Here is a 57671-nt window from a genome sequence, read left to right as displayed (position 1 = left end):
AAGTGCTGTCATTTGTCGTGGTCTCTGTTGTATCTTCATATGTTGTACCACTTGTAGAGTTGGTGTCTGTACTAGAGCCGCCTGTATCATAGCTTGAAGTCCCGGTACTTCCACCTGTCGTTGAGTCACTAGTATCGGTAGAACCAGTTCCTCCAGTAGTTCCGGTACTGCTGTCAGTTGTACCAGTTTCTCCTGTTCCGCTGCTTGTAGTACCAGTGGAATCAGTTGTTTCAGTACTGTCAGTTGTACCTGTACTATCATCATAAACACCGCTGCCATCGGTTTCCACACTATCTGTATCTACTTCCTGAGACAGATCAAGATGCTCACGAAGCTGCTTTTGGATATCTGCCAGAGAAGTTGGATCAACTTGGTAATACCAAATACCGTCAGATAGCTTACCGCCGGTGCCATCAAGGTTCAATGTGTTAATCTTCAGGTCATTGCTTGTACCATAGGAGATGAAGCTCTTAATCTGATCGAATGTAAGACTTGTGCTTAGGTTGTCGCCTACATCCTGAATTAATGCATCATATTTAAATACTGATCCAGCGGATGATGCTTTTGTGATCATTGCCTTGATGATTTCCTGCTGGCGTTTACCGCGTTCGATATCGTTATCGTAATGTCGGGTACGTGCAAGGGCTAGTGCTTCTTCGCCATTAAGCTCCTGCATTCCTTCTTCTAAATGAATAGCATCTTTCTGATCCTTCGAGTTCTGTTCATACAGCTCGTATGGAACTTCTACATCAATACCACCTAGTGTATCGATGATATCCATGAAGGCATTAAAGTTGATTTCTGCATAATAGTCGACTGGTACGTTAAGGAAGTTTTCAACCGTCTCCACGCTAGCCTGGGCACCGCCATAAGCGTGTGCATGGGTGATTTTCGTTTGGCGATCGACTTCAGGTACGTACACGTATGAGTCACGCGGGATGCTTAAAAGATCGACGCTATGTTCTTTCTTATTGAAAGTAGCAAGTATCATCGCATCGGAGCGGGAATTTCCTTCATCGCGTGTGTCACTGTCGTCCACTCCCATGAATAGAATCGAAACATTGTCCTCAACGGGGTCAACTGCTTCTTCTCTCAACGCTGATTTGTCACGTGTATCTGCGACATGGGCTTTTTCAATGGCACTGGCTGCGGAGGTCCATAAATGAGCAGCATATGCTGCTCCGCCTGCTCCAAGGATTAAAACGGGGATAAGGAGCAGCATCAAAATTCGTTTTTTATTTACTTTTTTCTTCACTGTTCGCCTGGGAGGCTGTGGTTGGTAAGGTGACCTTCTTCTCATGATTAAACTCCTTTATTTACTGATGTATCTGTATGTTTATTCATTAATTTTGCTGGTAAAGTCTACCTGTTAGCAGAACATGCTAACCTTAATTGTACTATGAAACAGTAACAACGTAAAATTACTATTATATTACAACCCTTTCCCGCTAGTGACTGGGCTTAGGCAGTGCTCATGAATATTTTTCTAAACTTTTTCCACACTTTTTCGGGGCAGGTTCCGATTATAGCTGTGAAAGGAGGGGAGAAACATGGCAGTCATTGCAACCCATAACAAAACACGCCTTAGCATCGTATTGTACGATGGCGTGGATCCGGACACAGGCAAAGACAAATACAAAACAAAATCTTTTAACAACATCAGACTCGATGCGACACCGGATGAGCTGCAGGCATTCGCCGATGCATTGGTACCATTGCAGCAGCGTAATTTGTACGCAGTGGAGAAGAACGACCACTCTATCCTGCGTGAATCTTAATTCGACAAAAAAGGAGGAATAAAGCATGAAGAAGCTAGATTTGCAGTTCTTAAATGAAGCAGGCAAGACTGTGACCATCAGCTTGGAGCAGCCCGTTGAGCCATTCGACGAGACAGCAATCAATCAGGCGATGGATGTTATTCTCGCACAGAATGTCATCGCATCGAGCGGCGGACCGCTTGTCTCGAAAAAAGCTGCCCGTATCGTCGATCGTACCGTACAGGAAGTATTTTAATCCGATGGAGTGCAGCTGCTGCGAGCTGCACTCCTTTTTTAATAAGAAAGGAGGCGTAACAGATGGAACCATGGCTTGCGATCATAAAGGAATTTGGATTTCCGGCAGCTGTCACCTTCTATTTGATGCACCGGATCGAAAACAAGTTGAATACGCTGATTGCTTCCATCCATAGTTTGCCGGAGAAACTGAAATGAAGAAGAAGACCAGCTTCCCTAAGTTAAGGGGTGCTGGTCTTCTTCTTTCCTTCTGTTAGCTCTGTTAGCGGAACTGTAATCTGTATAGTTGTCCCAAGGCCGGCTTCGCTGCATAATAGCAGCCCGCAGCCATTTAATTTTTGCAGACGGGTATGAGTATTGATCATGCCGATGCTATCTGTGTGTCCTTCAGATGTATTCAAGAATCGCTGTTTATCGGGCGGAATGCCAACTCCGTCATCTTTAATGTGAATGATGGCATTGTCTTCTTTTTTAAATAATTGAATGAGGATAGAACCACCCTCTTCTTTTGGCTGCAGCCCATGAAGGACAGCATTCTCAACTAAGGGCTGCAGTGTCAGGGGAGGGATAAAGAATTGCAGTTCGCGGTCTATATCCCACTTCACTTGAAGCCTTTCGCCAAATCGTTCCTTCTGGATATATAAGTAGGAACGTACTAGATCCAGTTCCTCTTCTATAGGAATGGTGCTCGATAAATTTTTTCCATTGAAACTAGTTTGCAAGTAGTTGCCAAACTCCTGAAGCAGACGCATCATGCGGTCCGTATCGATCGTGCTCAGTGCTGCGATTGTATTCAACGTATTAAAGAGAAAATGTGGATGAATCTGCGCTTGCAGCCATGCTGCTTCCATACGAAGGCGATCCTCGATCGAACCTTTAAGCTCCAGCATAGATTTGATCCGTGTTTTCATTTCAATCATATCTACCGGTTTTGTGACATATTCATTGGCACCTGCTTGGAAACCCGCATAAACATCTTCAGGCTGCGAGCGGGCTGTAAGCAGTAAAACTGGTAATTCTGTAAGGTTGTATCGGCTGCGGATCGTTTTCGTCAATTGGAAACCTGATATTTCCGGCATCATCACATCGATGATTAGTAGATCCCATTTCTCAGCGTCTAGTTGTTGGATGAAATCGGCTGATGATGCAGTTGTGCTGATGTGGTAGCCATCCACTTCCAGAGCTTGTTTAAGAATCATTAAATTCACGGGGTCATCATCTATCGCAAGAATACGGTAACCAGACACAGCTGGAACAGCTTGTTCCGTGAGCTGTTCCGCTGCGGCAACCTCGGTGAATGGAATATTTCCAGTGATAGATTTATCCTTCTGTTCCGCAGCGAGTGGTAAGCTGAGTGTAAAGACAGAACCTTTTCCCAGTTCTGATTCTGCGGTTAAAGAACCACCGTGCATCTCGGCCAGCTGTCTGCTGATACCAAGACCAAGACCGATCCCCTCGCTTTCGGAAATAGAATTATTTCCTTTCTCGTAAGGAAGGAAAATGCGTGTTTGCGTATCCGAGTCCATTCCGATACCAGTATCCATTACCTTAACTTGGAGATACGATTCATCTGCTGAAACCTTGATTGTGATGCTCCCTTCCGGCGTAAACTTCAACGCGTTATGAAGCATATTTGTCACAATCTGTGTGACTCGATGTTCATCTGCATATATGTAAGGAAGGCTTTCCGACATTCGCATATGTATTGTTACATTCTTCTCATCCGTCATAAATCGGAGCATATCCACTGTTCCAACCAAGATTGGTTCAATGGAGATAGAAGCAGGTTCGAGACGGACCTTATTGGACTTCATCTGGGTAACGTCAATCAGATCGTTTATAAGATAAGACATCTTCCGGCTAATTGTTTGAATCAGTTCGAGCTGATATCTGCTGCGATTTTTAAGCTTATCTTCTTGCTCCAGTACACTTTGAACCATATTCATCATCCCATGCAAAGGTGTGCGTAGCTCATGGGATGTGTTCGCTAAAAATTGATCTTTTCGTTTTTGCTCTGTTTCCAATTCCTCGATGTATTGCTTGTTCTCTGCTTCCGTCTGGAAAAAGCGGAGGAACCAAAAGCTGCAGAAGCATACTAATGCAAGTGTAATATCGAAAGGATAGAAGCCAGCCTTGATGGCAGCCCGCAGGGTATCCTCCAAGATTGGGAGATTACCTACAAATATAGTCCAGGCTACATGAGAGACAACGGCAGCACCAGCGAGAAACAATGGCAAGGCTCTCTCTCCGCTAAGAAAAACAGTACGGAATAAAATCAAAAAGATGATGGAGAAAGCTATTGATAGGGAAATAGCAATTCCAATAACATATCGCACGATTTCTATCGGTGCTGCAAGAATATAGATCAAGTACGCTGTAAACAGGAAATAAAGAATTTTAAATGGCCATTTGGAAGCAGCTTTTGTGAAGGTAAAGACAACAAAAAGCAGAAAGAAAAAGCTTAAGCCAATATAACTGAAATAAACTGTTCTTACATACCATTCGTGACTCAGTGGCATCACATAACCCAAGGTATTGTAATCGGAAGTCACAACAGCTATGCTCGCCAATAGAGCTGCTATCGAAAAGAATAAGGTGCCAATTTTCTTTGGTTTCATTAAATAAAGTACAAACGCATACAATGCGTGGATAAATATGATGGCACCAACAAAAAACTGGAGTAAGCCTGCTTGATATGTCTCCTTTTGAATCTGCTGGGACGAGCCAAATTTCACGTTGATCAATGACCGTGCCCGCTCATTGCCGTGGAATTCATCAAACGTGAGCCTGATTTTGAGTTGACCGTTCTCATCTGCTCGTAAATCTGTAACAGAGACAGGAGTGGCCGGCCCTTTTTCGGAGTCTGTTGTTTGATAAACGAGCTGATCGTTGGCATATACCGAGAAATTGGAATAAAGAGATCGTACGGACAGAGCATAGCGGTCAACTTGCTCACCGACTTGTATAGTCATTTCATAAGTACCTGCAGCTTCTGCTTGCATATACTTTGGAAGCTCTGTATAGAGAGGATTATCAGATTTGCTTGTCTGCTTCCAATCTCCATTCAGTGCTATAGAATGACTGTTTGAAAAATCAACTTGGCGTGCATCCAACTGTCCTTCAGCTGCCTCAGGCTGAACATCAGGTGTCTGTGTTTGATACCAGACCATTCTTCCCAACGTCAAGACAACTGCAAAAGCTATAATGATCATCAGTTTCGTGCTGCGTTTCATATTGTCCTCCTGCTAGTCAAGCCTGCATATGCCGTTCTCTCCACGATTCGTACCAATCCACCAGTTCTGCTTCCGGAGCAATATCAAATTCTTCCTCCAGCATCTGCTTTAAGCGTTCATACTGATTCACAACTTGACCGGATACCCCAGAAATATCATACACATGTATGAGTCGTGTATAACTGTGCGCAATATACGGGTAATCCGATTGCATACGCAAGTAAAGCGAGATGGCATCTTCCACGATGTTCTGCTCCTCTAAATATAAACCAACCTGTGTAGCAGTTTTATACCAATTCTCTCTCAGCTGTCTCTGCTCCGATTCTGCCCAAGCGTAAGCTTCTGCAGAGAAATAATCTCCTTTGTATTCCCGGAGGAGTCTTTGATAACTGGTTAGAGAATGCTCAGTCAATGCCGGCAGTTGCGTTAATTGATTCCGCCATTCCATAACGTCAACTTCAGCATCTCCTAAGTGAAGCTGGTAGCACTGATTGGCGCTGCTCAATGACAAGCCGGGAACCGATGCAGACAATGTCTTCCGGATAACATAGATAGTGGAATACAGCTGTGTAAAAGCCTTCTCCGGTTCTTTCTCTACCCAGAACTCTTCAATCAGTACATCTTTGCGTACGGGCTTCTCTGCATGATGAAGCAAAAAGCAGAAAACCTCTTTGGCTTTGGAAGTTCTCCATTGAACAGGCAATGTCTCACCATTCTGAAGGAATTGTAATGTTGGCATACAGTTGATGCGTATAGGTGCATGAGATGCATTTTTCTGCACTTCCGTGTCCAAGCGGTGGATCGTCTTCCTTAATCTATCTTTCTGAATTGGCTTCACAATATAATCCAGGGCATTTAATTCAAACGCCTGAACGGCATATTCATGGTAGCCAGTAACGAATACAATTGGTAAATTCGGATGTTCTTCTTGTATGGATGCTGCAAGTTCGACGCCATTTACAGAGCCGATTTTTATGTCCAAAAACAGCAATTCAGGTTTCTTCTCCTTAATTCTTTCCATCAATCCTCGCGATGTCTGGTAAGCACCGACAATCTTAAAGTCTCCAATGCTATGTAATTGTGTTTCGAGAAATTGCAGCGCTAACGGCTCATCGTCTACGAGCATTATTTTCATACTATAGCCTCCTGCATAGAGTCTTCTAGCTAGTATTATAACAATCTGTTGTAGGAAATAAGCCTGTATTTGGAAGATTTTTTGCCTTTCGACAATATTTGCAGGTCTTTTATCACCTCTTTTTGGATAAAATGTACAGTTTTTGTTCAGAATCCTTTGCTAAAGTGAGGAAGTCTGGGCTGATACCCGATAAAAAATTGTAGAGGAGTACGAGAGAGTGATAAGAAAGATTCCTGTAATGATGCTTATTACCATCCTGCTTATGCAAACTGTATTATCCGGTTCACTTGGTACCGCACAAGTTTTTGCAGAAGGAACGGATTCGGAAGCTTTTGAGGCGGTAATCAAAGTAACTGATATGGAAGAGAACGCTATCAGTTCTGAGAATCGTTTAGACAGAGACGCACAGCTAACACTGAAAGTGAATTGGAACAAAAACCAGCACACATCAGATCATACATACAAGATCACACTACCAGAACAACTTGACTTTACGACGATTGAATCAACAACTCTGCTTAATGCAGAAGAAGCTGAAGTCGGAAAATATGAACTGAAAGACGGGGTACTATCTTTCCAATTTACGAATGAAGAACAAGAACCTGCAAGTGGAGAGCTGGAGGTTACAGCGCAGGTTGTCGAGACTCTTCAGGCGAGCGAGGAGCAAGAGACCAACTTAACTTTCCTCGTGGAAAAAAAAGAGCAGGTAGTTCCGCTATTTTTAAATCCAGCAGCTGATACAGAACCGGTGCCGGAGGAAGAGCCTGTGGAGGAACAACAAGAAGATAAGGCTCCAGCTGAACCAGTGAAAGAAGAAGAGCAGCCTGTGGAAGAAAAAGCAGCGGAGGAATCTGCAGCTGACAAGACTGAGGAAACAGTTGAACCTGTAAAAGAAGAGGCTGAGGAAGCAGAGCCAGAACAAGCGGAAGAAAATGATGAAGTAAAACAAGAAAAAAATGAAATAGCGGCAGAAGATCGCCTTACAGGTGAAATAGAAGAAAATATCATCTCAAACATCGTATTAAAAGACAAAGATGGGAACGTCATCGATGCCGGCGAGAATCCGGAAAACCATCCTTCATTAGGGGATGAAGTAACAATCGATATGGAGTGGGCACTGCAAAATGGCCATCCATATGGAGAAGGTTCAACTTTCACTTTCTCGCTACCGGATTATTTTGCAATCTACAATGATGTAGACGGACAGCTTGAGTTTGGTGATGAAAGTGTCGGAACGTACAAACTGAGCATGGATGGAACGGTTGTCATGACCTTCAATGACAATATCACCAAGCTATCCAATGTAAAAGGTACGCTGCAATTCTGGACAGAGCTGCATGAAAAAATTGAAGGAAGTATCGAACAGGAAATCATTTTTACTATCAAAGAAGAAGACGTGGCGGTCATTCCAGTTAAATTCCAGCCGAAACCTGGAAATACAATCGATAAATCTGGAAAGACAGATCGCGGTTATAACGCCAAAGAAATCACTTGGACAGTTGATTTCAACAAACAGCTGAAGACTATCGAAGATGCTGTACTGAAAGACCCGCTTCAAGCGAATCAACAGCTGCAGCCTGATTCGATTAAGGTATATAAGCTGGATGTCCAGCTTGATGGCAGTGTGAAGCAAGGGGAAGAAGTAAATCCTTCTGCCTATACAGTGCAAGAGGAGCCTTTCCAGATCAATTTCGGCCAGCTTAAAGATGCTTACCGTGTAGAATTCAAGACAGATATTACGGATGCTGAAGGTACGAGATATGAGAATACAGCATTCCTGACAGGTTCGAACACAGAAGAGTTGTCAGCAAAAGCTTCTGTCAGTGTCAGCCGGGGTAAACCGCTGGCGAAACGCAGTATCGCTTATGATGCTGCAAAGCAAACTATTACATGGGAAATTCAATATAACTACAACGAAAAGAACATCCAGCAGCAAGATGCTGTATTGGAAGACTTGTTCGATGCTAGTCACGTGCTGATTCGCGACTCATTGAAAGTCGAAAAAATCACGATTGGCGAAAATGGACAGCAAGCAGGTACTGAACCGTATACGAACTATAGAGTGGACGAACAGCCTGCTGCAGATGGAAAGCGCGGATTCCAGCTACAATTTAACGAAGATATCCAGAACGCTTATAAAATTACGTACCAGACCAAAGCAGATGGACGCGTTATGGATGATGGCCGCATCAACAATAGTGTGGTTGTAGGAGACAACAAGAGTGATACGGGCCAAGGAGTCAGTCAGCAAGTTCTCTCAAAAGGCTACTCCAATATCAACTATAAGGATAAAACGAATAACTGGACCATTGATTTCAATAAAGATTCCCATAAGATGACAGATGTCTACATCACGGACACGTACCCGAATAAGGGACTGACGATGAAAGAGGATACGTTTAAGATAGTAGACCGTGCTACTGGTGAAACAGTATCCAAGAATGATTATGAACTTGTTGTAACAGCAGACGGATTTACGGTCAAGTTCAAAAACGAGATCAAGACACCGTATCGCATCACCTATACTACTGGATTCAAATATGACCAGCTTGGAGAACAAAAACAGTTCCGAAACCATGTCCAGCTTGATTGGAAAGATGAGTCAGGCAAAGACCAGACCAAAGAGGCAGCAGCAGGATTCAATCCGGATAACTATACAGTGAACAACGGCTTTAAAAACGGATCCTATAATGCTGTTTCAAAGGAAATCACATGGAATGTCGGAGTCAACTATGACTTGAAAGACTTGGATAATATTGTTGTGACAGATTATATCCAAGGCAAGCAAAACATTGTCGACGGGTCACTGAAGGTATATGAAGTTGAACTGACCGGCGGCAATAATGGTGTCAGAAAAGGTGCAGAGCTGCAAGAAGGTACAGATTATCGTGTGGAAACTGTTAAGAACGATAAGAATGAGCCTGGATTTAAGTTGCATATCCTAAGAGATAACAGTAAGCCATATTGGATTGAGTACAAAACAAGCTTGGCTGGCGAACTGATTGTAAATCGTTACGATAACACAGCTACATTGACTAGTGATGGTCTAGATCCCATCAACTTGAATGCACAGGTTTCCGTTTCGAATGGGGGCAGCTACAACGTAAAAGATGGCTCTCAAAACGGAAATGTGATCAATTGGAAGATTGACATCAATAAAGGCCAATCACATGTATCGAAAGCGAAAGTAACAGATGAACAGCAAGCAAACCAGATTCTTTTAGAAGACAGCTTCAAGCTATACGAAACAAATGTAGCGCAAAATGGCGGTCTTTCAAAAGGCGAGGAAGTTCCGAAAGAAGCTTATAAGCTCGATATCATTACAGCTGACGATGGCAGTCAGACGTTTGAGTTATCTTTCCTGGATGATATCGATCGCGCTTATATCCTGGAATACCAATCGTATATCAATGCTGCAAACGGCGAGTCGGTTAGCAATAAAGCAACCTTCTCGGGTGAAAATATCACAACAGAAACAGTCGAATCAGGCAAGACAATCGTTGTCCGCAAAAGTGGGGGCAGTGGTACTGGTTCCGGTGAATATGGCAGCCTGGAAGTGTCCAAAGTGGATGCGGCTACAGGCGAGGCATTAGCTGGCGCAACTTTCACGCTGTATGACAGTGAAGGAAAGATTGCAATCCGGACTGTGACAACAGGCGAAGATGGCAAAGCGTTATTCAAGAATCTGCTGTACGACGACTATCTTCTAAAAGAAGATAAAGCGCCAGTTGGCTATGTGGTCGGCATCCAGGATACAAAGAAGGTAACTGTAGATGGCGAATCAAAAACGACTATTCAAAACAAGGAAATCACACGAGATGTGAAACTGACGAAATATGATAGCGAGACGAGAGATACACTTCAAGGAGCAGTTTTCGCATTAGAGCAGCAAGTGGATGGGGAATGGAAACAAATCCAGGAAAACCTGACGACAAGTGAAGATGGAACGATTTCTGTAACAGATTTAGATGCTGGCAACTACCGTTTTATTGAGACAGAGGCACCGGATCTATACGATTTGAATAAAGATCCTGTTTACTTTGAAATCAAAGCGGACCAGACAACTGTCACGACTGTAACAAAAGATAATGCAGTCAAAAAGGGCAGTGTGAAACTGCAGAAGACAGATGAAGCAGGTAATCCACTGCAAGGAGCAGTCTTCACCTTGAAAGATGCCGCAGGCAAAATAGTGAAAGACGGACTCACAAGTGATGAAAATGGTTTGGTAGAAGTAAAGGATTTACGACCAGGTAAATATGAAATCGTCGAAACGAAAGCACCGGAATTCTACCAGCTGGATGCAGCAGTGCATGAGTTTGAAATTAATCCTGCTAAACAAGCAGAAATAGATCTTGGTAAGATCAAGAACAAGTTAGTCACTGGTTCTATTCAACTGACAAAAGTTGATGCAGATCAGAAAGAGACATTGCTTGCAGGAGCTGTGTTTGAACTTCAAACGGCAGATGGCAAGACATTGAGAGAAGGTCTGACAACAAATGAAGCTGGTGTGCTCGTTGTGGAGCAGCTTGCACCAGGTGATTATCAGCTAATCGAAACAATAGCGCCAAAGGATTACCAACTTGATCAGAAACCAATACCTTTCACGATTGAGAAGAGCAACGAAGCAACGGTTCAAGTAGAGCGTGAAATGAGCAATAAGCTATTGCCCGGAGAAGTAATCCTGACAAAAGTGGATGACAGAGATGATTCTCTTCTAGCCGATGCAGAGTTTTCGCTTTATAAAGAAAATGGAGAGCTCATTCATGAAGGGTTAAAAACCGATGTAGAAGGAAAGCTGACTGTTTCTGATTTGCAGCCAGGCAGCTATTATTTCCAAGAAACAAAAGCACCGAATAATTATGAGTTGAATGGTGAAAAACTGCCATTCACTATCGAGCGGAGTCAAGCAGAAGCTGCTCTAGTCAGAGCGGAAAATACACTTACACCAGGAGCAGTTTCTTTGGTCAAGGTAGACGAAGATGATCAGAATCTCCGTTTGACAGGTGCAGCTTACAAACTACAGGATGCAAATGGCGAGGTTGTGAAAGAAAATCTTGTCACGAACGAGGAAGGCAGAATTGTCGTTGATGATCTTGCTCCGGGAACGTACTACTTTGTGGAGACAAAAGCACCTGAACATTATCAACTGGACGATACGCCACTTGAAGTGAAAGTGGAAAAAGGACAGCAAGAAGCAGCTGTTGTCACTGCTACGAATACCCTTATCCCAGGAAGCGTCGTGCTGGAGAAGATTGATAGTGTCGATCACAGCATCACGCTGGAAGGTGCTTCCTTCAAGCTGGTGAACAGTAAGGGTGATGTTGTGGAAGAAAGACTGGTAACGGACAAAGATGGACGTATAACAGTCAACAATCTGAAGCCAGGCGAGTACCAGTTCATTGAAATCGAAGCACCGAAAGATTATGAGCTTGATGCAGAGCCAGTTACATTCACTGTTGAAAAGAGCCAAAAAGAAGCGCTTGTGATTCAGCAGACGAATACGCTGAAGCCTGGTGAAGTCGAACTGACGAAGGTCAATAAACATGATACAGATAAAACATTAGCAGGTGCAGAATATGCTTTAAAAGACGCGTCAGGTAATGTTGTGAAAGAAAATCTAGTAACTGATGTAAACGGCAAAATTGCTGTAACTGGTCTAGCGCCAGGAAAATATCAATTTGTAGAAGTGAAAGCGCCAGAGCATTTTGTTTTGGATGCAACTCCAATCACATTCGAAATCGAGCGAAGCCAGGAGAAAGCAGTATCCGTAACAGCTGTCAATGAACTGAAAAGAGGCGCTGTTGAGATCACCAAACTCGGCGAAGATAATCTGGATAAAGGACTGGAAGGCGCAGAATACGAGCTGCGGACAAAATCTGGAGACATCGTTGCAACAGGAAAAACGGATGAGACAGGAAAAATTCAATTCAAAGATCTGCTTCCAGGTGATTATGAGATTGTCGAAATAAAAGCGCCATTCGGTTATGACTTGAATGCTGCTCCAATCCCTGTAACGGTAGAACGCAGCCAAGAACAGCTGCTTGCAGTGCAGCAAGTGGACGAATTGACAACAGGTTCTGTTTTATTGAAGAAAGTGGACAGCAAAGAAAATGCGATCGGTCTTGCCGGTGCGGTATTTGAATTGCAGGATGAAACAGGCAAGACGATCAGAGAAGGCTTAACAACCGATGAAAACGGGGAACTATCCATCACAGATTTAAAACCGGGCGATTACCAGCTTGTCGAAACACTAGCACCGGCAGATTATAAGTTGAACGACACACCAATCATTTTCACAATCGAAAAGGGGCAGCAAATCATCCCGACTGTGGAAGTAGAAAATACACTTACACCTGGTGCTGTATCTTTGATCAAAGTAGATAAAGATAATGAAAATGTGCCGCTTCAAGGAGCAGAATATAAGCTAGTTGATGAAACCGGTACAACTGTCCAGGAATACTTGGTCACTGATCAGGATGGACGTATTATTGTTACAGATCTTGCACCGGGCAAGTATCAATTCATTGAAACGAAAGCACCGGAAAATTACGTGCTGGATGCAACACCGATTGATGTGGAAGTTACACGCAGTCAGAAGGAAGCAGCTGTTGTTTATGCAGAAAACGAGCTGATTCCTGGAAGTGTTGTTTTAGAGAAGAAAGATAGCGTGGATGAATCTATAACTCTGGCAGATGCAGAATTCAAGCTAGTGGATAGCAAAGGCAACGTTGTCGAAGAGAAATTAAAAACAGATGAAAACGGCAGAATTGTAGTAGAAAATCTCAAACCTGGTGCATACCAGTTCATTGAAACGAAAGCACCAACAGATTATGTACTTGATGACAAACCGATAGACTTCGAGATTGCGAAGAGTCAGAAAGAGCCACTACTCATCACAGCAAAGAATACACTCATCCCAGGTGGTGTCGAATTGACGAAAGTCAACTCTCATGACAATAGCGAAAAACTTGCAGGAGCTGTATTTGAACTGCAAGACCAGGACGGCAATGTAATCGAAAAGAATTTGACGACAGATGAAGCTGGTAAGATCACAATCGACGGTCTGGCACCAGGAAGCTATCAATTCGTTGAGACAGAAGCACCGACTGACTTCCTGACAGATAGCACGCCGATTACGTTCACAGTCGAAAGAAGTCAGACAGAAAAAGTAACACTCACAGCAGAGAATGATCTGAAAAAAGGATCACTGGAAATCACTAAAGTTGACAGTGAAGATGAAACAATTGGGTTAGAGGGGGCTTCATTCGACCTGTTGACAGCTGCGGGAGAAAAAGTAGCTTCTGGTAAGACGGATAAAGAAGGAAAACTTCTATTTAAAGATCTAGTTCCTGGTGATTACATTATCAAGGAAACAGAAGCGCCATTCGGCTATGACTTGGATGTAACACCGAAACAAGTGACAATTGAACGCAGCCAGCAAGAAACTGCTGTGATTCAGCTGGACAATGAACTTTCAACAGGAGCAGTTCATCTGGATAAGGTGGACAGTATTGATAAAAATGTAGGGTTAGCAGGAGCCGTATTCCGTTTGCTTGACAGCAACGGAGAAACATTGCAGGAAGGTCTGACAACGAGTGCGGCTGGTCAGCTGACAATCACGGACTTGAAGCCGGGCGACTATCAGCTGGTGGAAACAAAAGCTCCGGAAAATTATGTGCTGGATGAAACACCAATTACATTCACAATCGAAAAAGGACAGGAAACACCACTAGCAGTGACAGCGGAAAATACACTTCAGCCAGGCATTGTGTCGCTTATCAAAGTGGATAAAGATAATCCGGATATTCACCTGGCAAATGCGGAATTCCGTTTGCTTGATAACAAAGGGAATATCGTCAAAGAAAAATTGCTCACTGACGGCGAAGGACGCATCATTGTCGAAGATCTGGCTCCAGGTTCTTACACATTCGTCGAAACGAAGGCACCTGTCGGCTATGAACTGGATGATACACCTATCGAGGTGACAGTAGAAAAAGGACAAAAAGAAGCAGCGATTGTAACGGCTGTAAACGCACTGACTCCAGGAACAGCAGTGCTGGAGAAAGTCGATGCTGACGATAGTACTGTGAAACTAGAAGGCGCTGTTTTCAAACTAGTAAATGACAAAGGCGAAACAATTCAAGAAAATCTTGTTACAGATGATAATGGTCAAATCACTATCGAAGATCTGAAGCCAGGAAACTATCAATTTATCGAAACAAAGGCTCCTGCTGGATATCAGTTAGACGACAAACCGATTGCATTTGCAGTTGATAAAGCTCAAGTGGAAGCAGTGGTCGTTACGGTGACAAACAAACTCGAACAGACACCTGAGAACCCTGAGGATTCAGACACACCAGAGCAGCCAGCAAGTGGTGAAACTCCAAATGACTTCGATAAAGATCCAGTACCAGGAAATACTACTGTTCCTGCAGCAGGAGACGGAACAGATACAAAACCAACGACTAACAACCAGCATGGACTACCAGCTAGTTTGCCGCAGACTGGCGAGCAGATCCTATCATTGATTCTGATGGCTGGTATCATTTCGTTCGGCGTTGGAGGATTGTTCATTTGGAACGCATTCCGAACACAGACAGAAAGAAAGAGGCAGTAGGATGAAAAAAGGAAAACTGATAGCAGGGGTAGTGTTTCTTTTGCTAGGAGTGGCGCTAGTTGCCACTCCCCTCTCTATAGAAAGAATGCATGCGAAAGAAGTGAACGAATTAGAAAAAGCCTTCGCTAGTATCGAGGCAGGAGACGTACCGCAAGTCGGGGAAGAGAAAAATCAAAAGTGGTCGGAGAATGAATTAGCCGATATGATGAAGCTTGAAATTCCATCAATCGAATTAGAGCAATATGTGCTTAACGAGACAACTGATGAGAATTTAGCTGCAGCATTGACGCAAATTAAGACGAACCAAAATCCTGCTAAGGATAATTTCTCGATAGCTGGTCATCGTGGATATCGCGGGGATCGCTTCTTCAGGCAGTTACCTGAAGTGAAGGCAGGAGCAGAAATTAAACTCCAGGATAAAGATGCAACCTATATATATGAAGTAGACAGTGTAAAGATTGTGGAGCCTAATGATATCGCAATTCTGGAAAATACAGATAAACCAGAGATTACATTAGTTACCTGTACACTCTCAGGAAAACAGCGAGTTGCTGTGACAGGCAAATTGATAGAAGTACAAAAGACCTGATTACATGTCATTCACTTCGGAAATATTCGTATGAAAATTGGGTAAACATCTAAAGAGGAGCCAGATCCAAACCGATAATGCTGATATAGAAGAGAATCTTACTGCTGCTGAGGAAAGGATGGACCAATGATCCTGAAAGAAAACAACTTTTTTGTTGGTTTGTGGAATGCAATTCTGGTATCTGGATTGTTCTATGCGTGTCTATTGTCCATGTATTTTCTGTTTTTAAGATAATAAATAGATACTATCAAACTATAGTATTCTTAAAGCGTTGGGGACGTTGAGGGATACGGTAAATGAAACCTTTAGGCTGCCATGTAATGGCAGCCTTCTTTTCTGTCCTGCAACATTACAAGAACTTCATACACTTTTAACAGGAACTTCAAGCCCATAAGCTATGATGACTATCATACATATTCTAATGATAGGGTTGGGGTGGCGAAGGTGAAGAGTTGGAAGAAATGGACAGCCATGTCGCTAGCGGCGGCTAGTTTAGCATTGCCCGCGGTGGGACATGCAGAAGAACTGAAGGTATATAACAGAGATCAAGCACAAGCGCTTCAAGTGGAACAGATTGGCCGCTATAACAGCGGCAGCGGAATCGGTGAAGGCGGAACAGAGATTGTAGCATATGATGCTAACACCAAACGTGCCTTCTCAGTGAATGGTGCAGCCAGAGCTTTGGATATTCTCGATTTGAATGGATTAAAGGATGGAAATGGAGAAATTCCGCTCCTGAAACGTGTATCTCTGGAATCATTCGGAGTAAGTGCTTCCGATGTAACTAGTGTCGCCATTCATCCGGAAGGTAAATATATTGCGGTGTCGGTACCAAGTGCGGTGAAGACTGATCCAGGCCATGTCGTCCTGCTCGATACGGATGGCAACAAGCTGGCTAGTGTTGAAGTAGGGGCATTGCCGGACATGGTTACTTTCACACATGATGGCTCGAAAGTGCTTGTTGCCAATGAAGGAGAACCTTCTGATGATTACTCAGTCAATCCTGAGGGCTCTGTCAGTATCATTAATATAGCAAATGGTTTGGATAACCTGACAGCTGAAACAGCAGCATTCACCGATGACATCGTGGATTCTGATGTCCGTAAAGTAAATCCGGATCCGGAAAATTCATCTTACGCGGAAAACCTGGAACCGGAATACATAACTGTAGATGAAGATAATCGTTATGCGTATGTAGCTATTCAGGAAAGCAATGCTATTGCGAAGCTGGATTTGAATACAAACAGCTTTACTACAGTAAAAAGCTTGGGTTATAAGGATTTCTCTCAGGAAGGTATAGAGCTGGATCCATCCAATAAAGATGATGGTATCCAGATCGGCAATTGGCCAGTACTCAGCATGTACATGCCGGACGGGATGACAGCATTCCAATCCGGAGGGAAGACATACCTTATTACAGCCAATGAAGGCGATGCCCAGGACTGGGAAGGCTTCTCTGAGGAAATGCGGGTGGCTGATTTAGCCGCAGAGGATGCATACGCATTGAATGCAGATTTGTATGAAGGATATACGCAGGAGCAGCTTAATCAGCTTGTGCAGGATGGCTTGTTTGAGGATGAAAAGCTAGGCCGTTTGAACACAAGTATTGTGGCCCCGAAAAATGCTGACGGCAAATATGAAGCTGTCTATGGATTCGGCGGGCGGAGCTTCTCGATTTGGGATGCGGATTCCTTACAGCAGGTATACGATAGCGGCGCCGATTTTGAGAAAATAACAGCCGAAGCAATTCCGGATTATTTCAATACAACAAACGATGAAGATAAGCTTGATAATCGCAGTGATGATAAAGGACCTGAGCCGGAAGCTGTTATAACTGGTGATGTAGACGGCAAAACGTATGCATTTATCGGTTTGGAGCGGACAGGCGGTATCATGGCTTATGATGTGACGAATCCAAACAGCCCAGCGTTCTCGACGTATTTCTCCAGCCGTAACTTCCAAGGAGATGAAGCAGCTGTGGATAGTGCAAGCGGTGATGTTGCACCAGAAGGACTGACGTACATTCCGGCAGAAGAAAGTCCGACAGGGCAGACACTGTTATTAGCGGCACATGAAGTGTCAGGTACGATTGCTGCCTACGCACTTGGGGAAAAAGCCGAAACACAGCCGGAACCAGTCCCGGAAGAGGAAGAAGAGACCGAGCAGCCGGTGACTGAACCGAATGAGCCGGAAACAGAAGTTCCAGCCGAAGTGACACCTGAACCGGTAGATGAGGAAGAAACAAACGCAGAAGAACCAAAGCAAGATACAGAGAAAGTGGAAGAACAAACAGAGACTGAGACAGAAAATACGACAACAGAGCCTGAATCGGATCAGCAGGACAATGTACAGACAACTGCTTCAGCTAAATCAGATACTGATGATGCAGAAGGACAGCCATTACCGAATACGAGCACGAATGTGTTTAATTGGCTGCTTGGAGGCGTTGCACTCGTTGCTGCCGGTGTCATTTTCTTTGGGATAAACAAGCTTCGCAAAAGAGTATAGTGGAAGCAGCCACGTAGAGTGGCTGCTTTTTTAATTGCTTCCTATAGAGTTTTGATAAAGGTAGGGGTATAATACCCATGTATTCGCTTACAAAAGGAGGGAGCACATGGCTGTATTATCATTGATTTTCTTGGAAGTTATTGCGCCTTTATTGATTCTTCTTGCTGTCGGCGTCATCCTGCAGCGAAAATTTTCATTACAGCTGGGAACCTTGTCCAAGCTGCTGACGTATTGCTTCCTGCCTGTGAACGGTTTTATTAATATGTATCAAAGCAGTATGCCGCTTTCTGTGTTTGGTCAGATCATTTTATTCCTTCTGCTGTTTACTGCGTTTTCCATCAGCTTTACGGAAATTACGAGCAGACTGTTCAAGCTGGATCGAGGAGTGGCCGCGACCTATAAGAACAGCGTGGTGCTTATGAACTCAGGGAATTACGGAATTCCTGTCAGTCAGCTCGTTTTCCAGTCAAATCCGCTCGGAGTATCCATTCAGCTGATTGTCATGGTCTATCAGAATCTACTCACCTTTACATACGGTCTTTACAATATGGTGAGTGTTAAAAGCCAAGGAAATGCTATCTTGAAGGAACTTCTCCGGCTGCCAATGATTTATGCAATTATCCTCGGTGTGTTATGCGCATCATTCCATGTGGACATTCCGACATTTCTCTGGAATCCTATCACCTCCATAGCCGATGCCTTCCTTGCTGTGGCATTGATCACACTTGGAGCCCAAGTAGCACAAATTCAGCTGAAGCGTCCGCATGTTGTGCTTTATTTGAGTACGATAGCCCGCCTTCTGATCGGTCCGGCTGCAGCCTTAGGTATCATTTTCCTGCTTGGTCTTGACGGGACTGTCGCACAGTCACTGTTTATTGCCAGCTCATTTCCGACTTCCAGGAACAGTTCAATATTCGCTTTGGAGTATAATAACAACCCGGATTTGGCAGCGCAAACTGTTCTTGTGACGACAGTTTTGAGCAGTATCACTGTTACCATCGTAGTGTATATGGCCGGTATTCTTTTTGGGTAAGGTATATTTTATGATAGAGAAAGGTAAAAGTTTTGGGTAACAGAATGCAATAGGATTATTAAAAATGAAAACTAGGGACGGTGAAATAGTATAACTTATAAAGGGTAATTGTGTTATACGGTAGAGGGTGTTTAACGTGTTTATAATGATCTAAACATAGGTGATTCTACCTGATTTTCAAGGGGAAAAGCTGTTATAGAGCTCATTCTGATTCTATGATTAGTTTTCTTACTTAAAAAAGTAACAAAACTGTTGAAATTATATTTGGAAGCGCATACAATAGTTGTAATATATTATGCAACGCTGCTTAGGATTTGGGGGAATTGTTTCAGGAGACGATGAGGGGGATTTAGGATGTTAGCAATAATGGGATTCTTGATGGTCTTTCTATTCATGTATTTGATTATGACGAAAAAGCTGTCTGCGCTCATTGCGCTGATGATCATCCCGGCTATTTTTGCAGTACTGACCGGGCATGCCGGTGACTTAGGGGAAATGTCACTGCAAGGTATCACAGACTTGGCACCAACTGGAATCATGCTATTATTTGCGATTCTATATTTCGGAATCATGATTGATGCAGGTTTATTCGATCCAGTCGTCGGCCGTATTTTGAAAGCGGTTAAAGGTGATCCGACGAAGATTGTTATGGGTACAGCTGCTCTTGCACTTGTTGTGTCCTTGGATGGGGATGGAACAACAAGTTATATGATCACTGTCTCTGCGTTCTTCCCGCTGTACCAGAGACTGAAAATGAATCCACTCATATTGCCGGCAATTGCCGTCATGTGTGTAAGTTTGACGAACATGGTACCGTGGGGCGGACCGACAGCACGTGCTGCTGCAGCCCTTAATGTTGATGTAGGTGATGTATTTGTTCCACTAATCCCAACTATGGTCGGCGGAGCAATCTGGATCTTCTTCACTGCTTTCATCATGGGACGCCGTGAAAAGAAACGTCTTGGTGTTGTAACTTTCGATGATGCAGAGCGGCGTATCCTTCAACAGCAGGCTGCTACAGTTGATGCATCACTGAAGCGTCCACACCTATTATGGGTCAACTTCGCATTAACGGCATTATTGATGTTTGGTCTGATTGAGGGTGTCATGCCGCTACCAGTATTGTTCATGCTTGCATTTGCAGTGGCAATCACAATCAACTACCCGAACTTGAAACAGCAGAAAGAGCGTATTGCTGATCACGCTGGAAACGTACTTGCTGTCGTATCGCTTGTATTTGCAGCTGGTATTTTCACAGGTATCCTATCTGGTACTGAAATGGTGGATGCGATGGCAACAAGCCTTATTTCCATTATTCCAGATTCATGGGGTCCTGCTTTCAGTATCATTGTTGCAGTTACGAGTATTCCATTTACATTCTTTATGTCTAACGATGCCTATTACTTCGGCGTTGTTCCTATTTTGGCAGAAGCAGCTGCCAACTATGGCTTCTCAGCAGCGGAAATAGCTCGTGCCTCCTTGCTCGGACAGCCTGTCCATTTACTTAGCCCGCTCGTTCCGGCTACATACTTGCTTGTCGGAATGTCTAAAGTAGACTTCGGGGAATTCCAGCGATTCACGATTCTCTGGGCAACTGGAACAGCGTTTGCTGTTATTGCGGTTGCGATCGTTACAGGGATTATCTTCTAGGAACGCAAAAATACCGTCCGTGTGGACGGTATTTTTATGTAAAACTCTTACCGGATAATATATCTAAGAGGATGTCGGTATTGAGTCTCTGTCTTCGCTTAAAGATGTGCTAATAAGCAAGCATTTACTTTGCCTTAAAATGCGCAACAGCACTAAAAAAGCGTCGGCCGTTCTCATCTACATGCATGTTATGCGCTACGTGGTGCAGCTCAAGCAGAATTGCTTTGTTGTGTTGGATTTGTTCGTTGATTTTCTTTTCTAATGTGGACAAGTCATGCGCTTCGAAAAATTCGACCTTGTCTTTCAGCATTTCTAAATCTAGCATTGCTTTTCGTTCCTTTCTATCACAGCTTTATCCCATTATATTATGCATGAGACAATTCGGGAAACAGGAAATCCGCGGGCAACAGCTCTGGTTTGTTTACGAAGAGCGTATCTCTTTCAGTGTGCGTATGAGAGAGAGGTTCCAAATCTGCAAATGTCGGCGTGAAATGGAAGATGACTTCGGTTACACCTGGTTGAGCGACGTAATCTGCGATTTGCCTCCAGACAAGCCGTGTTGGGCTGATCACTTCATATAAATGCATAGTCTGGCCAATCTTTTTATAAAGCAATAGAGCTGCTGGCTCTAATAGCTCAATAATCTCTATTTCTTGATCATACAGTGTATGGAAGCCTAGAATATGCTGACCGTCTGACACATCGAGAATACTAGACTGCGGATGGCGTTTGCCATAACGGTCAAGCAGCACAACCATGTCCTGCGGATTAACAGCAGGCTTGAGCTTACGGTAATCCGGAACCGGGCGCGGTTCAGAAGATACCGGAATGGAAAATATTTTTTCCTGTACAGCAGTGAAGCCGAGTTTTTCGTAGATGCTTTCCACACCTGGCCGGGAAAACAGATAGATGAGATCGGTGTCCGTTTCGTATTGTTGAATGACACGCTGCAGCAGCTGTGTAGCCAGTCCTTGGTTCTGGTAGCTCGGGTCAGTCATGACGGTTCCGATTTGAATCGCCTTTGTCTTCTGCTGATTGATATGTACTGTGAGTGCGCTTACAGAAACGTTCGCGACAATTTGAGTATTATCAGCGAAAGCATGCGTGTGATAACGTTCATTCCACAAGCCGCTTTTATATAATAATTCAAAATCAAAGCCAAAAATTTTTCTGGCTAGTTTATTAAAACTTTTACGTAAATCGTGTTCATGCGCAAATGCAGTTACTGCTTGCAGAGCAGTCATCATGCATCCCCCCATTTCTGACAGACTAATCAAGTTTTTAAGATTATTAGATACAATTCAATATTACTATTTTATAACAATTTCCGCATTTGTACAGTCTAGGGTAACTATTGACGCAGAAGGAGAAAAATTCCATAGTAGAATAAGAGAGACAAATGAGGTGATAGTGATGCGATATGGAGCAATTGAAGCAGGCGGTACAAAATTTGTTTGTGCTGTCGGTGACGAACATGGAAATATAGAAGAAAGAGCATCTTTCCCGACAACGAAACCGGAAGAAACGCTGCAGCTGGTGTTTGACTTCTTCCATGGTAAACAGATCGAAGCACTAGGAGTAGGTGCCTTTGGACCTGTTGATGTAAAAGAAGACAGCCCAAATTACGGCACAATCGGCAACACACCAAAGCTGCAGTGGAAGGACTACCCGCTGCTGTCGGAACTTAAGAGTAGGCTCGGTGTGCCGGTCAGGCTGGATACCGATGTGAACGCAGCTGCTTTAGGGGAGTATATGCACGGAGCAGCAAAACATGCAGACAGCTGTCTGTATATTACGGTTGGAACAGGTATTGGTGCTGGAGCCATTGTGAATGGAGAAACACTGCAAGGCTTTTCCCACCCCGAAATGGGTCATCTGCTTGTCCGTCGAAACACAAATGATGCGTATCCAGGGAAATGCCCGTATCATAAGGACTGCTTGGAGGGGCTGGCCGCTGGTCCTGCTATTGAAGCCCGCTGGGGAGAGAAAGCACAGAAGCTGTACCATCAGGAAGCGGTATGGCAGATGGAAGCCTATTATTTAGCTCAGGCAATAATGAGCTATACATTGGTGCTCAGCCCAGAGAAAATCGTCATGGGTGGAGGAGTTATGAAGAAGCAAGGCCTTCATGAGATGATTCAGCAGGAGCTGGAAACACTCCTGCAGCGTTATGTCCCACTGCCGGAAAATTATTTAGTTCCGCCAGGTCTTGAAGACAATGCAGGTATTGTCGGAGCACTTATGCTTGCCAAAACAGCAAAATAAGATAGTAGGGGAGATTCTAATGAAATATTTTGCAGCATTTCTTAAAATGGAGAAACCTGAATTAAACCAGCAATACCGCCAAGCACATTTGGATTTTCTAGCTGACTTGGACGAAAAGGGATTCATTTTCGCCAGAGGAGCATTCGCTGATGGAACAGGCGGTCTAGTCATCTATCAGACAGAAGACGAGGCGAAAGCGAGAGCACTTGCTGAGCAGGATCCTTATTTGGTTAATGGTGTGCGCAGTTTGGATTTGCATGAATGGAATAAGATGTAAACTTAACCATTTATGTAAGCGAAAGCGTGATATAATTTGATTGATAATATAAGAGAATCGAGGGACAATCTATGAAAGTACTAGTTACTGGCGGTGCCGGCTATATTGGATCTCATGCGGTATCCATGCTTTTGCAAAAAGGGCACGAGGCAGTCATCATTGATAATGTGATTACCGGCCATTTAGCAGCAGTAAACAAGGATGCGGTCTTCTATGAAGGAGATCTTCGTGATGCAGCATTTCTGGATGATGTATTCACAAAGGAAAAAGTAGATGCAGTCGTCCACTTTGCGGCAAGCTCTCTTGTTGGAGAATCAGTTGAAGATCCATTGAAGTACTTTGGCAACAATGTGTATGGTATGCAAGTACTACTAGAAACAATGCGTAAGCATGAAGTGAAGAAGATTGTCTTCTCTTCTACAGCAGCAACATATGGCGACACAAATGTCGTGCCGCTTACAGAGGATCTGGATACGAATCCGGAAAGTCCATATGGTGAGTCCAAGCTGATGATGGAAAAAATGATGAAATGGTGTGATGGAGCGTATGGTATTAAATTCGTCTCATTACGTTACTTTAATGTTGGTGGAGCCCATCCGGAAGGGCAGATTGGCGAAGATCACCGCCCGGAAAGTCATCTGATTCCAATCATCCTGCAGACAGCACTCGGACAGCGTGAGCATATCAGCATCTTCGGTGACGACTATCCGACAGAAGATGGAACATGTATCCGTGACTATATCCATGTTATTGACTTGATTGATGCTCATTTGCTAGCTTTGGAGTACTTGGATAAAGGCGGTAAGAGTGATGTCTTCAACCTCGGTTCCAGTCAAGGCTTCTCTGTTAAAGAGATGATCGACGTGGCTCGCTCCGTAACTGGCAAAGAAATCCCGGCTAAAGTCGGTCCTCGCCGTGCTGGTGACCCAGCTGTACTTATCGCAAGCTCCTCAAAAGCAAAAGAAGTACTCGGTTGGAACCCAACGCGCACAGATATGAAAGACATCATTGGTGATGCATGGAGATGGCATCAGAACCGTCCGAATGGTTATGATGCATAATTCCTTCCCCTCCTAATTAGGAGGGGTTTTTTCTTTAACGTAAACAAGTACAGGCTTGTTATGGCGCTCAATTCTTTTCCAAACGTGCATCCCTAGCTTCTCGGCTACTCTACATGATGCACTATTATCTGGATAGATCAAGGCGATGATTCTATCTTCGTTCAATTGTTCAAGTGCAACGTCTCGGAATGCAGCAGCAGCCTCCGTAGCAAAGCCCTTTCCCCAAAAGGCAGGCGCAATCCAGTATCCCACCTCAAGTTCCATCACTCCGTCAACTTCTTGTGGAACCAACCCGGCATGCCCGATAGATTCACCACTTACTTTCTCAACTAAAACCTGCAGTCCAAATTGCAGATTTTCCTTCATATGAGACAAATTCCAATTGAAAAACAAGCGAGCTCCTTCCTTGGTTCTCGGTTTTCCGTTTCCGATAAAGCGAACCACTCGCGGATCGCTGACTAAGCTCTCCAAAAAATGCATATCCTCAGTTGTATAAGGCCGTATTAGCAGCCGATCAGTTTCAATCAATCGTATTCCCTCCTTTTCATGCTTAGATGATAGGGATTCAGGTAATAAGTAATCCATATAGTGGTATTATTACTATAGCAGGTAATTCATACATAAAGGGAGTGGAGAAAATGGCAGAAGCGAAATTATTCTTAGATGCAAAGCAGAGCTTAGCCGAAGGTCCTTTTTGGCGAGAAGAAACGGAAGAGCTGTATTGGGTAGATATAAATGGTCAGGCAATTCATGTCTATGATACGAAAACGGAAGAACATCGAGAGATTCCCGTCGATCAGAAAGTTGGCGCGGTCGTATTGAAAAAGGATGGCGGCCTTATTATGGCAATGGAGGAAGGCATTTATGAAACGGATAGCGATTTGAAAGCGAAGGTGCTGCTCCACAGCCCGGAAACTGACAGACCTTCCAACCGCTTTAATGACGGCAAAGCAGATCCTTACGGCAGGCTGTGGGCGGGAACAATGCCTAAAAAAGGCAGCGGCTATAAAGGAGCCTTTTATCGGATGGAAGTAGATCAGACACTGACCCGTATCATCGATGGTATCGGAAATTCCAATGGACTAGCGTGGAGCCCGGATCATAAATATTTCTACTACATCGATACGCCGACTGGTGAGGTGCAGTGTTTTGATTATGATGGAGAGAAAGGCGAAATCAGCAATCCGCGCACCGTTGTTTCGTTCAAGGACGGTAAACCGGATGGTATGACGATTGATGAAGAAGGCAAGCTTTGGATTGCACATTACGGCGGATCCAAGGTGTCCCGCTGGAACCCTGAAACAGGTGAGCGGCTCGAGGACGTTCATTTGCCGGTCAGCCAAGTAACCAGCTGTACGTTCGGTGGTCCGGAGCGGAAGACATTGTACATCACGACAGCGAGACAAGGGCTGACAGAAGAGGATCTGAAAAAAGAACCACTTGCTGGCGGGATCTTTGTATACGAGACTGACGTAGTCGGAGCACCAAGCTATAGATACGGAAAATAAGAAAAGCCCGGCTTAGGCCGGGCTTTTCGCTTTTTAAGTATTAGAAGTCCGTGTAACGAATGGAGTCAGGGATATGCCCTTTTTCAATCGCAGAGTCAGTGAAAGAGTAACCAGCAACGCTGCTTAGGATTGTAACTAGCGCTAGGATTCCTAGAATCTTTTTCTTGGCCATTTTGTCACCTCCTTGAATGGAACATGATTAAGTTGTTATGATGACCTAAAGCTAGTCTATAAAAGTGGTTAGCACGCTCAAAATCGCGTTCATTGGAATAGAATGTTGCTAATTCATCTGCACAAGTTTGTAACTCATAGAAACGGTTTTTCTCTTCAAAATATTCCACTGCATTATTTAGTACATTTATATAATTTTCTTTCTCGACGTACTTAACATAAAGAATTTTAAATTTCCAATAGTAGTCTTCATCTGGTTTTTCTTTATGATAATCCATGGCTTTCTCATGATACTGTTTGCCTAAGTCAAAGTCTCCTTCTTCAAAGGCAATGCTTGTAAGCATATAGATTGTGGATAAATAGTTATCAAATTCTGTATGCTTCAATACTTTAACCAGATATCTTTTAGCAGCTTCAAAGAGCCCTTTTCTTTCATAGAGAAAACCTAAATTGTGATAGATGCTAACTTGTAGCATATAGTCATATTTAATCGAAGTATCTTGTAAAGCGGAATGTAAGTATTCTTCTGCTAAATCAAACTCGTTCATGTCGATGTAGTTTAAGGCGATCATGATCTTTGTACGCGTAAGCTTCCGTTCATACGCCGGATACAACTGATAAATATAAATAGCCTTCTCCGCATAGATAGCAGAACGATTCGTATAATCCAAGTAGTATAACGCGGATGCAAACAGATCAAAGAATTCTGCTTTTTCGATTTCGTCCTGGATATAGCCGAGGTAGGATTCGACTTCACCGTATTCTTCAATGGCATTGTAATAGTCCTTTGTTGAGTACAGGTACATGCCTTTGAAAAGGTGCAGATAGTAGAGATGCTCTTCCTTAAGATAAGGAGAAAACCCTTCTACTTGGCTGATCAGCTTTTCAGCTTCCGAATAATTCTTGCAAAGAATATGGTGGCGGCTATGGATCAGAAGTGCTAGCTTGACGACGTCGTCATTCGCTTCACCTTTAGCGAGCTGTTCGGATACTTCCGTTTTAAGCTTTTCCGCTGCTTGGACTTTCTTCAATTTGATATTCATATACCACAAATTGAGCAGTTCCCTTAGCTCTTCTGAGTTGAATGTGACGTCAGAACGCATCAGTTACACTCCCTAGTCTGTAAGATTTTGCCTGTATCAAGCATAGCATGTTTCATAACAGATTTTTATTGGGAAAGTAGGTCGAATTTTTAGACATTAAGCAGGGTATAGAAGCGCTGTTCGTGGAAACTAGGAAAGTTGTACAAAAAAAGCACCTCCAGGGATGGAGGTGCTTATACAGCGGCTTTCTCTTGTTTGCGCTGGATGAACCGCAGTCGCAGGAAGAAACCAATAGCGGCACAGGTCAGACCGAGCGTAATTCCAACCCAGAATCCAAAGGCCTCTAATGTGGTGAAGCGAGAAAGTAAGTAACCACTTGGCAGACCGACAATCCAATAGGAGATAAAGGCGATGATAAACGGGATAGTAACATCCTTGTAACCTCGCAGTACACCTTGCAGAGATGCTTGAGCTGCATCGGAAAACTGGTACATAATCGCAAACAGCATGAACTGCATCGCCAGCAGTACCACAGCACGATCAGATGTGTAGAAGTAGCTAATCTGCTCTCGGAAAATAAACAACAGCAGGCTTAATATACCAATAATCACTAGTGCAGAGCTGACACCGAGGATGGCGTATTGCTTCGCGTGTTTCATCCGACGGGCGCCAACCTCATAAGATACAACAATTGTCATCCCAATGGATATGCTGAGCGGCACCATGAACATAAGTGTCGTAAAGTTCAATGCTGTTTGATGAGCTGCGATGACTGTCGTGTCGAACAGTGAACCCATCAACAGCGTAACCACACTAAAGATACTAGCTTCGAAAAATGTGCTGAGTCCCATTGGCACGCCGATTTTCAATTGTTCCTTCCAAGCCTGGAAGGATACCTTATACCAGCGGACGAACAAATAGTGCGTGCGCATTTCCTTCAGCTGGAATGTAAGGAACACGCTAGCGCCGAAGATGAACCAGTATGTAAAGGCGGTCGCATAGCCGGCACCAGCTCCGCCAAGCTCCGGAAAACCAAAGTTACCGAAGATGAGCAGATAATTAAGCACTGCATTGATTGGCAGAGCCATCAGCAAAATGACCATAGATACTCTTGTATAGCCTTGTGCATCAAAGAAATTACGCAGGACGGCGCTTGCAAACAGTGGGATGATACCGATTGAAAGTCCGTGCAGATAATCGGTTGCCACTGCATGTACATCAGGACTCAAATTCATAATGCCAAGGACAGGCTGCAGTGCAGCTGCTCCGATAGCAAGCACAAATAAGGAGATTAAGATAGCTAAATAAAATCCTTGCATAACCGTCCGTCCAACATCGCTCCGGCGGTTGTTACCGATCAGCTGCCCGACCATCGGCGTGATGGCAAGCATGATTCCAGTCAATCCGGTATAGACAGGCATCCATAGACTGGATCCCACAGCAACACCAGCCAAATCATCTGTACCAGCTCGACCAGACATCATTGTGTCCAGAACAGTCATGGCATTGTAGCTGATCTGTGTTATGAGGATAGGCCATAATATGTGAAAGAATAAAGACGCTTTTTCGTGTATCGTGTTCGTAGGATACATAAGTCTGCCCCCAGTTGTCGAATAAAGTAAAATCACAGCATTTAGTGTATCATACCCCCTGTTATAAAGCATATTTGTCATGGTGCGAAAGTTTCATAAAGCCTGTGGATAAGTCGTTTACTTTAATTGCTGGAAGGGTACATAACAAGTAGCAAGCCACCTAAGAAAAAGCTTTGCATCTGCTTAGACAGGAAAGGAGTGGTAAGAGATGACTTGCCCTTCATTGACGTTAAGTATGCAGGATTTTGTCGAGCGAACAAAACAAGGTTCGTCCATCAACGATAAATACTTTTTCGTTTTCAACCATAAGCCGATCGTGGCGAAAATATATATAGCTAATCATATGATCGAAATACCTGATCTTCATGACATCGTACTCGAGAAAGGAACGGATGGTAAAAACAGTCTGTTCTTTATGCCACAATCATTCATTTATGAAAACCCAAAAGCGAAGCGGACATTGGACGATATGCCCCGCATAATCCTGGAAGGAGAAGAATTATCCATGTCAATGGAACAGAACAACGAAGCCTACACAATGACAATCAAAATTCGTTAGTGCAGGCTTTTTTTTTATACCCAAAAATGCTTCTATACAGTAAAATATAATAGAAATTAATAACCAGGAAAAAGGTACACGAGAATGGAAATCAAAGACAAACAAAATGCAGTGGCAGGCTTCACTGCAAGGCTTTTACGAAAGCATTTCGGAAAAGGACCAGAAGCGGTATTCGTTTCCTTTACAGATGATGTCATCTGTATCTATGTACGGGACTTGCTCACGCCTGTTGAGAAAGTGCTGTTGGAGAATAATCAATTTGGCATGGTTTATGCAACGCGGGATAGCTTAATGGAAAAGTGCCTTCCTGAACTGAAAGAACAGATTAAGGAAGAGACAGGTCACTATTTCAAGCATTTCTATTATGATTGGAATATGGAAACGAACGGCGGCGTTATTGTTGCTGTCAAAGAGGAGTTAAGGGATCAAGCTGATGATTCTTCCTTGCAGGAAGTGAACAAGCTGGTTGCTGCTGTTACGAAGAAAACAGAGAGGTTGCCGGACAAGGTGAAATCTGTTAAGCTTAATAATAGAACACTAGTCATTTATCGCGAAGGCATACTCGTCAATATCGAAAAAGAGATCGTCCGCAGCGGTGAAGAAGAAGTACTGCGAAAAGCCAAAGGGAATCTTGAAAAGCAGGAGCTGCGAGAGGCATTTGATAAAGAAAGTCAATTGCTGCAAGGCACTGCACAGGAGATTTTCGTCGATTGGTCATTTGAAAAGGATCAGAGCATGATCGTTGTCATTATTGATCCGAACGATAACTAAATGAACTGGCTAGCATCAGCTGGGCATGGAACTAGCGATAAAGCCAAAGTAAGGACAAATCGTCTTTGCTTTGGCTTATTTTAATGGACCCAGCCAAAAAGGGGACCTGTCTATCAGTATATTTAAGCACGCGGCGTCAGCTCCTGATGAGGGGAAGGTGACTGAAATGAAGATAGAAAGTGAGAAAGATATCGTCACAAGCAGATCCTGCGGCAGAAAGCTAGCAGCAGACTTAGGGTTCAGTGCGGTCGAACAAGCCCGCATCACTGCAGCCATCTCAGAGCTTGCCCGGAACATATATAAGTATGCAGGCAGCGGAACAATCTGTATCCGCAGCGAACAAGACACAAGAAAAATCGGTATCTACATTACCGCCAAGGATAATGGCCCCGGTATATCCAACCTTCAGGAAGCATTACTTGATGGCTATACAACAGGCGGGGGATTAGGACGTGGACTGCCTGGAGTGAAGCGGCTTATGGATAACTTCGATATTACGTCTTCCACAACAGAAGGTACTCGTGTAGAAGTAGCCAAGTACCGGATCATTCATACAAAAAGCTTATTCCGAGTATAGGGAATAAGCTTTTTTTTGTGTCTAATGATAATTTCTTAAAATTCAATTGAATAAATTTTTATAACATATTACATTCAAAATGTAAGGAAAACAAATAAGGAAAGAAGGATGAAAATGAAAGTAAAAATCGAAACCATCCCTACTTACCAGATTGCTTACTTCCGCAGAGTAGGACCCTATGGCGCTGCTAATTATCAAACGATGCAAGAATTAAAGGAATGGGCAGCGGCAAAAAAACTGCTGGACGACACCTCGATTATTCTTGGCATATCGCAAGACAATGTAGAAACGACAGATCCGCAGAAATGTCGATATGACGCTGCACTAGTGGTACCCGAAGGTTTTCAGAAGGATGATATGGTTCTTATCGGAGAGTTAAAAGGAGGGAAGTATATCAATTTCACAGTGCAACACACTATAGAGGCGATGACCCAAGCATGGACAGACATATTCTATGAGTTAGCAAACAACGGGTATGAAATAGACAATCGCCCTACTTTTGAAAGATTCACTGCGGAAATGCTAAGCGAGCATTTTTGTGAAATATGTATACCAATAAAATAATCTGAAACCAATCTGCCCTCCCATCCGTCTAATAAGTAACAAACATAGGAGGGAACGACATGTTCCAGATTGTTTTCTATCTCATTGGTGTCCTCGTAATGCTGTTCCTGGTAGCAGAAATAGCTCGCCAGCTGACAGATCTTCGCCAGCTTATCACGCCTGAAAACAAAAGAAAAAAGCCTGAGACAGAAGGATCTGTCCCAAGCTTTTATGATCAATAGAAACGTTTGTAGCTATCGAAGTGCTTCGCGTAGTAAGAGTTGCTTGTGCTTGTGATACGTACACCATCGTTATCCGCGTGGATGAACTGACCGCCGCCAAGGTAGATACCCATATGAGAGATACCAGCTTTATACGTACCTTTGAAGAAGATCAAGTCACCAGGCTGCGGTGAGCTTACATAGTAAGAACGGTTGAAGTAACCTTCCGCAGATGTACGGGAGATATCATATCCAGCATTCTTAAATGCATAATAGATGAATCCGCTGCAGTCGAAGCCAGCAGTTGAAGAACCGCCCCATACATATGGTTTGCCAAGCTGAGATTTAGCAACGCTGATCAGCTTGTCCACACTCTTAGAAGTCTGTGCAGAATCCACTTGTGTGTTATTCGCAGGCTTCGAAGAAGAAGATGAACCGCTGCTTGCTTTACCATTGATCTTCAATGTTTGACCAACGCGGATCACATCAGAAGATAGGTTGTTCCAGCTTTTCAGGTTCGCAACAGAAACGCCGTTGTTGTTTGCAATCTTCCATAGTGAGTCACCAGACTTCACTTTGTAAGAGGAAGATGAGCTGCTGGATGAGCTTCCAGAATTGGAGGAAGAGCTGTTATTCGATGAAGACGAAGAAGAGCCTCCTGCAGAAACCTTCAGCTTATCACCAGGGTAGATCAAGTATCCGGAGATATTATTCCATTTTTTCAAGTTGCTTAGAGAAATTTTATGTTTAGCTGCAATACCACTCAACGTATCACCGGATTTAACAGTATATGTAGATGCACTGCTAGAAGATGATGAAGATGTATTAGGCTTATTCGTAGAGCTGGATGAACCAGATGTTTGTAATACTTGGTTAGGGAAAATCAAGTCACTCTTCAAGTTGTTGATTTTTCTTAATTCGGAAACAGAAGTGTCATATTTGCTAGCAATCTTCCAGAGCGAGTCGCCCTTCTGAACTTTGTATGATGCAGCGTCAACAGTTGTGGCATATGAACTAGCAATTACCGCAGTAGCAGCAAGGGTAACAATCGTCTTTTTCATTCTAGTAACGTTCTCCTTTATTTTCATAATCCATAGAAATTAATCATACTATAGCATAATTTGGCACCTAGATTACCAGAATTTACGTCATTGTAATGTAAATGTAATATTAAACTCGTATATTGTAGGGAAATGTAGAAGGGTTGTTATTGAGTGAATATAATAAATATGTTACTATTTTTACAGTTTCAGTAAGCGGATAAGGACTTTTGTATGAGTTGTAATACATCTTCATCGATAAAGTTTTATCTTTATTGTATAGGGAAGTATAATTCGTACGAAACACTCTAAACGCATTCTACATATACTACATAAAGAGGTGCAGAACACATGAGAATCAAAAAGGCAATTATCCCAGCTGCAGGTTTAGGAACTCGTTTCCTTCCAGCAACTAAAGCACAACCGAAGGAAATGCTGCCAATCGTAGACAAACCAACAATTCAGTACATTGTCGAGGAAGCTGTTAAATCTGGTATCGAAGATATTATCATTGTAAGCGGCCGCGGTAAACGCGCAATCGAAGACCACTTCGATAAATCCTACGAGCTTGAAGATCAGTTAATTAAGAAAGACAAAATGAAGATGCTGGAGGAAATCCAAGACATTTCTAACCTAGCTGATATTCACTATATCCGTCAAAAAGAAGCAAAAGGTCTTGGCCATGCGATCGCTACTGCTAAGAAATTTATCGGTAATGAGCCATTCGCTGTTTTGCTTGGTGATGACATCGTGAAAACAGATGGAACACCAGCGTTGAAACAATTGACTGATGCTTTCGAAAAGTATCGCGGTTCTGTAGTAGGTGTACAGCAAGTACCAGACTCTGAAGTATCTAAGTATGGAGTTGTTGCTCCACAAGGATCAACAAGTGAACCGAATCTTTTGCAAGTAAGTGATTTGGTTGAAAAACCTAAGTTAGAGGATGCGCCTTCTAACTATGCAATCATGGGTCGTTATGTATTGACTCCAGAAATCTTTGATATCCTGGAAACTCTCCCTCCAGGTGCAGGTGGCGAGATTCAATTGACAGATGCGATTAAAGAATTGAACAAGAAACAAGCAGTTTATGCTTGTGAGTTCACAGGTGATCGTTATGATGTTGGGGATAAATTTGGATTCATCAAGGCAACAATCGAGTTTGCGCTTGATCGTCCAGACCTTAAGGACCAACTGCAGGATTACCTAAACAAGTCTGTAGTAACAGAAAATAACTAATTTGAAGCAGAAAAACGAGTCTAATACCCTAGACTCGTTTTTTTATTTATTTTAGGTAATTATAACCCCGGACTGGGAAATATGTGGTATACTCTACTATGTTTTTGAAGTTTCACCATAAAAAAGGAACTATATATTATACGGGTATCACTTGAAAAATCAATAGTATTTCGCAGCGCTTACATTTTTTCGACAAAATCAGTCATTGCAAGGCTTGGGAAACCCGATATAATAAAAAAGTACTTATTTATCTAAAAGTTATTATTTTTTCTTTGTCTTGGAACTTATTATTTTAGGCATTACTCATCGGAGGGACATGAATGGAAGAGACAATCTCTTTAAAGGAAATTTTTGCTATACTAAGGAAACGAATTTTAATGATTATTTCATTAATTATAAGTTTTGCTGCCATTGCATTTTTAGTTAGTTATTTTTTGATTACCCCAACTTATGAAGCTAGTGCTTCTGTTGTCGTTAACCAAGAAGAAAATGTAGATGTTTCTACACTGAATAACGCTATTCAGTCTAATATCAGTTTAATTAATACATATAAAATTGTAATGATAAGTCCAGTTATCTTAGATGAAGTTTCAAAAGAAATGAATCTATCACTTTCTTCTAGTGCATTAGCTGAGAAGATAGAGGTTACATCAGAAGCTGATACGCAAATCATAACTGTGACTGCAACTGATACAAGTCAGGCAAAAGCAGCGGAGCTTGCAAATACTACAGTAACTGTTTTTCAGAATGAGATTCCAGAATTAATGAATTTAGAAAATGTTAAGCCTTTATCTCTTGCTGAAGCATCAGAGAATCCATCTCCAGCAAGTCCTAACATACTGTTAAACACTGCGATTGCTCTTGTAGTTGGTGCAGTAATAGGAATAGGTTTGGCATTCCTTTTAGAGTATATGGACAATACTGTTAAAACGGAATCAGATATAGATAAGCGCTTAGGTATACCTGTCATAGGAATTATCAGTCATATGACTGAAGAAGATATGAAAACTAATAAGCAGCATGCACCAAATAAAAACCGGCGACAAGTTAGGGGAGATTATCGTGGTCAAAAGAAAAAAACAGTTTAAAACAAATGTCCGTTCTCTCATAACAAAATTCAATCCTAAATCACCGATATCAGAACAATACCGTACGATTAGGACAAATATTGAGTTTGCTTCCGTGGATCAGGATATTCATTCTATATTAGTGACTTCCTCTGGACCATCTGAAGGTAAGTCGTCAACTACGGCTAATTTAAGTGTTGTTTTCGCTCAGCAAGGAAAAAAAGTCTTACTAATTGATGGCGATTTAAGAAAGCCAACTGTACATTATACTTTTAAATTAGATAACCGTATTGGGCTTAGCACAGTGCTTGTCGGTGAAAAGTCATTGGAAGAAACAGTTAAAGAAACTGACATCCCTAATTTAAATATACTTACTTGTGGACCAATTCCACCCAATCCGTCTGAACTTTTAGGATCCAAAGCTATGGAACAAATGTTTCAGCTAGCTCAAAAAAATTACGATGTTATTATATTTGATACGCCACCAGTGTTAGCTGTGACAGATGCTCAAATCCTTGCTAACGTTTGTGATGGATCCCTCATAGTAGCAAGAAGTAATCAAACAGAATTTGAAGCTATTCAAAAGGCTAGGGAATTGATGGAGTTAGCTAAAGCAAAACTTCTTGGGGTTGTTTTAAATGATGTGCCTCAAAAAAAATCTAACACGTATTACTATTATGGTAGTTAACATCTGGAATAAATCCTCGTCAATCGAGGATTTATTTTCGGGGATTATATAGGAAAAAGGTCATTGCCTTTTCCTGATACATGGGAAATTGAAAGGTGAGATTAATTATGATAGATATTCATTGTCATATACTTCCGGGGATGGATGATGGAGCACGTACTTTAGATGATAGTATAGAAATGGCAAGAGCAGCGGTAGCTCAGGGTATCCATACAATTGTTGCTACTCCACATCATAAGAACAATCAGTTTAATAATTTTCGCGAAGATATACTATTGCAAGTAGACAAGTTAAATCGAGTTTTACATGAAAAGCAGATACCTTTAGAAATTCTACCTGGTCAAGAAACAAGAATTTATGGTGACTTAATTGAGGACTTAGGTACTCAAGAGATTTTACCAGTGAATTCAAGTTCCCCTTATATTTTGATCGAATTACCGACCTCATCAGTGCCTAAATATACCAAAAAAATCCTTTATGATCTTCAATTGGAAGGATTCACACCAATTATTGTTCATCCGGAAAGAAATACTGAATTAATATCTAACCCCGAAAAGTTATATGATTTTATTAAGAGTGGCGTGTTATCTCAAGTTACAGCTGCTAGTTTAGTTGGTAAGTTTGGAAAAAAGATAAAAAAATTCAGCCTAGAAATAGTACAATCTAACCTTTCTCATTTTATTGCTTCAGACGCACATAATGTACTAAGTCGAGGATTTGTTATGGAAGAAGCATTGTTTGAAGTCGAGAAACTCTTTGGTTCAGATACTGTTTATACTTTTATGGAAAACGCAAACAAGGTAATTAAGGGCGAAACAATAATAGGGGATCCTCCAGAGATGATAATACGTAAAAAATTCCTACGAATATTTTGATAGGGGAGGGGTTTTAAATGGCAGAGTCAAAACAGCATGTATATGAAGTCGATAAAAGTACAGTATTATCTAATCAAAGTAAAGTATATTTAATGTCTAAACGAATTATGGATATCAACCTTGCTTTAATTGGTGTTATTTTATTAATTCCTTTATTTATAGTGATCGCAGTTCTAATAAAAATTGAAGATAAAAAAGGGCCAATAATGTTCAAACAAGTTAGAGTTGGGGTAGAAGGCAAAACGTTCTATATGTATAAATTCCGCTCAATGGTCTCTAATGCAGAAGACCTTTTAGAAGATTTATTGATCCATAATGAAGCCAGTGGACCTTTATTTAAGATGAAAAAAGATCCAAGGATAACTAAAATAGGCGGCTTCCTTCGTAAAACTAGCTTGGATGAATTACCTCAGTTGTTTAACGTGTTATTAGGAGATATGTCTCTAGTTGGTCCGCGTCCTGCCCTTCCAAAAGAGGTAGAGGCTTATTCACTACATGAACGAAAGCGTCTTAATGTATTACCAGGTTTAACTTGTTATTGGCAGGTTCAAGGTCGGAGTAATCTTACATTTCAAGAACAAGTAGAATTAGATATAAAGTATATTTGTACAAGAAATCTCTTGATCGATATAAAACTAATTATGAAAACATTTATCGTGCTATTTGGTTCTAAAGATGCTTATTAACAGAGGAGTTTTTTTATATGGCTAAAATAAGTATCGTAAATGAAGGATTTGGATTAGGTGGCGTAGAAAGAGTTGCAACATTGCTAGCAAATGGTTTAGATTCTTTAGGCCATAAAGTTCATTTAATTGACTTTACTTCTGATGGGAACATTTTTTATGAAACAAAAGACAGTATAAGGATAAAACATTTAAGAAAAAGAAAGACACATAGAAAAGTACGTTATAAATATGAATTTTGGAAGTATAATCTGTCTGGTACACCAATAAAATCCATTAATTTATACAAAGAGCAATGTTTGGACCTTATAAATATAATCAACCAAAATCAGTATGACTTTGTCATATTGTGTCAAGGTACATTGACCTCATTATTACCATATATTAAAAAAGGTATTAAGAACACAAAAATTATTGTTTGGCAACACAATGAATTTAATATATATATGGATAAATATTACAAAAGTGTATCAGATGACTATAAAAGAGGATTAAAAATGGCTGACTTGGTTGTTTGTTTGACAAAGAAAGATGAAATGCTGTTTAAGAAATACAATGATAATACTACTCATATATATAATCCATTAACTATTAAGACAAATGAAATAAGTAATCTCCATCATAAAAATATAGTCTTTATATCAAGGCTTAGCTTGGAACAAAAAGGCTTGGATTATTTAGTTGAAGTGGCTAGGAATTTAAGTGAAGGTTGGAAATTACATATTGCAGGTGATGGTCCAGATCGTGAATGGTTGGAAGAACAAATAGTTAAATACAACTTAATAAACAAAGTAGTTATTCACGGACGAATGGATCCAGATAATATCATTGAGTTATATCTATTAAGCTCACTATTTATCTCTACCTCAAGATGGGAAGGTTTTGGTTTAGTCCTTACAGAAGCAATGAGTGTAGGTCTACCAATCGTCGCATTTAAAAATCAGGGACCTTCAGAAATATTAGCTGATGGCAAGTATGGAGTTCTAATTGAAAAGGGGAATACGAGAAAGTTTTGTGAAGTAATAAATGGTTTAACCTCCTCCCTTGAGCAGAGAACTAAGTACCAAGAATTAAGTTTAAAAAGAGTGAAAGATTTCGATACCAAAGAAATAACTCAACAATGGGATACCCAATTTAAAAAAATAAATGGAAGAAATGATTAATAATTGAACAACTTTGTTAAAAGATTAATTGCTTTTTCCGCTGGTCCAATAATTGGTGCGGGAATTAGCTTTATAACAATACCTCTAACAACATACTTTATAAGTCCAGAAGAATACGGTAAAGCTAGCCTTTTTGTCTTATTTCAGATGCTTTTCGCTACCATAATTTACTTAGGGTTGGATCAATCTTATACAAGAGAGTATAACGAATCGGATAACAAAAAGGTTCTATTGCAAAATGCGTTAATTATACCTTTACTATTGTCATTATTTTTGTTTCTCTTGATAGCTATTTTTCACAAAAACGTGTCTTTATTATTATTTAAATCGGAAATTTATACAATACCGGTTCTATTATTTGGTATTATGATAATATTTATGGTTACTGAAAGATTTATTCTATTGTCAGTAAGAATGGAAGAGAAAGCATTAGAATATTCAATCTTGAATATTCTAGTCAAATTTGTAACTTTAATCGGGACCCTAGTAATAGTCTATTTTGTTAGACGTGATTTTCTTACTGTTATATATTCAGCAACATTGGGGCAAATAATAGGAGATATGTTCCTTATTATTAAATATAGAGATTTGCTTAATTTCAGACATTATAAACCAGACTTTAGCCTGAAAAAAAATATGTTGAAATTCGGGTTGCCTATTCTTGTAGCAGCTTCTATTACAAGCCTTTTGAACTCCTTAGATAGAATATTTCTGAGAACATACAGCGATTTCTATCAACTTGGAATATATACGGCTACTCTTAGGATTGTGGCTACATTAAATATAGTTCAAAACAGCTTTACAAGTTTTTGGGTTCCTACTGCTTATAGGTGGCATCAATCTGGAAAAGATATTAAATATTTTAAGATAGTAAGTGACGGGATATTATTTGTAATGTCAATGCTGTTTATGTTTATAGTGACATTCAAAGATTTTATTGTAACGCTATTATCTAGTGAATATATTGATGCTAAATTTATTGTAGCTTTTCTATGCTTGCAACCAATTATGTATACAGTTAGTGAAACAACATGTTTAGGAATTGTATTTTCCAGAAAAAGTTATATGAATATATGGATATCTTTATTATCCATTATTCCTAATATTGTACTTAATATACTGTTGACACCTATTTATGGAGCTATAGGTACAGCAATTGCTACAGCAGTTTCTTATTTTGTTTTCTTCTGGGGCAGAACCTATTTCTCTAGAAGGACTGGGCTTAAATTCAATGTAATAAAACACCTGGTGGTTTTCTGTTTAGTATTTGTAGTGTGCTTTATAAACTTAACTAAAAACAATGAAGTTCTTTATTGGAACATCTTACTTACTCTGTTTATTGGAGCTGTTCAATATAAAACTATTAAAAATACAATTCCTTTTTTAGTCAAAAAAAACATTGAAAAATAGGGGGATGTTTGATGAATGATAAGATAACAATTTTTGGTATCACATTTGATAATGTAACGATGAATGAAGCAATAATTAAAATTGATAAAGAAATCCAGAAAAATAAGAAGACAAATAGTACTGGATTCGTTGTAACTCCAAATGTAGATCATTTAGTGAATATTAGAAAAGACGAAGAGTTTAGAAAAATATATAAAGAAGCTAACCTAAAATTTGTTGATGGAATGCCCATACTGTTCCTATCAAAATTTTTCAAAAAGCCTTTTAAAGAGAAAGTATCTGGTTCAGATTTAACACCTAGAATAATGGAATTAGCATATCAAAAAGAATATAAAGTTTTTATATTCGGTTCTAAAGAGGGAGTTGCTGAATTGGCGGCGAAAAAATGTAAGGAGATTTATGGACAAGAAATTCATATTGATGTACTAAGTCCAGAATTCGGATTTGAAAAAAATCTTGAATTAATAGAAAGCTATAAGGAAATCATTAAAATTTCATCACCTGATATTTTATTGGTATCTCTTGGTTCTCCAAAGGGAGAATACTTCATAGCTAGTATACAAGACTTGAATATACCAATCTCACTACAGGTAGGAGCTTCAATCGACTTTATAGCAGGTACAGTAAAAAGAGCACCGGTGTGGATGCAAAGATTCGGGTTAGAATGGTTTTATAGATTCATAAAGGAACCAAAAAGAATGTTTAAAAGATATTTTGTTAATGACATGAAATTTATAAATATAGTAGCATACGAACTATTTAGCAAAAAGGACAGGAGATAAATTATGATTAAGAAGAACGTACTAATGGTAGGTTCAAGTACAGATGTAAAAGGCGGTATGACAACTGTTGTAAATTCATTCTTAAAATATAAATCAAATCGCTATAATTTAAGTTACATTGCCACTCATAAAGACTTTAGAAACAGTGCATTTAAATTGATTTACTTTGGTTTACAATTATTAAAAGTTATATATTCTCTTATCTTTAAACAAGTTGATATTGTTCATATGCATCTCTCGGAGCGAGGAAGTTTCCAAAGGAAATATATTATTTTCAAATTGGCTAGATTATTTAATAAAAAAGTGATAACTCATACTCACGGAGCAGAATTTGAATCTTATTTTAATGGTTCAAACAATAAAAATAAGATCAAGATTAAAGAATTGCTATCCAATTCGGATGCAGTTATTGCTTTGGGAACTAATTGGGAAAATATAATAAAAAAGATTGAGTCTAGTTCTAGAACGATTATCCTTAGAAATGCAGTAGACTTACCTATTCCCTTTGAAAAGTCATACAATAATAAGAAACATATTATACTATTTCTCGCTGTTTTAATAGAGAGAAAAGGAATATTAGATTTAATAGAAGCAGCAAAATTTATAACTAAAAACGGTAATGTGGAATTTGTTATTGCTGGTGATGGTGAATTATTTGAAGAGTCAGTTAAAGTTGTTAAATCTGCAGGCTTAGAGAAAAAGTTTAAATTTGTAGGTTGGGTTAATGAGAAGGAAAAGAATGATTTACTTAGAAGAGCAGATCTATTTGTGCTTCCTTCTTATAATGAAGGCTTACCATTATCTATATTAGAAGCAATGAGCTTTTACTTGCCAATAGTTTCTACAAATGTAGGAAGTATAGATGAAGCTGTTAAGAATAAAGAGAATGGTGAATTAGTTCAACCTGGCAGTGTAAAGGAATTAGAAAAAGCAATCTTAAATGTTCTTGAGCCAAAAAACTTATTGAATTATTCAAAGAAATCCAGACAGATGGCTGAGGAAATGTTTGATAACAAGGAATATTTTTTAAAGATAGAAAAATTATATGCCTCAGTAACAGAAGGATGATTATTGTGATTCAAAATAAAGATGACTTAAAAAATTATCTCGCTGCAGATAAACAAGCTTTGGGTTTTACAAGAAAGTTTCCACGGCCAATAGTGGATGATATTTGGAAATTCCAGATATTATTGAGAAAATTAGAATACAATATTAATTGTAAAAAAGGTATTCATAATAGAGTGAAGACGCTATATTTAAAATATAAATTTCACAAGCTTTCGCAAAAACTTGGTTTTGAAATTCCGACTAATGTTTTTGGACCAGGGCTATCCATAGCACATCGAGGTACTATTATTGTTAATAGCGGTTCAAAGGTAGGTGCGAATTGCCGTATACATGCTAATGTTAATATAGGCACTGGAAAAGATACTAGCTTAGTCGATGTCCCAACTATTGGAGACAATGTGTATATCGGACCAGGTGCTAAAATATATGGAGCAATTAATATTAAAGATAACGTAGCAATAGGTGCAAATGCGGTTGTCAATAAAGATGTAGATAGTAATGTCACTGTAGCAGGTGTTCCGGCAAAAATCATTAATCAAAAGGGTTCAAAAGGATTATTGTTTAGATATCATAAGTAAGGAGTGAGGTGAATTAGATGAAAACACCTTTAGTTAGCGTTTTTATACCATTGTACAACGCAGAAGAATACATTGAAGAAACAATAGCAAGTATTCTTGCACAGTCTTATATAAATTTGGAGATAGTGATTGTAAATGATGGATCGAAAGATAGATCTAGGGAGATAGTTAATTCAATAAAAGACAATAGAATTCGACTAATGGATAACGAAAAAAATATGGGACTTCCCTATACTAGAAATGTTGGTTTACGGGAAGCGAAAGGTAAATACTTAGCCATATTGGACGCAGATGACTTAGCGCATAAGGATCGGTTGAGAGACCAAGTGTATTACTTAGAGAAATTTCCTGATTGTAAGGCTGTAGTTACAGATTATAAAGAATTTGGTCGTAAATTTAATAGACGAAGAAAGATTCCTTATAATAGTAATGAGGAATTAAGAATATCCTTATTGTTTAAGAACCGAATTGGTAATTCAACCGGAATGATTAGAGTAAGGGACTTAAAAGACGAATACGAGTATAATCCGAAGTATTTTGTACTACAAGATTATGAATTTTGGTCTAGGCTTGCCTATAAGAATGAAATAGGAATAATACACAAGACGTTAACTTTTTATAGAACAGGACACGTAAATATAACAAAGAAATCTTTAACTGAAAGATTCGAAAAGAGAAGGAAATTACTTCAGGAGATACATGTAGACTCTTTTAATCGATATAAATTTATACTCAGTAAAGAGGAACAAGAGATTTTTACAAGCATTTTTAATCCAGATACACATGAGGACTATGGTTCTTATAACCGACTTTTAAGCGTATTGGAAAATTTAATTAACCAGAACAAAAAAAAGAAAATTACGTCAACTAATGTATTTGAACGTGTATGTAAAGAGGAGTTGTTAGATTCTATAGCCAATAGTAAATTAAGATTCATAGAAATTAGTAGTTTATTTAAAAAAGTATCTAATACATTATTTGAGATTTCTTTAAAGCAAAAATTAAAAGTATACTTAATTCTTTCTGCAAAAAAATTAATCAGAAAATATTAATGGCTGATGAGGAGTATATATGGATATTATTTTATTAATCTTTTTTTTATTCTGCTACTTCTTTACTATAAAATTGATAAGTAAGACAGATCAACAAAACAAGCTCATATGTTCTGTATTACCCATCATATTTTTTAACTTTTATCTCGGAATAGGTCATACTACCATAGTAAATGGAGAAAAAATTGGTGTTGGGGTAAATGTTATTACTATTTCTTTAATAGTTCTAGTGATTTTTATGGTAAACGGTAATAGCTTAAAACTGGACTACGGTATAGTCTTCTTTCTCTCTATGTTTTTTGTTCTTATATTAGATTTATTATATAGGGCAGTAGATCTCCCTTCTTATTATTCTATTCTATTTACATATATAACACTATTTACTTTATACTTAATTTTTAAATCCACACAAAATCTAAAAATCGGAAAATTTCTGTATCTATTTAATTTTATATCCATCTTTAATAGCTTATTAAGTTTAGCTCAATTAGTCACCAAGAAAAAGTTATTAATCGGTGGATTTAATGACAGTATTTTGTATACTGAAGGTGCTATAGATTCCTTGAGAGTTACTGGAATAGCGGGAACCAATAATGCTGCCGGTAACTTTAGTGCATTGTTAGTATGTATAACTCTCTTTAACTTTTTAAAATATAAGGATAAAACGAGTCTTATCGCCCTGATTTTCAACCTACTTTTTTCAGCTTTAACATTAACAAGAATTGGCTATCTAGGTATACTTATTGAATTTATAGTGTTTTTAGCATTCTATTGGAGTAAAAAGAGAAAAGATGTTCTAAGAAGAATTATAATTTATTGTTTTTCTGTACCTATTATAGGCTTAGTATTACTTGTATCTGCTGATTACTTAATAAATAAATTGGTTACTCAAAGGGGAGATACACAATCTTCTCGTTTTATACAATATGAAAGAGTTTTTGATTATGCAATGCCTAACAATTGGTTTACAGGCATTGGCACGGGTCAATACCAAGCGTACCTAAAAAATAATTTTTTTATTAGTGATATTAACATTCACTCTCAATACATAAATACATTAGCCGAAAATGGTCTAATTATATTTGTTTTGTACGTGATATTTAATTTTTGGTTGCTTATAAAGATATGGAGAAAACAAAATGATAAATTAATTAGAATTTTTTCTTTGGCTTTCTTTATAGCAAATTTGATTTGTAGTAACTTTAATCCTAATCAATACTATTTCGTAAATAATGTTTTATATTACTTTGTGATGTTTAGTTTACTATTCGGTCAAGTATCTAAAGAGAAAGAGAGTAGGAATCACAATGAAATTAGCTTACATAATTTTAGCTCATAATAATGAATTGCATTTGAAAAGATTAATAAGAAAGCTTGATAGTGAAAATTCTAGTTTCTTCTTACATATAGATAAAAAAAGTTCAATCACTCTTAGTGGTTTAGGTAATTTAGAAGGTAATTTATATATAATGGAAGAAAGATATGATGTTAAATGGGGTGGATTTAGCATTGTAAATGTGGAAATAGAATTGTTAAGGTTAGCGAGGAGTAAAGGTCAACATGATTTTTATATTTTAATGAGCGGTGTTGATTATCCAATCAAATCAAATGAAGATATTTCGGTGTTCTTTGAAAATAATAAGATGAAAAATTTTATCAATGTTACAAAAATGCCCAATAATAACAAATCTCTAGATAGAGTCTTTTATTATCATATTGAAGGAGGATTTAGAAACAGAACCCTTAGCGGACTCTTTAAAAGAATTATTAATAAAGTTATAGTTAACTCAAAAATAAAGAGAAAATTTCCATTATTGTATCAAGGTTATGATTACTTTGCAGGCAGTCAATGGTGGTGTTTTAATACAGTCTTTACAGACTATCTCTTGGAATTTTTAGACAAAAATAAACAGTTTGTAAGATTCTATAAAAATACATTTATACCAGATGAAATGTTTTTTCAGACTATTATAATGAATTCTCCTTTTGCTAATACTGTTGAACCAGGTTTAACTTTTACAGATTGGAATTTAGGGAAACCTCCTTATCCATCCTTAATAGATAATATACATTTTCCAATAATAAAGAGAGAAATAGATTATGTCTCTGAATATGGACAGAAACAATACTTGTATGCTCGGAAATTCAATGATCATTCAAAAGGTATTATAGAGAAAATAGACCAAATAATCGGCTAAGGGTGATTTTAATGAAAATTATACTTCTATCAGGTGGATCTGGTCAAAGATTATGGCCGTTATCTAATGACTCTCGCTCAAAACAATTTCTAAAAGTTTTGGATAATCCTGAAACGGATACACGAGAATCTATGGTTCAAAGAGTATGGAGGCAATTAAATGAAATTGGGCTGTCTGAAGATGCAATAATCGCAACAAACTATACGCAATCAGAAATACTAAAAAATCAATTGGGGGAAGATGTCCCAATAGTTATAGAACCAGATCGTAGAGATACTTTTGCAGCAATTTCCCTTGCTGTGACATATTTGTATAAATACAAAAGTTTAAAAGAAGACGAAGTTATTACAGTGTTACCTGTTGACCCTTTTGTTGAGCAAGACTTTTTTACACAAATTAAAGGATTGGAAAACTTAATAGATTCTAATAATAGTGATTTAGCACTAATTGGTGTGAAACCAACATTTCCATCTGAGAAATACGGTTATATTCTCCCAGGTAAAGAAGTGAAAAATGGATTTGAAGTTAATAAATTTGTAGAGAAACCTAGTAAAGAGTATGCTGAACAGCTAATGAAAAAAAATGCCTTGTGGAATTGTGGCGTTTTTGCTTTTAGAGTTAGCTATATACTCGATTATCTAGATTGTATAAATATAAATAATGATTATGACTATCTACTAGAAAATTATAGTTCTATACCTAAAAATAGTTTTGATTATGAAGTGGTAGAATCCATGCGTAATATAGTCGTTACACAGTATAATGGCGAATGGAAAGACTTAGGAACTTGGAACACCCTTTCAGAAGAGATGTCAGTTAATGTCAATGGTAAAGGGATTTTAGGTCAGGATACTTTGAATACGCATATAATAAATGAGTTAGACATTCCAGTGGTAGTTATTGGAATAGATAATGCCATAATATCATCTAGCTATGAAGGGATACTAGTTTCTAGTAAAGAATTAAGTCCAAAAGTAAAGAATTATATAAATGAATTTCCTACAAGACCTATGTACGAAGAAAAAAGATGGGGGTGGTATAGAGTTTTAGAATACACTAAGCATGTTGAAGGTAATGAAACATTGGTTAAAAGGATTGGTATTGAAAGAGAATATAATGTGGATTATCTAGTGCACTACAATAGCAGTAAGATATGGACTATAGTAAAAGGAGAAGGAATTTTTGCCATTGACGGTAAGCTAGAGCATATTAGAGCTGGAGATGTTATTAAGATTTCTCTCTCTCAAAAACACTCAGTGAAAGCAATCACAGATTTAGAGATTATAGAAGTTCAAACTGGGAAGCACCTCACAGAAAACGACAATCATACTATTACACAAGAATGGGGAAAAATTGAAGATATGTGTAGTGTAAATATAAAATGAAACTATAGTTGAAATATGAAGAACTCAAGCTTGATACAGCGATCGATCGAATTAGAGACTTACATAGCAAACTGAATGATAAAGTGAAGCCATGGAGTTATAATAATGACTCAAATGAAATCCTTTAAAGTATGAATAGGTGTAATTTTATTACTATCCAATTTAATTCTAACCCAATATGTGATTTGTTAATTTATACCAGATAAGTATTATGTTCGGTCTAATGGTACAGGAGTAGATTTATATTAAATTAGGATGATGGAAAGGAAGTGTCCAAACAGTTCGGAAATCAAATGGCTTATACGCTAATGCAGAACAATTGGAAGATGGTAGAAGGAGCAATAGTCGTTCGAGATGAGCCAGAGAAACTCAACAGAAGAGGATTAAAACGGATATTTTAAGCAAGGGGCACACAGGTATTCCTGTGTGCCTTTTTTATGAGCATAATATATTGGTAAGCTGCTGTATGGCTTTTTTCTGATGCCGATAGAATGTAGCTCTGCTCATATTGCACATTTCGGCTGCTCGTATTGCGTTATCCGGAAAGCGGATAAAACTAATCCAGAGAACCTCTCGCTGGTCGGGAGTAAGCTGATCTGATTGTTCCATTAACGACATAATCTTCTTTTGGACAGAATGTCCATTTGCACAATCAGTAAAGTAGTCTGCGTATTTTTCTAAGTCAGTTGTTGATTTAATGGAGTGCAGCAGTTTCCGTGTTTTCTCTATTGTTAAAGTAAGAGCCTGCTTTTGGTTAATTGGTACCAAATCGAAAATCCAGTCTTCAAATGCCCCTTTTCGAAGGTCTAATTCCAATACTTCTGCCTTTGCCCAGGATGTATCACAACGTATATCTCCTGCCGGACGACTTTGGAAGCCAATGGTTCGCAGGAATTGCCTGAAAGATTCGTTTGTTGCAACGAGAATGGCGCGTTTGCCAGGTGCTAGCTTTGCAAGCTGTTCCATTATAAGCATGCCTGTTAATTCCTGTCTTGTATAAGAGAGGTGGTGCTCGGTTGCTGTAATAAGAATCGGAACAAACGTATCTGCTTGCAAAGCTGCTTGTCTGCACCCTTCTGGTGTGAAGCAGGCATCCAGATCAGCACGGAAATGATGCAATAAAAGTGGTGCAGTCTTTGTTGAAAAATGCACCGTGATGAACATCCCTGTTGGTAGATGTTGCTGATTACGTAATAAAAGAATGCTATCAGGGTCCAGTTGAATTAGTGCATCCAGGAACTTATGATAATTCTGGTTATGTTCAGGATCTACACTATATGAACACCACTCTTCTATTAAGTCATGTAAAATCGGTATGTCACTTTCGACGATATGGTCCGTCTCTACTTGGGTAATAGTAGAGGTGAAGCTTAAATATGCGTTATTTTTTGGCCATGTATCTCTGTTCATTTTGAGTAGCGCAGACGTTATTATGGCTCTATCGGTAAAAGAAGTATCAGTTAATTGCTGATAAAGTACCTGCATACATTTACGATGAAGGCTTGCCAGGCGGCTTGGTTCTCGCATCTGAAAGTCTTGTTTTAGGTGAGTTTTAGCGATTTCATGCAGCTTCAACCCATACGGATGCAAATCTATAAAGGATAGCTTCTGCAAAGCACGATATTCATCGAGACATATTGGGCGTTGTAATACCGCTGCCAGCATCTCCTGATTGGCATATTCCATCACGATCAACACCTCTAATAATGGATGCAGAGAAACAGCTGTCACTTCTCTCAGAAACTTAGCACTGATTGTTTGACTCACGAGACGTAAGTCAGCTTTCCTGCTCTTTGTTACCATATCGACAGCTAGTGCAAGTCCTAAAGGAAATCCATCAGATTTGGAAGCTAATTGATGAGCCTGTTTCGGTGGTAAACTAGAAACAGCGTTAATATAGTTTAAAGTCTCCTCATATGTAAAATGAGTAAGTGGTAAAGAAACGGTCCTGATATGCGGAGAAGCTACTGATTTTCTCGTTGCAAGGACAATACCAATTCCTTTAGCCGCCATATGAGGAAGAAATGCGTTGATAAACCAACTGTGTAGAGCTGTTAATTCATCAAAATGATCCAAGTATAAAATAATTTTCTTTTGAAGCGGATTATGAATAAGTACATCAATGGATGCACCATGCTGATAAGGGTGTATCAGCATATGAATATATTCCATAAAACCGGAAGGCGTCTGTGGACAAACACTTCCGTCTAGGAAAATTGTATGTATTCCTTTAGTTTTTGTATCATGGTTCATTTTTGCTAAGAGGGCACTTTTTCCGATTCCACCCATGCCCGATACGACGAACAATGTGGAGACAGCCTGATATTCCGCTAACCAGTTGTGGTATATAGCAAGTTCCTTGTTCCGGCCAACGAAAACATGTTGCCGGACAACTGGTTCTAAAGGCAATAATTCCTCCACTCCAATCGCTCCTTTTAATTGTTATATGTTACAAGAAACATAAGTATATATTACTATAAAACCCTATTATATATGACAAAAGTTACAAAAATAGACAAAAGTAATTTTATTCTGTTTTTTTAAAGTGGATATTTTTTGCAAAACTTATAAAAACTATATTCCACTAATACTTTTCATGCTATTATCTTTAGTAGGTATTTTTAGAAAGGCGGATTATCGTGACTTTACAGCGTCAGACGCGCAAGAAGAAAAAAGTGCGTAAATTCAGAGTGTTTATGATGGTATTCCTGATCGCTTTCTTAGCAATCGGAGGTTATGCTGCTTATGAATATATTTCTGCTTCGCGTGCTGCGAATGCAGATAATAACCTTAGTGATGAAGTGGAATTTAATGGCTCAGATGAGAATGTAGATAATGTGAATGTACTCGTACTCGGAAGTGATTCTCGTGGAGGAGATAGTGCCCGGGCAGACACGATCATGATTGCCAATTACAGTTCAGATACAAAGCAGCCGAAACTGATATCTATCATGCGTGATACGTATGTGAATATTCCGGGTTATGGATATAACAAGATAAACGCTGCTTATTCAATTGGCGGACCAGAGCTTGTTCGGAAGACAGTTACAGAAAACTTTGGAATTGACATTAATTATTATGCTGAAATTGACTTCAAAGGCTTTGAAAAGCTCGTTGATGCAGTTGCGCCAGATGGCATTGAGGTAACAGTAACACCAGAAATGACAACTGACCAAAAAGCATTAGGTGTACAGCTAACAGAAGGTACACAGAGACTTCATGGTGAGGAGCTATTAGCTTATAGCCGTTTTCGTCATGATGCAAATGGAGACTATGGCCGGGTGCAGCGTCAGCAGGAAGTCCTCGGTAAACTGAAAGAAGAAGTTGCCAGTGTGACGACTGTTGGTAAGCTGCCGAAGATGATTGGGATTGCTAATGGATACGTAAGTACAAATGTCCGCAACGGTTTGCTGTTGTCTATGGGTACAGATGTCTTGAGAGGAAAGACGGAAGATATGCAGACGATGCGTATTCCAATGGATGACACATATCATGATAACCGTTACGACGTCGGAGCAGTGTTGGAGTTCAATGTTGGCGGTTTGGAACAGAATGCACAGGAAGCTCAAACTTTCTTGAATCAGTAATACTTAAATAGACCTCTTCTTTTTTAGTAAAATATTGAAAAAAGAAGAGGTTTTTCATGATATAATTTAATTTCCAGTGGTAACAGAATAAGGGGGAAATGGTTTTGGGTAGGAAAGATAAACGCAAGAAGAAAAGAACCTGGCTGAAAGTGACCTTAAGTATTATAGCGATATTAATAATTGCAGTAGCAGCAACAGGCATCTATGCTGCAAATAAAGCGAAGACAACAGTCAACACGATGCAAAAAGACTCAGACTCAATTGATAAGAAACAATCAATAACAAAAGTGAAAGATCAAGAGAAATTGAATGTTTTGCTTCTTGGTGTGGATCAGCGCGAAGACGATGCTGGACGTTCCGATGCATTAATGGTTTTGTCTCTTGATCCATCTAATGATTCTATGAAACTAATAAGTATCCCTCGTGACTCACGTACAGAAATCGTAGGTCATGGAACGACAGATAAGATTAACCACGCATACGCTTTTGGCGGGGTTGATATGGCAATTGATACGGTAGAGAACTTCCTTGATACTGATATCGATTATTTCGCTGAAATGAACATGGAAGGTCTTTCTGACTTTGTCGATGCAGTTGGCGGGATTACTGTTAATAATCAGCTTGATTGGATCGATGAAGGGTACTACGAAAAGGGCTATCATTACGCACAAGGAGAAATCCAGCTGGATGGACCAAAGGCTATGGGCTATGTTCGTATGCGTCACTTGGATCCGGATGGTGACTTTGGACGTAATGCACGTCAGCGTCAGGTAATCCAAGCTGTAATCGACAAAGGTGCTAGTATCAACTCTGTAAGTAAGATTGATGATATCCTCGGAGCATTAGGCAACAATGTCGAGACGAATATGGACTTCTCTACGATGACAGACTTATTCAAGAATTACAGGAATGTACGTCAAAACTCAGAGAATTACCAGATGCAAGGTGCTGGTACAACGATTGATGGCGTGTATTATTATGAGATAACACAGGATGAACGAGATAAAGTGCATGATATGATTTCATAAGAAGATTTCAATTAAAAAGCTTTTACCCAATTTATTAGGGTGAAGGCTTTTTTATGTTGATCATTATAAGAAAAAATCCGGTTCATGGTCTTAATTAAGTTGAAACACCTCAAAATCTTGCTAGATTTGAGGTGTTTTCCTTTAGTAGAACTGGTTTTTATTTAGGGGCTTAAGTCACAAACTAATAAATATTTTACAATTTCTTAAAAAATATGTAGTTTATTGTTAATTTGTTGTAAAGTGGTTATTGTAGACACCTCTTTAGGAAGGAGCAACAATTATGGAAATAAACAATCAGCCTACTATATCGGTTATTATGCCTGTTTATAACGTTAATAGTTATATTAGACATGTTCTGGATTCCATTATTGCGCAGCGTGGATGGATGCTTTCAAAGGAAATAATTATTGTGGATGATGGTTCTACAGACGGGACTTTAGATACAGTTTTATTATATCAAAATGAATACGATTACATAAGGGTGATTCATACAAGTAATAAGGGGCCGGGCTTTGCTAGGAACGAAGGGATGAAATTAGCCCAAGGTGAATATATCATTTTTGCCGATGGAGATGATTACATTCCAGAGGGTGCCTATGCAAAGATGCTCCACTATGCTCGACACTGTCTTTCTGACATTGTTGTTGGCAATGTACAGCGATTTTCTAACGCAAGGGGTGTATTTAACAGCGGATTGCATAAGAAGATTTTCGAAGATACGCAGGAAGATACCCATATTCTGACGTATCATAATCTCCTTTATGATACGACTTCCTGGAACAAGCTGTTCCGCCGGACATTCTTGCTGGAAAATCAGCTCACGTTTCCAGAAGATGTACTGTATGAGGATATTCCATTTAATATGGCAGCCCACTTGATGTCCAATAAAACAACGATTATTGAGAATATCGTCTATCACTGGCGCCTGCGGGATGGGTTGGATAGATCCATTACACAATCCAGGGACGAACTGAAGAATTTCAATGATCGAATGGAAATGGTTCATGCTTTTGATAAGATAATCGAGGATATGCTCGCTAAAGGCCAGCACATCCCTGCTGCATTCTTGGAAGCAAAAGAGAAAAAAATCCTGACGCTGGATCTTATGCTGTACATTGACACGTTAGAAAAATACGACAAACAAGATCAGCTTACAATTATTACTGTGATCAGCAGCTATCTGGATACATTAAAAACGGATGTCTTATCCAAACTGATTGCAAAGGATCGGATCAAGTACCACTACATACGAAACAGAGATATGGAAGGACTTTTAGGTTTTCTGAATTCAGGTATGAAGTTTACAGAAATTCCTGTTACACGCTGGAGCAAAGAGAAAAGGTTTAAGCTCCGGAAAAGCCTTGGCGCAGGGTTACCATTGCAATTAAGCAGTGTAGAGCATGACGTTTCCCCTTTTACGAAGATAAAAGAAGCATCTGTAACGGACACAAAGCTCGTGATTGATTTTGTCGCATTCCTAAGAAGGGCGAATTCGAAGAAAGTGGTTGTAAGAGCTTTTCTGGAAGATATCGGAGGAAAACAGCAAACAGAAATCAAGATAAGGTTAGCCAAAAACAAGCGGAATACCTTGGCTTATGGAGAAGGGAAAAGCTCTTATCTGTTTAAACGGTTTGATAATTATGATCAATCTGATGGCAGGGTTATCATCGATCTTCAAGACAAATTGAGTAAAAGTATCATTTCGGAAGATGCGAAGATTCGGCTGGAGTTTTCTTTTAATGGAAAGACGTATTCAGCATTTTTAGCTAATCCGGTAAAAGGAAATAAACCACGCCCGTTACCATATGTGCAAGATAACGCTATTTATAAGTTCAAATATAATGCGGCTTGGCAATTGAAAATAAAAAGTGAAGCAATTGAGGCAAGAATAGCGGATTTTGAAATGAAACGAGATACGCTGCTGCTGTATGTTGAAAAATTTACAGAGCGAGATTTTGCCCTGAATCTAACCTCAACAGAAGCTGGTAAACTGGAGTATATAATCAAACCTCAAAAAGAGGAAGAAGGCAAATATGTATTTGCTGTCGATATGAACCGAGCTGACTTAATCAGACATAAGTTTGATGTGCAAGGTATCTATTTGGACGAAATCGAAGTATTTCCTATACCTATGAGCGACACAGCCGCAAGATATATTCCTATCATTGGAGAGAGTAAAGAAGTTCAGTTCCAAAAAGATACGAACAATAATCTCTCGATACGATTCTCAGATGAACACAGTCCGTTTTTGCGCAAAGCTGAATTTGTGAAAGGTAAATTGCAGCTAATGATTGAGATGCGTCATCAACAAGGGCAAACAGAAGCGCAGGAATATCTGTCTATAAGAGATAATATCAATGACCTTCACATTCCAGCTGCGAGCACCTCTTTGACGGATGCTGGATACAAAACTTTGGCGTTTGAAGTCTCCTTGGATCATCTTAATGAAAAGCTCACTGGTAACAGCAGCTTGCAGATCCTTCTTGGGCATGTCAGGGATGATGAGGTAGTTGAAAATCCTGTTATAAGTGACGAAGCCAAAATTGATAAAACGAAGTGGCACCGCTCAGAGCTGAAGCTGGTAAGCAATGCTTCCAGTCATTTGAGACTGACACGCAAAAAGAAGAAGACTTACTTTGAAGATGGACCGCGGAGAAAAATGCTTCTAGAGAGATATATTTACCCAATTATGCGCACCCTTCCGATGCGGAAAAACTATATTATGCTGGAGTCATTCTGGGGGAGAACTCCTGCATGTAATCCATTGGCTATATATGAGTATATGCGTGATCAGGACAGCAATTATACATTCATTTTCAGTACGAATGATCCATTGTACAAAGCAGATCATCCAAATGCCGTCGTCGTGAATCGGTTATCTCTCAAGTATTATTACTACTTGGCTGTAAGTAAATTCTTCATTAATAATGTAAACTGGCCATTGCAATACAAGAAAAGAAAACAGGCCGTTGAGATACAGACACTGCACGGTACTTTCTTGAAGACGATGGGGTTAGATGTGAAAAACGAAGTAGATACACAAAAGAAACTGCAAGACTTTCGAACACGGCACAGCAGATGGGATTATCTTATTTCCCCAAGTCCATTCATGACGCAAACAGCAAGAAGAGTGTTCGAATACCAAGATAAACCTGTACTGGAGATCGGAACGCCGAGGAATGATATTTTATTCGGTGCAGATGACGAACAGGTAACAGCTATCAAAACGAAAATCGGAATACCAGCTGAAAAGAAAGTGATTCTGTATGCCCCTACTTACCGTGCCAAGACAGATGATACGCTGCACCTGGAAATCGAGAAGATGAAAGAACAGCTTGGAGACGACTATGTCTTGTTGATTCGAATGCATTATTTTGTTTCTAATAATATCAAGTTCGATGACCATGATGGCTTTGTCATGAATATGGCTACATATCCGAATGTGAATGAGCTTTATTTGATATCAGATATTATGATAACGGATTATTCTTCTACCATGTTTGATTATGCTATTACAAGAAAGCCGATGATTTTCTTTACGTATGATTATCAATACTATAAAAATGATTTGCGCGGCATGTATCTTGATTTTGAAAAAGAAGCACCAGGTCCGATGTTTGAAAAGACGAGTGATATTGTGGATTACATTCAGCAAATCGACCAACAGAGAGCGTTATTTGCTGAGAAAGAACAGCTGTTCTTCGAGCGTTATGCCCAGTTCGAAACTGGAAATGCGGCGAAGCAAGTCAATGATCTTATTGCAAGTTTACAAAAGAAAAGAAGCATGATTTCTAACATGCAAAGAGGCGTAGTAAAACCTGATGCATAACATCTCAGTGTATGGGAGCTGCGTTTCTAGGGATGTATTCAACAGCAGATTTGTTCCTGATCATAAAGAGCATTTCCAGCTTGTTTCTGATCAGCAGCACGTCAGCTTGATTTCTTTGATGTCTCCTTCGATCATTATCGATACAGATCATGTAGAAGGAGATGTCAGCCCTTTTTATCAAGAGGTCTTCAAACAGGATATGAATAAATCTTATCTGAATAAGCTGATTGAAACACAACCGAATTGGCTGTTGTTGGACTTCTATACAGATGCTTATTACGGAGCTTGTATGCTGAAGGACGGAACTTATATTACGAATAAGCTATGGCAATACAGAAAGTTGAATGCTTTTGAACAGCTGTCTCCTATAAAATCATTTTCGTTCAAAGAGAATACAATAGAGTTTTTGACTCTATGGAAAAAGGCTTTCGATGCATTCATCCGTGAAATAGATATACTGAGCTCTAGCACAAAAATAATTGTAAATAGAGCAAAATTCATCGATAACTTAGTTGTTGGTGGGGAAGAGACGCTTTTATCAAATATGAGGCAAGATCCATTTAATATTGATCATATCAACTATATCTGGAGTATGATGGATGATTACGCTATTACGTATCATCGGGCTTATGCGTTGGATTTTGAGAAGGATAACTATCATTTGATCGATACGCATCCATGGGGGAAGTTTTATGTGCATTATGATGAAACGTATTATTTGAATGTGAGGAATAAACTTATAGAGATTATGAAATAGCAGCTGTTCCTTACATAAGATAAGAGCTCCTGTCCGATACGGACAGGAGCTCTTATTTTTAGTTCACTGTATGCATGTGCTTCGATTCCCCAAGCACAGCTTCTGCGATATTCACTGCATGGTCCCCGATGCGTTCGAGGTTGCTGATGATGTCGATGAAGACAATACCAGATTGGCCGCTGCAGGAGCCTTCTGTCAGACGCTGTATATGCTGTTTACGCAGCTTGCGTTCGAGCATGTCGATTTTCTTTTCTTGTTCGACAACTATTTTAGCTTGATTTTTATCATTATTTTGCAAGGAAAGCATAGCATCCTTCACTGTGTCGGTAGTGAGAAGGAACATTTCAGTCAGATCTTCCATTGCAGAGCTGGAGATTTTGACTTTGTTCGATTGCTGATACTCAACGAGCTCAATGATGTTCTCGAAATGGTCACCAATTCGTTCGATATCGCTTACTGCATCGATCAATGCACCATGCTCTTCCGATTCCTGAGCAGAAAGCGACTCAGCCGAAATTCGGACAAGATAGTCCATGATCTTGCGGTCGAAGTTGTTAATGGCTTCTTCTATTTGGTAAGCACTATTAGCATGTTTCACTTGTTTCGTCTGCAAGAATTGATTTGTTTCTTCCAAACCTTGGACAGCCACTTCTCCCATACGTACCACTTCTTGCTTTGCATTGCCTAATGCCACAGAAGGTGATTGCTGGATCATGACTGGGTCCAGTCCTTTTGTATTGTAGGCAACCACCTTATCCTCACCTGGAATCAATTTCGTAACAATCCAAGCGAGAACAGCAACAAATGGAATCTGAATCAACGTGTTCGTGATATTAAACGTTCCATGTGCAAATGCAATGGTCATACTTGGGTTCAGATCCCATGCTGACTGCATCCAGTTTACAAGTGCAGTATACGGGATAAGCAGGATCAAGAAGATCACACTACCAATCAAGTTAAATAATACATGTGTTGCGGCTGCTCTTCTTGCTGCAATAGATGCACCGATAGAAGCAAGCACAGCCGTAATCGTCGTTCCGAGATTATCTCCGAACAGAATTGGCAAGGCTGCCTGCAAATCAACAAGCCCTTCCGTATAAAGACCTTGCAGAATACCGATTGTTGCGCTAGAGCTTTGAACAACGACCGTGAATAGCGTACCAGCCACGACTGCCAAAATTGGGTTGTCGCTTAGCTGCACAGTTAGGTCATGGAAAGATTCCAGGCTGCGAAGCGGCTTCATAGCTCCGCTCATCAGTTCAAGTCCATAGAACAATGCACCAAAACCGAAGAAGATTTGACCAATGTTATTGATTTTTTTGTTTTTAAAGAAGAATAGCATTAGTGCTCCGGCGGCTAGGATTGGCAGTGAATACGCACCAACATCCAAACCGATGATGAATGCAGTAATAGTTGTACCGATATTGGCACCCATGATAACGCCAATCGCCTGACGCAGCGTCATAAAACCAGCACTAACCAAGCTGACCGTTATTACGGTTGTACCTGAACTGCTTTGGATCAGGACCGTAACGAGAATACCGGCAAGTACCCCCATAAGCGGGTTAGTCGTGAATTTATCCAAAATATCGCGTAATTTATCTCCAGCCGATCTTTGGAGTCCATCTCCCATCGACTTGATACCGAAAAGGAAGATACCTAATCCTCCAATAAAAGAGAAGATTATTTCCTGTAAATTTATATCCAAGTTTTTCACCCCTAAGGTTAATAATCTGTCACAAACACGACTATTATGTCTAATTGTTAAAGGTATGTAAAGGCAATTATGAAAGGATTTACAAAAGCTTTACAAAAGTCTGAGGAAGTCATGTGATTATTGTTATTTAAAGGAAGAAATGCAAATAAAAAAGAGCTGTTCC

Annotated in this window: 47 protein-coding genes (1 of these 47 running past the window's edge); 35 read left to right on the top strand and 12 right to left on the bottom strand. The window is 39.9% G+C overall.

The annotated features are described in order from the left end of the window. Positions 1–1300: the 5' portion of an LCP family protein gene (locus CHH48_RS10575; protein ID WP_095219382.1), read on the bottom strand. The gene continues 35 nt to the left of window position 1, outside the view; only the first 1300 of its 1335 coding nucleotides appear in the window; it begins with the start codon at positions 1298–1300; its stop codon lies beyond the left edge, outside the window. 250 nt (positions 1301–1550) lie between these two features. Between CHH48_RS10575 and CHH48_RS10570 the strand changes: the two genes are divergently transcribed. The 3 genes from CHH48_RS10570 to CHH48_RS10560 all read left to right on the top strand — a co-directional run bounded on the left by CHH48_RS10570 (position 1551) and on the right by CHH48_RS10560 (position 2210). Then, entirely contained in the window at positions 1551–1778 is a 228-nt protein-coding gene (locus CHH48_RS10570) for a DUF1659 domain-containing protein (protein ID WP_093880544.1), read from the top strand. Between the two features lie 25 nt (positions 1779–1803). Further along, entirely contained in the window at positions 1804–2013 is a 210-nt protein-coding gene (locus tag CHH48_RS10565; RefSeq protein WP_095219383.1) for a DUF2922 domain-containing protein, read from the top strand. Positions 2014–2075: 62 nt separating this feature from the next. After that, a complete protein-coding gene (locus CHH48_RS10560; protein ID WP_077307232.1) occupies positions 2076–2210 on the top strand; it encodes a YvrJ family protein in 135 nt (44 codons plus the stop codon). A gap of 23 nt (positions 2211–2233) precedes the next feature. On the opposite strand, the gene CHH48_RS10555 is transcribed toward CHH48_RS10560, so the two are convergent. Together CHH48_RS10555 and CHH48_RS10550 are read right to left on the bottom strand one after the other, a co-directional pair. After that, positions 2234–5245 (bottom strand): ATP-binding protein, encoded by a 3012-nt coding sequence (locus CHH48_RS10555; RefSeq protein ID WP_095219384.1) that lies wholly within the window; start codon positions 5243–5245, stop codon positions 2234–2236. Positions 5246–5261: 16 nt separating this feature from the next. After that, the gene (locus tag CHH48_RS10550) at positions 5262–6380 is read right to left on the bottom strand and encodes a response regulator (protein ID WP_095219385.1); all 1119 of its coding nucleotides are present in this window, start codon (positions 6378–6380) and stop codon (positions 5262–5264) included. A gap of 217 nt (positions 6381–6597) precedes the next feature. Between CHH48_RS10550 and CHH48_RS10545 the strand changes: the two genes are divergently transcribed. From CHH48_RS10545 to CHH48_RS10525, 5 genes are all read left to right on the top strand, one after another. Continuing rightward, positions 6598–14997, top strand: coding sequence for a SpaA isopeptide-forming pilin-related protein (locus tag CHH48_RS10545; protein WP_095219386.1), 8400 nt, complete (start codon positions 6598–6600; stop codon positions 14995–14997). Between the two features lies 1 nt (position 14998). Further along, a complete protein-coding gene (locus CHH48_RS10540) occupies positions 14999–15586 on the top strand; it encodes a class D sortase (RefSeq protein ID WP_095219387.1) in 588 nt (195 codons plus the stop codon). Positions 15587–16030: 444 nt separating this feature from the next. Continuing rightward, on the top strand, positions 16031–18094 hold the full coding sequence (locus CHH48_RS10535) for a choice-of-anchor I family protein (RefSeq protein ID WP_095219388.1): 2064 nt from the start codon (positions 16031–16033) through the stop codon (positions 18092–18094). 106 nt (positions 18095–18200) lie between these two features. Then, positions 18201–19127, top strand: a complete 927-nt coding sequence (locus CHH48_RS10530) for an AEC family transporter (RefSeq protein ID WP_095219389.1) — start codon at positions 18201–18203, stop codon at positions 19125–19127. 354 nt (positions 19128–19481) lie between these two features. After that, the gene (locus CHH48_RS10525) at positions 19482–20777 is read left to right on the top strand and encodes a CitMHS family transporter (protein ID WP_095219390.1); all 1296 of its coding nucleotides are present in this window, start codon (positions 19482–19484) and stop codon (positions 20775–20777) included. A gap of 124 nt (positions 20778–20901) precedes the next feature. Here the strand turns inward: CHH48_RS10525 and CHH48_RS10520 are convergent, their stop codons facing one another. Together CHH48_RS10520 and CHH48_RS10515 are read right to left on the bottom strand one after the other, a co-directional pair. Then, the gene (locus tag CHH48_RS10520) at positions 20902–21102 is read right to left on the bottom strand and encodes a DUF2536 family protein (RefSeq protein WP_095219391.1); all 201 of its coding nucleotides are present in this window, start codon (positions 21100–21102) and stop codon (positions 20902–20904) included. A 40-nt stretch (positions 21103–21142) separates the two neighbouring features. Further along, positions 21143–22021, bottom strand: a complete 879-nt coding sequence (locus tag CHH48_RS10515) for a GNAT family N-acetyltransferase (protein WP_176466434.1) — start codon at positions 22019–22021, stop codon at positions 21143–21145. 166 nt (positions 22022–22187) lie between these two features. On the opposite strand from CHH48_RS10515, the gene CHH48_RS10510 reads away from it, so the two are divergent. The 3 genes from CHH48_RS10510 (at position 22188) to galE (ending at position 24380) form a co-directional block, all read left to right on the top strand. Then, positions 22188–23042, top strand: a complete 855-nt coding sequence (locus tag CHH48_RS10510; RefSeq protein ID WP_281252943.1) for an ROK family protein — start codon at positions 22188–22190, stop codon at positions 23040–23042. 19 nt (positions 23043–23061) lie between these two features. After that, a complete protein-coding gene (locus CHH48_RS10505) occupies positions 23062–23319 on the top strand; it encodes a YciI family protein (protein WP_095219394.1) in 258 nt (85 codons plus the stop codon). Between the two features lie 71 nt (positions 23320–23390). Then, on the top strand, positions 23391–24380 hold the full coding sequence (gene galE / locus CHH48_RS10500) for a UDP-glucose 4-epimerase GalE (protein WP_095219395.1): 990 nt from the start codon (positions 23391–23393) through the stop codon (positions 24378–24380). Positions 24381–24392: 12 nt separating this feature from the next. On the opposite strand, the gene CHH48_RS10495 is transcribed toward galE, so the two are convergent. After that, complete coding sequence (locus CHH48_RS10495; protein WP_176466435.1) at positions 24393–24908, bottom strand: GNAT family N-acetyltransferase; 516 nt, start codon at positions 24906–24908, stop codon at positions 24393–24395. 110 nt (positions 24909–25018) lie between these two features. Here CHH48_RS10495 and CHH48_RS10490 point away from each other — a divergent pair, with 110 nt between their 5' ends. Continuing rightward, positions 25019–25888 (top strand): SMP-30/gluconolactonase/LRE family protein, encoded by an 870-nt coding sequence (locus CHH48_RS10490; protein WP_095219397.1) that lies wholly within the window; start codon positions 25019–25021, stop codon positions 25886–25888. Between the two features lie 40 nt (positions 25889–25928). Here CHH48_RS10490 and CHH48_RS19805 read toward each other — a convergent pair whose 3' ends face one another. The 3 genes from CHH48_RS19805 to CHH48_RS10480 all read right to left on the bottom strand — a co-directional run bounded on the left by CHH48_RS19805 (position 25929) and on the right by CHH48_RS10480 (position 28694). Further along, entirely contained in the window at positions 25929–26060 is a 132-nt protein-coding gene (locus CHH48_RS19805; protein WP_255212169.1) for a hypothetical protein, read from the bottom strand. Between the two features lie 4 nt (positions 26061–26064). Continuing rightward, positions 26065–27162, bottom strand: a complete 1098-nt coding sequence (locus CHH48_RS10485; protein ID WP_095219398.1) for a hypothetical protein — start codon at positions 27160–27162, stop codon at positions 26065–26067. 173 nt (positions 27163–27335) lie between these two features. Continuing rightward, entirely contained in the window at positions 27336–28694 is a 1359-nt protein-coding gene (locus tag CHH48_RS10480; protein ID WP_095219399.1) for an MATE family efflux transporter, read from the bottom strand. 208 nt (positions 28695–28902) lie between these two features. On the opposite strand from CHH48_RS10480, the gene CHH48_RS10475 reads away from it, so the two are divergent. The 5 genes from CHH48_RS10475 to CHH48_RS19535 all read left to right on the top strand — a co-directional run bounded on the left by CHH48_RS10475 (position 28903) and on the right by CHH48_RS19535 (position 31386). Further along, complete coding sequence (locus CHH48_RS10475) at positions 28903–29253, top strand: hypothetical protein (protein ID WP_095219400.1); 351 nt, start codon at positions 28903–28905, stop codon at positions 29251–29253. Positions 29254–29337: 84 nt separating this feature from the next. Next, positions 29338–30024: a Na-translocating system protein MpsC family protein gene (locus CHH48_RS10470; protein WP_095219401.1), complete on the top strand. Its 687-nt coding sequence runs from the start codon at positions 29338–29340 to the stop codon at positions 30022–30024. Positions 30025–30190: 166 nt separating this feature from the next. Continuing rightward, complete coding sequence (locus tag CHH48_RS10465; protein ID WP_095219402.1) at positions 30191–30601, top strand: ATP-binding protein; 411 nt, start codon at positions 30191–30193, stop codon at positions 30599–30601. Between the two features lie 114 nt (positions 30602–30715). Then, complete coding sequence (locus CHH48_RS10460; protein WP_095219403.1) at positions 30716–31165, top strand: AraC family transcriptional regulator; 450 nt, start codon at positions 30716–30718, stop codon at positions 31163–31165. A 59-nt stretch (positions 31166–31224) separates the two neighbouring features. Next, on the top strand, positions 31225–31386 hold the full coding sequence (locus CHH48_RS19535; RefSeq protein WP_176466436.1) for a hypothetical protein: 162 nt from the start codon (positions 31225–31227) through the stop codon (positions 31384–31386). On the opposite strand, the gene CHH48_RS10455 is transcribed toward CHH48_RS19535, so the two are convergent. Further along, positions 31380–32426, bottom strand: a complete 1047-nt coding sequence (locus tag CHH48_RS10455) for a C40 family peptidase (protein ID WP_095231844.1) — start codon at positions 32424–32426, stop codon at positions 31380–31382. The two genes, CHH48_RS19535 and CHH48_RS10455, sit on opposite strands and share 7 nt — an antisense overlap. A gap of 330 nt (positions 32427–32756) precedes the next feature. On the opposite strand from CHH48_RS10455, the gene galU reads away from it, so the two are divergent. From galU to CHH48_RS10385, 14 genes are all read left to right on the top strand, one after another. After that, positions 32757–33641: a UTP--glucose-1-phosphate uridylyltransferase GalU gene (gene galU / locus CHH48_RS10450; protein ID WP_095219405.1), complete on the top strand. Its 885-nt coding sequence runs from the start codon at positions 32757–32759 to the stop codon at positions 33639–33641. Positions 33642–33961: 320 nt separating this feature from the next. Continuing rightward, the gene (locus tag CHH48_RS10445) at positions 33962–34729 is read left to right on the top strand and encodes a YveK family protein (RefSeq protein WP_095219406.1); all 768 of its coding nucleotides are present in this window, start codon (positions 33962–33964) and stop codon (positions 34727–34729) included. Next, entirely contained in the window at positions 34704–35396 is a 693-nt protein-coding gene (locus tag CHH48_RS10440; protein ID WP_245840370.1) for a CpsD/CapB family tyrosine-protein kinase, read from the top strand. Before CHH48_RS10445 ends, CHH48_RS10440 begins: the two co-directional genes overlap by 26 nt. A 107-nt stretch (positions 35397–35503) precedes the next feature. Then, entirely contained in the window at positions 35504–36271 is a 768-nt protein-coding gene (locus tag CHH48_RS10435) for a tyrosine-protein phosphatase (RefSeq protein ID WP_095219408.1), read from the top strand. Positions 36272–36288: 17 nt separating this feature from the next. Next, entirely contained in the window at positions 36289–36957 is a 669-nt protein-coding gene (locus CHH48_RS10430) for a sugar transferase (RefSeq protein WP_095219409.1), read from the top strand. A 17-nt stretch (positions 36958–36974) separates the two neighbouring features. Next, on the top strand, positions 36975–38117 hold the full coding sequence (locus CHH48_RS10425; RefSeq protein ID WP_095219410.1) for a glycosyltransferase: 1143 nt from the start codon (positions 36975–36977) through the stop codon (positions 38115–38117). Between the two features lie 3 nt (positions 38118–38120). After that, positions 38121–39527 (top strand): lipopolysaccharide biosynthesis protein, encoded by a 1407-nt coding sequence (locus CHH48_RS10420; protein WP_095219411.1) that lies wholly within the window; start codon positions 38121–38123, stop codon positions 39525–39527. 11 nt (positions 39528–39538) lie between these two features. After that, on the top strand, positions 39539–40309 hold the full coding sequence (locus tag CHH48_RS10415) for a WecB/TagA/CpsF family glycosyltransferase (protein ID WP_245840373.1): 771 nt from the start codon (positions 39539–39541) through the stop codon (positions 40307–40309). Positions 40310–40312: 3 nt separating this feature from the next. Further along, entirely contained in the window at positions 40313–41377 is a 1065-nt protein-coding gene (locus tag CHH48_RS10410; RefSeq protein ID WP_095219412.1) for a glycosyltransferase family 4 protein, read from the top strand. Then, positions 41374–41955 carry a serine O-acetyltransferase gene (locus CHH48_RS10405; protein ID WP_217903024.1) on the top strand — a complete coding sequence of 194 codons (582 nt, stop codon included), beginning with the start codon at positions 41374–41376 and terminating at the stop codon, positions 41953–41955. The genes CHH48_RS10410 and CHH48_RS10405 overlap by 4 nt, the downstream gene beginning before the upstream one ends. Before the next feature lie 17 nt (positions 41956–41972). Next, positions 41973–43007: a glycosyltransferase family 2 protein gene (locus CHH48_RS10400; protein ID WP_095219413.1), complete on the top strand. Its 1035-nt coding sequence runs from the start codon at positions 41973–41975 to the stop codon at positions 43005–43007. Between the two features lie 19 nt (positions 43008–43026). Continuing rightward, entirely contained in the window at positions 43027–44346 is a 1320-nt protein-coding gene (locus tag CHH48_RS10395) for an O-antigen ligase family protein (RefSeq protein WP_095219414.1), read from the top strand. Next, a complete protein-coding gene (locus CHH48_RS10390; RefSeq protein ID WP_095267110.1) occupies positions 44315–45205 on the top strand; it encodes a beta-1,6-N-acetylglucosaminyltransferase in 891 nt (296 codons plus the stop codon). Before CHH48_RS10395 ends, CHH48_RS10390 begins: the two co-directional genes overlap by 32 nt. Before the next feature lie 11 nt (positions 45206–45216). Then, positions 45217–46590: a sugar phosphate nucleotidyltransferase gene (locus tag CHH48_RS10385; protein ID WP_095219422.1), complete on the top strand. Its 1374-nt coding sequence runs from the start codon at positions 45217–45219 to the stop codon at positions 46588–46590. A 435-nt stretch (positions 46591–47025) separates the two neighbouring features. Here the strand turns inward: CHH48_RS10385 and CHH48_RS10380 are convergent, their stop codons facing one another. Beyond that, positions 47026–49011, bottom strand: coding sequence for a hypothetical protein (locus tag CHH48_RS10380; protein ID WP_095219423.1), 1986 nt, complete (start codon positions 49009–49011; stop codon positions 47026–47028). Positions 49012–49229: 218 nt separating this feature from the next. Here CHH48_RS10380 and CHH48_RS10375 point away from each other — a divergent pair, with 218 nt between their 5' ends. The 4 genes from CHH48_RS10375 (at position 49230) to CHH48_RS10360 (ending at position 55791) form a co-directional block, all read left to right on the top strand. After that, positions 49230–50177 carry an LCP family protein gene (locus CHH48_RS10375; RefSeq protein ID WP_245840444.1) on the top strand — a complete coding sequence of 316 codons (948 nt, stop codon included), beginning with the start codon at positions 49230–49232 and terminating at the stop codon, positions 50175–50177. A gap of 98 nt (positions 50178–50275) precedes the next feature. Beyond that, the gene (locus CHH48_RS10370; RefSeq protein ID WP_095219424.1) at positions 50276–51205 is read left to right on the top strand and encodes an LCP family glycopolymer transferase; all 930 of its coding nucleotides are present in this window, start codon (positions 50276–50278) and stop codon (positions 51203–51205) included. A 280-nt stretch (positions 51206–51485) separates the two neighbouring features. Further along, complete coding sequence (locus CHH48_RS10365; RefSeq protein ID WP_095219425.1) at positions 51486–55034, top strand: bifunctional glycosyltransferase/CDP-glycerol:glycerophosphate glycerophosphotransferase; 3549 nt, start codon at positions 51486–51488, stop codon at positions 55032–55034. Then, on the top strand, positions 55027–55791 hold the full coding sequence (locus tag CHH48_RS10360) for a DUF6270 domain-containing protein (RefSeq protein WP_095219426.1): 765 nt from the start codon (positions 55027–55029) through the stop codon (positions 55789–55791). The genes CHH48_RS10365 and CHH48_RS10360 overlap by 8 nt, the downstream gene beginning before the upstream one ends. A 58-nt stretch (positions 55792–55849) precedes the next feature. On the opposite strand, the gene CHH48_RS10355 is transcribed toward CHH48_RS10360, so the two are convergent. Next, a complete protein-coding gene (locus CHH48_RS10355) occupies positions 55850–57499 on the bottom strand; it encodes a Na/Pi cotransporter family protein (protein ID WP_095219427.1) in 1650 nt (549 codons plus the stop codon). Positions 57500–57671 lie beyond the last annotated feature (172 nt).

Origin of the sequence: Terribacillus saccharophilus, assembly GCF_002272075.1 — a bacterium.
GTDB lineage: Bacteria > Bacillota > Bacilli > Bacillales > Amphibacillaceae > Terribacillus > Terribacillus saccharophilus_A.
The sequence above is the reverse complement of the archived record's forward strand: the minus strand, read 5'-3'. Positions and strand labels throughout refer to the sequence as shown.

Bases quoted from the DNA above. Each gene is read 5' to 3' on its own strand.
- CHH48_RS10570 (WP_093880544.1), top strand. From the start codon at position 1,551: ATGGCAGTCATTGCAACCCATAACAAAACACGCCTTAGCATCGTATTG.
- CHH48_RS10470 (WP_095219401.1), top strand. From the start codon at position 29,338: ATGGAAATCAAAGACAAACAAAATGCAGTGGCAGGCTTCACTGCAAGG.
- CHH48_RS10435 (WP_095219408.1), top strand. From the start codon at position 35,504: ATGATAGATATTCATTGTCATATACTTCCGGGGATGGATGATGGAGCA.
- CHH48_RS10550 (WP_095219385.1), bottom strand. From the start codon at position 6,380: ATGAAAATAATGCTCGTAGACGATGAGCCGTTAGCGCTGCAATTTCTC.
- CHH48_RS19805 (WP_255212169.1), bottom strand. From the start codon at position 26,060: ATGGCCAAGAAAAAGATTCTAGGAATCCTAGCGCTAGTTACAATCCTA.
- CHH48_RS10525 (WP_095219390.1), top strand. From the start codon at position 19,482: ATGTTAGCAATAATGGGATTCTTGATGGTCTTTCTATTCATGTATTTG.
- CHH48_RS10555 (WP_095219384.1), bottom strand. From the start codon at position 5,245: ATGAAACGCAGCACGAAACTGATGATCATTATAGCTTTTGCAGTTGTC.
- CHH48_RS10540 (WP_095219387.1), top strand. From the start codon at position 14,999: ATGAAAAAAGGAAAACTGATAGCAGGGGTAGTGTTTCTTTTGCTAGGA.
- CHH48_RS10370 (WP_095219424.1), top strand. From the start codon at position 50,276: ATGGTTTTGGGTAGGAAAGATAAACGCAAGAAGAAAAGAACCTGGCTG.
- CHH48_RS10360 (WP_095219426.1), top strand. From the start codon at position 55,027: ATGCATAACATCTCAGTGTATGGGAGCTGCGTTTCTAGGGATGTATTC.
- CHH48_RS10405 (WP_217903024.1), top strand. From the start codon at position 41,374: ATGATTATTGTGATTCAAAATAAAGATGACTTAAAAAATTATCTCGCT.
- CHH48_RS10480 (WP_095219399.1), bottom strand. From the start codon at position 28,694: ATGTATCCTACGAACACGATACACGAAAAAGCGTCTTTATTCTTTCAC.
- CHH48_RS10520 (WP_095219391.1), bottom strand. From the start codon at position 21,102: ATGCTAGATTTAGAAATGCTGAAAGACAAGGTCGAATTTTTCGAAGCG.
- CHH48_RS10410 (WP_095219412.1), top strand. From the start codon at position 40,313: ATGATTAAGAAGAACGTACTAATGGTAGGTTCAAGTACAGATGTAAAA.
- CHH48_RS10490 (WP_095219397.1), top strand. From the start codon at position 25,019: ATGGCAGAAGCGAAATTATTCTTAGATGCAAAGCAGAGCTTAGCCGAA.
- CHH48_RS10395 (WP_095219414.1), top strand. From the start codon at position 43,027: ATGGATATTATTTTATTAATCTTTTTTTTATTCTGCTACTTCTTTACT.
- CHH48_RS10475 (WP_095219400.1), top strand. From the start codon at position 28,903: ATGACTTGCCCTTCATTGACGTTAAGTATGCAGGATTTTGTCGAGCGA.
- CHH48_RS19535 (WP_176466436.1), top strand. From the start codon at position 31,225: ATGTTCCAGATTGTTTTCTATCTCATTGGTGTCCTCGTAATGCTGTTC.
- galU (WP_095219405.1), top strand. From the start codon at position 32,757: ATGAGAATCAAAAAGGCAATTATCCCAGCTGCAGGTTTAGGAACTCGT.
- CHH48_RS10425 (WP_095219410.1), top strand. From the start codon at position 36,975: ATGGCTAAAATAAGTATCGTAAATGAAGGATTTGGATTAGGTGGCGTA.
- CHH48_RS10400 (WP_095219413.1), top strand. From the start codon at position 41,973: ATGAAAACACCTTTAGTTAGCGTTTTTATACCATTGTACAACGCAGAA.
- CHH48_RS10565 (WP_095219383.1), top strand. From the start codon at position 1,804: ATGAAGAAGCTAGATTTGCAGTTCTTAAATGAAGCAGGCAAGACTGTG.
- CHH48_RS10485 (WP_095219398.1), bottom strand. From the start codon at position 27,162: ATGCGTTCTGACGTCACATTCAACTCAGAAGAGCTAAGGGAACTGCTC.
- CHH48_RS10390 (WP_095267110.1), top strand. From the start codon at position 44,315: ATGAAATTAGCTTACATAATTTTAGCTCATAATAATGAATTGCATTTG.
- CHH48_RS10445 (WP_095219406.1), top strand. From the start codon at position 33,962: ATGGAAGAGACAATCTCTTTAAAGGAAATTTTTGCTATACTAAGGAAA.
- CHH48_RS10415 (WP_245840373.1), top strand. From the start codon at position 39,539: ATGAATGATAAGATAACAATTTTTGGTATCACATTTGATAATGTAACG.
- CHH48_RS10530 (WP_095219389.1), top strand. From the start codon at position 18,201: ATGGCTGTATTATCATTGATTTTCTTGGAAGTTATTGCGCCTTTATTG.
- CHH48_RS10455 (WP_095231844.1), bottom strand. From the start codon at position 32,426: ATGAAAAAGACGATTGTTACCCTTGCTGCTACTGCGGTAATTGCTAGT.
- CHH48_RS10430 (WP_095219409.1), top strand. From the start codon at position 36,289: ATGGCAGAGTCAAAACAGCATGTATATGAAGTCGATAAAAGTACAGTA.
- CHH48_RS10505 (WP_095219394.1), top strand. From the start codon at position 23,062: ATGAAATATTTTGCAGCATTTCTTAAAATGGAGAAACCTGAATTAAAC.
- galE (WP_095219395.1), top strand. From the start codon at position 23,391: ATGAAAGTACTAGTTACTGGCGGTGCCGGCTATATTGGATCTCATGCG.
- CHH48_RS10560 (WP_077307232.1), top strand. From the start codon at position 2,076: ATGGAACCATGGCTTGCGATCATAAAGGAATTTGGATTTCCGGCAGCT.
- CHH48_RS10465 (WP_095219402.1), top strand. From the start codon at position 30,191: ATGAAGATAGAAAGTGAGAAAGATATCGTCACAAGCAGATCCTGCGGC.
- CHH48_RS10460 (WP_095219403.1), top strand. From the start codon at position 30,716: ATGAAAGTAAAAATCGAAACCATCCCTACTTACCAGATTGCTTACTTC.
- CHH48_RS10385 (WP_095219422.1), top strand. From the start codon at position 45,217: ATGAAAATTATACTTCTATCAGGTGGATCTGGTCAAAGATTATGGCCG.
- CHH48_RS10515 (WP_176466434.1), bottom strand. From the start codon at position 22,021: ATGACTGCTCTGCAAGCAGTAACTGCATTTGCGCATGAACACGATTTA.
- CHH48_RS10365 (WP_095219425.1), top strand. From the start codon at position 51,486: ATGGAAATAAACAATCAGCCTACTATATCGGTTATTATGCCTGTTTAT.